Genomic DNA, 57,671 nt, shown 5'->3' on the forward strand with positions numbered 1-57,671 from the left:
GGATCCGGAACGCGAAAATGCCTTTGCACAGGATCACTTCGCCATCGCTTTTGCGCGTATCGAATGTCACTATTTCCAGAACCGCGCTTTCTTTGACACCGATGATCAGCTGCTGCGTCTGGCTGACCGTATCCGCCATATTCCGGGTGTTATCATCCATGGCCGCTACGATATGTGCACGCCGTTCATCAATGCATGGCATCTGAAGAAAGTCTGGCCGGAAGCTGATCTGCGCATCGTCGAAGACGGTGGTCATGCAGTGACCGAGCCGGGTATTACCCACGAGCTAATCGAAGCGACACGCCGCTTTGCCAATATCGGCTAAAACCAATTTAAGAGAATAAAAAAGCGCCGGAAACGGCGCTTTTTCTTTGGGAGAAATTATGTGCGGTTCGGCACCGGTGCCGGCTCATCAAGGCTCTTGGCTACGCCCATAAAAGACCGCATGAAACGCTCCATATAACCGAGCCCTTTTTCGAACTCTTCTTCACTTGGCAGGGTGCTGTTGGCGACACCGCTTTTCTCAAGCTTGGCGATACGCGCCGTCAGATCGGCAACCTGTTTTTCCAGCAGCACTGTGCGTTCGTCATTGCTCAGCTGTGCCGGTTTGGTTTCAGCACATTCAATTTTACCGGCCTGTTCCTTACACAGTGCAAACTCACCGGTCTGGCGGTCAAGGCGGATAATACCGGCTTCGGTTTTCTCCATAGAGTAGCGCTGCATATCCTGTGCCGGAGACGGGCTCATACCCCAAACCAGAGCCAGACCTGTGAGAGCCGAAAGAACGGCACTGCGTATGATAAGCTTGGATTTGTTTTCTTTTGCCACCGCAATCGCGATACCGGACCGGTTCTTCATCTGCCCACTCCTTTAATCTGTCTGCCTGGTATATGGGTTTTATCCAAGCATTTTCCAGTGCATCCTGTCAAAAACACAGAGCTGTCAAAGCGCACTTTTGCTCATTTGCAAAAATGGCGTTAACCCTTTATTAAAATTTAGAGGTGGCTTGTGACTTAATTTTGTCTTAAAAGCTGCCGGATGCGCCAAACCGGCCAGATATATAAAATGTCTGAACAGCTTTTCCGTTCACAACAATAGCGTTTTTCATGTCAAACAGTGATCCGTCACACCATACCATCTACAAGATCGCCACGCGCGCCCAATGGGCAGACGCTGAAAAGGCAGAGCATTTTTCCGGTGCCCCTGTTGATTTACAGGATGGTTATATCCACTTTTCCACCCATGACACGGTTGCCGAGACCGCTGCCAAGCATTTTGCCGGTCAGGATGACCTGCTGCTGGTGGCTGTTGATGCAAATCAACTGGGCGATGAACTTCGCTATGAAATTTCCCGCGGCGGCAAAGCCTTCCCGCATCTCTACGCACATCTTCAGCTCACTGCGGTGCGCTGGGTGAAAGACCTGCCGCTCGACAGCGACGGCAAGCATCAGTTTCCGGAGCTTGAACAATGAGCGGTTTTTTTGAAAATATTGCCCGTCGCGCACTTTTTGCGATGGATGGTGAGCAGGCGCATGGCCTGTCGATTGCAGCGCTGAAAACCGGCGTTCTCTCCAGCCCTGCCCCGCTTGACCCTGCTTTGCAGCAAACGATTGCCGGTCTCAAATTTACCAATCCGCTGGGTATGGCCGCAGGTTTTGACAAAAACGCCGAAGTGCCGGATGCACTGCTGAAACTCGGTTTTGGTTTTGCGGAAGTCGGCACTATCACGCCGCGCGCGCAGGCTGGCAATCCGAAGCCACGCATCTTCCGCCTTGTGGAAGACCGTGCGGTGATCAACCGTCTGGGCTTTAATAATGAAGGCCATGAAGCGGCCTATAAACGCCTGAGCCAGCGCAACAGCTGTAGCAGTTGCGGTATTGTCGGCGTGAATATCGGCGCCAATAAAGACAGCGAAGACCGTGTGGCCGATTATGTGGCCGGTATTCACCGCTTCTACAGCGTGGCGAAATATTTCACCGCCAATATTTCTTCCCCGAACACACCGGGTCTGCGTGACCTGCAAGCCAAAGACAGTCTGCATATTCTCTTGGAAAAAGTTCTGGAAGCCCGCGATCAGGAAGCTGAAAAATGCACCCTGAAACGCCCTGTATTCCTGAAAATTGCACCGGATCTGACCGAAGAAGGTCTGGATGATATTGCCGAAGTGGCGCTTGCTCATCCGCTTGATGGTTTGATTATCTCCAACACCACTTTGTCGCGCACCAATTTGCTCAATCAGGTGGAAGCCAAAGAGACCGGCGGCCTTTCCGGCGTGCCGATTTTTGAACGCTCGACCATTGTGCTTGCCAAAATGCGCCAGCGTATCGGCAAAGCGATGCCGATCATCGGCGTGGGCGGTGTGGACAGCGGCGCAACCGCGCTTACCAAGATTAAAGCCGGTGCCGATCTGGTACAGCTTTATACCGGTATGATTTATCGCGGCCCGACTGTACCAAAAGAGATCGTCAAAGAACTCTCCGCATTGGTGAAGCAGGCTGGCGTCACCAATATTTCCGAGCTGCGCGACATGGAAACTACGGCTTGGGCGGCCAAAGATATTCCGGCCTGACAGAGCCTGATCCAAAAGTCGCCATGCCGGTCTGCAAATGGCGACTTCTGCGCTTCCGGTACTCACGTACCTCAAAGTACGCTCCGCTCCGGTTCTCGAAATCACCATTTTCGCCACAGCCTGTCGCTTTTTGATTCAGGCTCTCAATTGTCGTTAACCGCTGATCTTTGAGAAATCAGCAACCTGACCGGTCACCGAGCGGATTTTAGCCAGCAGTGCCAAACGATTGGCGCGGATAGCTTCATTCTCGTCATTGACCATGACCTTGTCAAAGAAGGCATCAACCGGCGCACGTAACTCGGCCATAGCCGACATAGCCGCTGAGAAATCTTCCTTGGCAATTGCCTCGGCGGCCTTGGTTTCTGCTGACTGCACAGCAGAAAACAGTTCCTTTTCCTCTTCATTGTTGAAGAGTGCAGCATCAACATTTGCAGCAATAACAGTGCCTTTTTTCTCTTCAGCACCGAGAATATTGGCTGCACGCTTGGTGCCTGCCAGCAAGTTTTTACCGTCTTCTTCATTGATGAAAACGATCAGCGCTTCAAGACGACGCGCTACCAGCAGCAGATTATCAGCATCGGCTGACAGTACCGCATCAATCGCATCGTGACGCGCACCTTCATCCTTCAGATAGACCTTGAAACGGTCATGGAAGAAGGACAGCAGATCAGCACCAACATCTTTTGATGCCAGACCTTCGATTGAAGCCATCGGCTTTTCTGCCTGTGCAATCAGTGCTTTCAGTTCTGCACGGATGTCATTTTCGAGGATCAGGCGGATCACACCAAGGGCTGCACGACGCAACGCATAAGGGTCTTTCGAACCTGTCGGCTTTTCATCAATCGCCCAGAAACCGACAAGCGTGTCGATCTTATCAGCCAATGCTACGGCAACCGAAACCGGATCACGTGGTACGCGGTCGGACGGGCCCTGCGGCTTGTAATGATCTTCAAGCGCTGTTGCGACAGCAGCATCTTCACCCTGAAGCAAAGCGTATTTATGCCCCATAGCGCCCTGCAATTCAGGGAACTCGCCAACGACTTCTGTCTGCAGATCGGCTTTAGCCAGCACTGCTGCGCGGGCAGTCAAGGCAACATCTGCGCCGACCAGCGGTGCAATTGCCTCAGCAAGCGCCTTGATACGCGCCACGCGCGCACCCTGCGTGCCGAGCTTGGCATGGAAGGTCACATTCAGCGCATCGAGACGCGCCATACGCTGATCGAGTGGCTTGGCCAGATCAAGCGCGAACTTCGAAGCAGACGCTTTGAGCTTGTCCATATCCGGCATATAGGCCTGATCGGTATGCCAGAAATACAAGGCATCGGACAGGCGTGCACGCACAACCTTGCCGTTACCGAAAGCGATTTCCTTGCCGCCGTCACGGGCAGCAATATTGGAGATCAGAATGAACTTGTTCGACAGTGCTTCCGTCTCGCCCTGATTGCGGGTGACGAAGCATTTCTGATTAGCGCGGATGGTCAGGCGGATTACTTCCGGCGGAATCGAGAGGAACTCTTCCTCAAATTCACCCATCAGCACAACCGGCCATTCAACCAGACCGGACACTTCTTCCAGCAAGCCTTCGTCCTCAACCAGCTCCAGACCGGAAGCGAAGCTCAGATTGCGGGCATCGGTGAGGATGATTTCCTTGCGGCGTTCAGCATCAAGCACCACATGCGCTTTTTCCAGCTTTTCAACATAATCGTCAAAGCGGCGCACGGTGATCGGCTGACCATCACTCATGAAACGGTGACCGCGTGTAGTGTTACCGGAGCGTACGCCGCCGACTTCAAAATCCACCACAACGGTTTCTTCGGTTTCAGGACCAAACAGGCAGATGATCGACTGCAGCGGACGTACCCAGCGCATCGCACCCGACTGTGCCGAAGCTTTGCCCCAGCGCATGGATTTCGGCCACGGGAAATTCTGCACCACATTCGGCACCAGTTCCGCAATAATTTCTTCCGCGGCACGTCCGGATTTGGTGATGTGCGCGACATAGAAATCGCCCTTTTTCGGGTCGGAATGCACATGCGCCTGCGCAATATCGCTCAAGCCAGCTTTACGCAGGAAACCTTGAATTGCGGCTTCCGGTGCAGAAACGGACGGGCCTTTGATATCTTCATGCACGTCTTTTGAGCGCACGGTCAGACCGCGAATATCCAGCGTGAGGCGACGCGGCGTCCAGTAAGGCGTTGCCGCCTCATAGGTCAGACCGGCCTCAACCAGACCATCGGTGATCATTTTCTTCAAATCACCGGCAGCTTTACGTTGCATGCGCGCCGGGATTTCCTCGGAGAACAATTCTAACAGTAAATCAGGCATCAGCGTGCGCCCTCCGCATGCTCATTTTTTGTTTTGTCCGTCCTCACTTCGTTGCGGGCGGACGGCTGTGCCGGAATTTCTTCCGAGAAAAGTTCAAGCAACAAATCAGGCATCAGCGTGTCTCGTTCTTGTAGTTGACGCCACCGGCATCGGTCTGAAGGAAGGCTTCACCGCACTGGCGCGCAAGATTGCGCACACGCAGAATATAGCTCTGGCGTTCGGTTACCGAGATAACACCACGGGCATCCATCAGATTGAAAATATGCGAGGCTTTGATCGCTTGATCGTAAGCAGGGAAAACGCACTTATGTAAGCTCCCTGTTGCACCTTCTTGTGGCGCACCTGCAGCGAGAACCGCTTTACATTCCGCTTCCGCATCAATGAAATGCTGGTGCAGCATATCGGTATTGGCGATCTCGAAATTGTAGCGCGAATATTCCTGCTCGGTCTGGAGGAACACGTCACCGTAAGTAACTTTGTCCCCACCTTCGAGGCCATTGAAGTTCAGGTCATAAACATTGTCCACGCCCTGCACATACATAGCGAGACGTTCCAGACCATAGGTCAGTTCACCGGCAACCGGCGAGCATTCAATACCGCAAACCTGCTGGAAATAAGTGAACTGCGAGATTTCCATGCCATCGCACCAGCACTCCCAACCCAAGCCCCAAGAGCCGGTCGTCGGGTTTTCCCAGTCATCCTCAACAAAGCGGATATCGTGCAGATCGGTATCAATGCCGATGGCTTTCAGCGAGCCGAGATACAATTCCTGCAGGTTCGGCGGGCTTGGCTTCAGCAAAACCTGATACTGGTAATAATGCTGCATACGGTTCGGGTTTTCACCATAGCGACCGTCTTTCGGACGACGTGACGGCTGCACATAGGCAACATTCCACGGCTTTGGCCCCAGAGCGCGCAAAGTGGTGGACGGATGCAGCGTACCCGCCCCGACTTCCATATCGTAAGGCTGCAAAATTGTGCAGCCATGCTGCGCCCAGTAGTGCTGGAGCGCCATGATAAAGCCCTGAAAAGAGCGGGTCGGATGCAGGTATTCAGGCAATGTGCTGGTCACGGAAGGCCTCGTTGGAGCATTCTTGGCGAGATCGGCTATCAAAACTGATCTTCTTGCAAATCATGCGTGGTGAAAACGGTGAAAGCTGAGCCATAACAGCCCAGCTCCGCCGAAAAACAGATAGTTTGTCCTAATTATTCCGCGTTAAACGGTCAAGACTTAAAGCCGGATAGCAAGGCATTATGGCTTAGCAGCAGGATCGGCAGGCTTAGCATCCGGTGCTTTCTCCGGTGCCGTGTCAGGCTTTGCCGGCGCAATATCTTTCACTTCGGCTTCCGCCGTCTGTGTCAGCCCCTGCTTCAGCTTCTTCTCGATCTTGGCCAATTCTGCCGCTTCAGGCTTACCGGCGATGGCATGGTTCCACTGGAAAGTCGCTTCCAGCCCGCGCCCTGCCTGCCAATAGGCATCGCCCAGATGATCATTGATTGTCGGATCTTCAGGCCGTAGTTTAACTGCCTTTTCAAGCTCAACAACGGCCTCATTATAACGGCCAAGCTTGTAATAGGCCCAGCCAAGGGAATCGACGATATAACCGTCCTGCGGACGCATCTCGACAGCCTTGCGGATCATCTGCAAAGCTTCTTCCAGATTTTCACCGCGATCGACCCATGAATAACCGAGATAATTCATCACCTGCGGCTGGTTCGGAAACAGCTCCAGTGCTTTGCGGAAATTAGGTTCAGCCTTATCCCACTGTTTCAGGCGCTCATAAGCAATGCCGCGCTGATAGAAAACCGGCCAGTCCTGACGTACAGGTGATTTAAGTTCCGCAACGGCCTGATCGTAAGTCTTTGCCGCATTTGCCCAATCTTCTTTCTGGGCATAAACACCGCCCAGCGCCAGATAGGAACGGTTGTCCTTATCATTGCTGCGCAGATTGTTTTTCAGATGCTCAATCGCCTCATCCGGCTTGTCTGTTTCAGCCAGATTAAGCGCCAGCTGCATTTCCGCATCGCGCTTATAAGGCGATTTATCCGCAACGCGGCCGTAATATTTAATCGCTTTTTCCGGCTGGCGCAGTTTGGCAGCAATATCGCCAAGCTGGAACAATGTAGCGTCATTATTCTCGCGCAGCTCACCGGACATTTGCAGATAAATGGTTGCAAAAGCCTCTGCACCGCCGCGGTTAATCGCGGTGCCCAAAGAATACAGAACCTCAGCCGCGCCCTGCTGCGGACTGCGCATCTGCGGATCAAGCTTTTCACCGTCTTCAAGCTTCTGGCGTACTTCGCGCAGGATCACGCGGCCGCTGAGAATTTGCTCGGCATCTTCCACCAGTTTGATTGCACCGGCTTTATCGCCCTGACGCTGTTTGAAATCGGCATAAGCGTAAATGATGCGCTCATAAGTATCGGGCGCAGCGCTGCCGCCTTCTTTATCAGCCACAGCCTGCGCATAAAACTTATCCGCAGCCTTGGTCTGACCGGCGCTGTCTGCAATCAATGCCGATGTGTAGGTTTTGAAAAGATCGTACCAGACCGGTCCATCAAGCTTATCCACCGCTGCCAGCGCGTCTTTCGGGCGACCTTCGCCGTAGAATGTCCATGCCGTCATCAGGCCGGTTGCTAAGCGATCCATTTCTGACTGCTGGGTGAGCTTCAGATTGGTGCGGGCAGTGCGGTAATGTTTGTCGTTGAAAGCCTTGATCGCCAGAATAATACGGGAGAAACGCTCGACTTCCGGCTCATTTTTGAGCGCGCGGGCAAAGGGCAGCGCTTCGTCCAGCTGACCGTCGGTCAGATAGGACAGCAACAGGTCACGCTTCATCGGCTGGTTTGACGGATCAAATGCCAGTGCCTGACGATAATAAGCGATGGCTACAGGAAGATTATTGTCGATCTCGGCAATGCGACCGGCCAGATAGGCACCAGGGAAAGAGCCTGCACGCGAGACAATCACCGGCTCGTCTGTCGACACCGCTGTCTTTGCCGCAGATGCAGCATAGGCCGCGCCGGAGACACCACTTGTGAAAGCCGCCCCTGCCATCAAAGCGAAAACCAGAGCACACGCTTTAACTGTATTCCGCCGCATCGGCACTTCCCCTTGCATTTATAGAGCATTTCCAATTTTGAAACAGAAGGAATGCTCTATCTCTTTATTTTACACATTTCCTGACGCAAAACCGGTTGCCACTTTTGCTGGAAATGCTCTGGTCTGGCTTATTTCCGAAACAAACACACCATCCGGCCATGTCGTGGTTTTTATATGGCCGGAGAAAAGGGTATTTCAAAGTCCGGTACCGGAAATATGCGCCGGTACCGGTCAATAATCAGTTTACACGGCTGATGCAGAAATCAATCACATCAATCAGAGCATCTTTTTGCGGGCTCTGCGGCAGCGGCGCCAGTGCATCACGGGCGATTTCGCCAAAATGACGCGCACGCTGTACGGTATCGGCAATTGAACCATGCTTGGTCATCAGGCCGATAGCCTTCTGCAAGGCTTCATCATCATTATTGCCCTGCTCAATGGATGACTTCCAGAAAGCACGTTCGTCTTCGGAACCACGGCGATAGCTGAGCAGTAGCGGCATGGTGATTTTCCCTTCACGGAAATCATCACCCACATTCTTGCCGAGATCCGCAGCCGAACCGCCATAATCCAGCGCATCATCAATCAGCTGGAAAGCAAGACCGAGATTAAGACCATAGGAGCGCAGTGCCAGACGCTGTGCACGCGGAGCATCGGCGATGATCGGACCGACTTCGGCAGCAGCAGAGAACAGCGCCGCAGTCTTGGCTTTGATAACGGCCAGATATTCGTCTTCCGTGGTTTCCATATTTTTAGCGGCGGCGAGCTGCATCACTTCACCTTCGGCAATCACCGAAGCCGAAGTTGCCAGCACATCCAGCGCGTCAAGCGAGCCGACATCCACCATCATTTTGAAAGCCTGGCCGAGCAGGAAATCGCCGACCAGAACGCTGGCCTGATTGCCCCAGATCATCCGCGCGGTGCTTTTGCCGCGACGCAGATCGCTCTCATCCACCACATCATCATGGAGAAGCGTTGCCGTGTGCATGAATTCAACGCTGGTTGCGAGCTGCACGTGACCTTCGCCCTCATAGCCGAACATGGCTGCAGCAGCGAGCGTCATCATCGGACGCAAACGCTTACCACCCGATGAAATCAGATGATTGGCCACTTCCGGTATCATCTCAACATCAGAACCGGCCTTGGACAGGATAAGCGCATTGACACGTCCCATATCCGCTTTCGTCAGATCAACCAGCTTCTGAATGGACGCCTGCTGATTTTTTTTCTCATCGAGATTGAGAACCACACCCAATGCCATATCTCCAGTTCACGCGGCCTGATAATGAGACCCGTTTTATAGCCACACATTATTCAAGGCGGCCTTTATGCTCAAGCGTCAAATGCACCAAAAGCCGTGCTAAAGGCAAGTGTTGCGAGCTGCAACACAACACAATAAAGCATATTCTGCTGATATAAGATGTCAAATTGCTGTCAGCAAACAGAAATGCGGCTTTCACCGCCTCTATACAGAATCGGTTAAAGCCGGTTTGATCGCTTTCAGTCTGCAACAAGTCAGGAAATTGCCGTCTTTATGTCTGCTCCGTTCAGCTCTCTGCCCTATGGCGAAACTCTCGATGCCTTTCACCGTGGTGCATTCTATCTGGTGCAGCCATCCGCAAAAGGCCACCGTTCGGGGATTGATGCCATGATTTTGGCAAGTGCGGTACCAGCGGATTTTAAAGGCAAAGTTGCGGATCTTGGTGCCGGTGCCGGTGCGGCAGGACTGGCCGTTGCTTCACGCTGCGCAAACACAGATGTCACCCTGATTGAGCGTTCACCGGAAATGCTGCTCTATGCGGAAAAATCCTGCGCATTGTCCGAGAATACCCACATGCATGGCCGTCTGTCATGCCTGCAGGCTGATGTGACCATGACCGGCCCTGCCCGTCATGAAGCAGGGCTGACTGATAATCAGTTTGACTATGTGATTATGAACCCGCCTTTCAACCAGAGCCATGACCGTGCCACGCCGGACGATTTAAAGGCACAGGCGCATGTGATGCATCAGGGCATGTTTGAAAGCTGGATACGCACAGCATCGGGCATTTTACGTCCGCGCGGGCATATTGCGATTATCGCACGTCCCGCCAATCTGAATGAAATTCTGTCTGCGATGGAGCGCCGTTTTGGCGGCATCGCAATTGTTCCGCTCTATGCCAGACCGGATGAACCGGCCATCCGTGTCGTAATTACGGGCATAAAAGGCAGTCGCGCTCCGGTTTTCCTTGCGCCGCCGTTAATTTTGCATAAAAGTTCCGGCCATGAATTTACGCCACGTGCAGAAAGCCTCATTAATGGTTGCGACAACCTGTAACGGTTGTTGTTCAGGAGGACGGAGCACATTTTCCCGAAAACACGGACTGTCCGAACAGGTCTTTCGCTCTATTTAAAGCGCGGAACTCTGAGGACAGATCAAGGGTTGAGCGTTGTCAAAACGCTGCCCGCAAAGAAAAAGGCCGATACCGGATGACACAAAGCCAGACCAAGCGCCCCTTCTCAACGCTCCGCCATTGGCTCGACAGTGAATCCGCCAGCGGTATTGTACTAATGATTACAGCGGCGCTTGCTTTGATCGTCGCCAACTCCCCGTTATCAGCCACGTATTTTCAGGTTCTGGAGAGCAAGCTCGGCCCGATGAGCGTTCTGCACTGGATTAATGACGCGCTGATGGCCGTCTTCTTTCTTCTCGTTGGCCTCGAAATCAAACGTGAATTTCTCGACGGCCAGCTTGCCAGCTGGTCGAACCGTGCTTTACCGGGCATTGCCGCCGCTGGTGGCGTGATTGTTCCGGCACTGGTTTTTGCCGGTTTTAACTGGTCAAATCCGGAAACCATTCGCGGCTGGGCTATTCCGTCGGCAACCGATATTGCCTTTGCACTTGGTGTGCTGTCGCTGCTCGGCCCACGCGTACCAACCAGTCTGAAAGTCTTTCTGGCAACACTCGCCATTCTTGACGACCTTGCGGCCGTTGCGATTATCGCCGTATTTTACACCGCCGATATTGCCACGCTCTATCTCGCCGGTGCTGCCGGTATTTTTGCGCTGATGTTTATTCTGAACAAGATGGGCATTATGCGCCTCACCCCATATCTGATCCTCGGTGCCGTGCTTTGGTATTTTGTACTGCGCTCCGGTGTTCATGCAACGGTTGCCGGTGTGCTGACCGCGCTGACTATTCCGATCAAGCCGGCACTTGGCCGTCCTGATGATATGAGCTCTCCGCTGCACACGCTGGAACATGCGCTGGCAAAATGGGTCGGCTTTGTCATTGTACCGATCTTCGGTTTTGCCAATGCAGGCGTTTCCTTCGCCGGCATGAGCCCGTCGATCCTAGGTGACTCGCTCACACTCGGCATTGCGCTCGGCCTGTTTGTCGGCAAGCAGTTTGGCGTCTTCGGTGCGGCATGGATCGCTATTCGTGCAGGGATTGCCACCAAGCCGATGGGCGCAAGCTGGACACAGCTCTATGGCGTGGCACTGCTCTGCGGTATTGGCTTTACCATGAGCCTGTTCATCGGCCTGCTGTCCTTTGACAATGACCTGCTGCACAGCGAGACCAAGATTGGTGTTCTGCTCGGCTCCCTGCTCTCCGCCGTTTGTGGCTGGGCATTGCTGCGCATTTCCACACGCAACCGCGCTGTAAAATAACAGGTTCAGTTTTCACCCGCTGCAGCTATAACAGCGGGTGAAAACTATTTTATCGTCTGCTTTTTCACACCGGAGATTTTCAGTGCCGTCACTCATCAGCCGTGTTATCCCGCGTCGCTTCCGGGCTTCCGTTGTTGAAATTCCGGTTGTCCGGCTGAGCGGTGCGATCATGACCGGCAACAGCCCTCTACGACAAAATCTGTCGCTTGAAGGCATCGCGGTTCAGCTGGAAAAAGCTTTTGACAACAAACACAGTCCTGCTGTGGCGCTGAGTATTAATTCTCCCGGTGGCTCACCGGTACAATCACGGCTGATCTATAAGCGTATCCGCGATCTGGCCGAAGAAAAGAACAAGAAAGTCCATGTCTTTGTTGAGGATGTGGCGGCTTCCGGCGGCTATATGATCGCCATTGCCGGAGACGAAATTATTGCTGATCCGTCTTCCATTCTGGGTTCGATCGGCGTGGTTTCCGCTTCCTTTGGCTTTACCGAACTCATCAAGAAAATCGGCGTTGAACGCCGCGTGCACACAGCCGGTAAAAACAAAGCCACGATGGATCCGTTTCAGCCGGAAAAAGCATCGGATGTCGAACATATCAAAGCGCTGCAACTGGAAATTCACCAGACCTTTATTGATATGGTGAAAGAGCGCCGCGGCAGTAAATTGCAGGACAATGACGATCTTTTCACCGGTCAGTTCTGGACAGGTATTACGGCTTTGCAGCTCGGGCTGATTGATGGTCTTGATGATATGCGCTCACATCTGCGCAAGCTCTATGGCGAAAAAACCAAGCTTAATCTGATCCAGCCTTCGCGCGGACTGCTGGGGCGCAAAAGTACCGGCGGTATTTCTCATGCGCAAATGCTTGGCGCAGCAGGCGACAGCCTGATGAATGTACTCGAAGAAAAAGCTCTTTGGTCACGCTATGGCCTGTAACAGGCTTATGTTATCATAATATCATCAGAATAAGATGCTATAAGAGCTTCTTGAAACGAGGTTACAGCCTGATTAAATCAACAGGCATGTTATTTTTCCGGAAAGGAGCCGGTATGCCACAGCTGATTTTTCTGATCCTTCTGGTTGCAGCTGCGATCTATGGCTATCGCTCCTTCAAGCGCGAAGCGGCGCGTGTTTCCCAAAAAGTCCGTCAGGCCGAACAGGAAGCCCGCACAGGTGCCAGCGGCACACTGGTACGCGACCCGAAAACCGGTGTTTACCGTCCGGCAGATAAAGACTGATCCTAAAGCATGCCAGATATTTTAGCTTCACAGGCAGCGAGCCAACAGACTGCCTCACATCTTCGCGCCACAGCCTATGCCAAGCTTAATCTGGCGTTGCACGTGACCGGACGGCGCGAGGACGGCTATCATCTGCTGGATACGCTTGTTGCCTTTGCCGATTACGGTGACGAACTCACCGTTTCCTCTGCACAGGAAGACAGTTTTACGCTTTCCGGCCGCTTTGGTGCGGGGCTGCCAGCCAATGGCGACAATCTTGTTTTAAAAGCGCGTGATCTTCTGCGCGCGCATTTTCCGCAGCACAGCTCCGGCGTTGCCATTCATCTGGAAAAAAATCTCCCGGTTGCCTCCGGTATCGGCGGCGGGTCAAGCGATGCCGCCACAGTGCTGGCACTGCTTATGCGCCTGTGGAATATCGAAGCGGAACAGGCTTTGCTTGAGCAGATTTGCCTTCAGCTTGGTGCCGATGTGCCGATGTGCTTGCATGGTCAGCTCAACGGCGGTGCATTGATTGCCAAGGGCATCGGTGAAGACGTGCAAAGGCTGACCGGCCTGCCAATGCTGTCACTGGTGCTTGTGAATGACGGAACAGCAATTTCCACGCCGCAGATTTTCAAACATATGCAGAAGCGTGATAATCCTGCACTGCCGGAACTGACACGCTTGAATAGTCAGGCGGAGCTTTGCAACTTCCTGCAATCAACCCGCAATGATCTATTGCCGCCTGCTGCAGAACTTGCACCACAATTGCCGGAAATTCTGCAGGTTTTGCGGGACAGCGGCGCACAATATGCGCAAATGTCCGGCTCAGGCGCGACCTGCTTCGGCATTTATGATACAGCGGATCAGGCGCAACAGGCGGCAATGCATTTGCAACAGCACAATCCGCATTGGTTTGTCTGCGCAACCACGACCCTGTCCGACAAGATTTAACCGGAGACAGCCATGTCCGATACAGCCAAAGCCGAGCGTCCGTTCATTCCGGTGGGTATTGCGGTACTGACGGTTTCAGACAGCCGGACATTGGAAACAGATACATCCGGTGCATTTCTTGCCTCCCGTATTGAAGAGGCAGGCCATCTGCTGCGTGACCGGCAGATCGTGACTGATGATGCTGCAAAAATTCGCGAGCTGGTTGTGCAATGGTCCAAAGATCCGGCAATTGATGTAGTGATTACCACCGGCGGCACCGGCTTCACCGGACGCGATGTGACACCTGACGCCTTGGAGCCGGTCTTCGACAAACGTATGGACGGGTTTTCGGTTATCTTCCATCAGCAGTCCTATGCCAAGATCGGTACTTCCACGATCCAGTCCCGCGCAACTGCCGGTCTCATCAACCAGACATTTGTTTTTGTCCTGCCGGGTTCCGGCGGCGCTTGCCGCGATGCATGGGACGGTATTCTCGCCCAGCAGCTCGACTATCGTCACCGCCCGTGCAATTTCGTTGAAATCATGCCGCGCCTTGATGAACATTTGAAACGCAAAAGCTAGAGCATAATTCCTTAAGCTGGGATCGGTTTAAAGTGAAATTATGCTCTAATTTTAAAAGTGTTAGAGCGACCTTTGTGTGTCAGGTCTGGCACACGGCGCTCTAATTGCGAAAAAGACATAAATTAAGTTCTTGCTTTGTTCTTATTTTCAGATTAAATTTGAACCATAAACGGCGCATCAGAGTCGCACATTTCGCGCTGTATTCATTGCTTCATTTTAATTGTTTTGCTCCGGTCATGCTGTCACGGCATTTCCGGCAAGGAGAAAGCTATGGCAATTTTACAGGAGGTTTTCGGACCAGCCGATCAGGCCGTCTTCTCCCGTTCGGCTGTCTTCGGATCGGAGCGCACGGATCAGGCAAATGCTATTGTTGACGGCACCGGCTTGCGGATTGACCACAGCCGTCGTCGCGGACGTGGTGCAGGTATCAATCCTTCCGGCCGGTTTGAAAGTCAGACACGCATCGACAGTGATGACGGCTGGAACTCTCTGGAAGAGCTGGAGCCGTTCAAGACAGAAGTCCAAATCGAAAAGCCGCGCACCATTATCACCCGTAATGACTCACCGGATATTAATTTTGACCGCTCAATCAATCCTTATCGCGGTTGCGAGCATGGCTGTATTTATTGCTTTGCCCGCCCTACCCACAGCTATATGGGACTGTCTGCCGGCCTTGATTTTGAAACCAAACTCTTTGCAAAGCCGGATGCAGCACGGTTGCTGGAAAAGGAACTTTCCAAAGCCGGTTATACTCCCAAGACGATCGCCATTGGCACCAATACAGACCCTTATCAGCCGGTAGAAAAAAAATGGCGGATTATGCGGGATATATTGAGTGTGCTGGATGCCGCCAATCATCCGGTCGGCATCGTCACCAAATCCGCACTGGTTACCCGCGACATTGATATTCTGGGTTCGATGGCCGAGCGTGTTCTGGCAAAGGTTGCCCTCTCTGTCACCACGATGGATGCCAAATTAGCACGGAATATGGAGCCGCGTGCCTCAACACCGGGATTGCGCTTACAGGCCATCCGGCAGCTGAATGAAGCAGGTATTCCGGTATCGGTGATGCTTGGCCCTGTGATCCCCGGCATCAACGACCACGAGATTGAACGTATATTGGATGCCGCCTATGCGATGGGCGCACGCGAGGCGGGATATGTCTTGCTGCGCCTGCCTTATGAGGTCGCGCCACTCTTCAAGGATTGGCTGCTGCAGCATTTTCCTGACCGTTACCGCCATGTCATGTCCCTGTTGCGCTCAATGCGCGGCGGCAAGGACTATGATGCGGAATGGGGCAAGCGGATGCGTGGTGATGGTCCTTATGCGTGGCAGATTGGCCGCCGCTTTGAAATTACCTGTAAAAAGCTCGGGCTGAATATTCATAAACGGCGCCTGCGTTGTGATCTGTTCACCCCGCCGCAAACAAGCGGTGTTCAGCTCTCGCTTTTCTGATCTGCCCTCAGAGCGGCTCCAATCAATATCGATACGTTGGAACCGCTCTTTTTCTTTGTTTTCACGCATTTCCGTATGCATCGGAAATGCTCCGGCAGATATAGGCTGCCCGTCCTTTTGCCGGCAGCCTTCCACATCGTGCCCCCCCCTTTTTGCGATGTGGCTTGCGGAGAATTGGATAGGATGCAATCTCAGCACATGAGTAAAGCACCATCTGATTCTCCGCTTTTTTCTGAAAAGCGACCGAAGTCGCCAGCCAAGATAAAGGCTGACAAATCTGAAATCTTCACGCCGGATTACAGCCATGAGCAGCAGTTGCAAGCTCAGGGGTACAAACTGATTGCAGGGCTCGATGAAGTCGGCCGCGGCCCTCTTGCAGGGCCCGTAGTTGCGGCCTGCGTGATCCTCGATCCTGATAATCTGCCTGAAGGTCTGGATGACTCAAAAAGGCTTACTGCTGCCAAGCGCAACCGGCTGTTTGAAACAATTATGGAAAAGGCTGTTGCCGTCACATTATGCAGCCTCAGTGCGCGTGCGATTGATGAAAGCAATATTCTGGCAGCCTCACTGCTGGCCATGAAGCGCTGCGTTGGTGCGCTGACGGTTCAACCCGATTATGCTTTGATTGACGGCAATAAAACCCCAGGCGGATTGCCCTGCCCTGCCATGACATTAGTCAAAGGCGATCAGCGATCCCTGACCATTGCTGCCGCTTCAATCATTGCCAAAGTCACCCGCGACAAGATGCTGGAACGCGCAGGTCTTATCCATCCTGCTTACGGCCTTGAGAAACATGCAGGATACGGCACTGCGGCGCACCGGCAGGCGATTGAAGAACAAGGGCCGGTTGCCGGTCTGCACCGCTACAGCTTCGCTCCGATTAAGGGACGCTGGACAGCGGATAAATAAGCGAGGCACCGAATACGCGCCCCCGAGCCGGTTTCAGGATATTCTTAACTGCAAGAAATAAGCATCGCCGCAGAACAACAAGCCCGATTTCAGACATAAAAAAACGCCGCATAAAGCGGCGTTTTTTTTTGAACTTTATGAACTGCAATCAATTCAGGTTGGTTTTAACCTGATCCAGTGATGCTTTGAACATTTCACCGGCAGTTTTTGCGTCCATTTTATTTGCAATCAGCGAACCGGCAGCAGCAACAGCAATTTCCACTGCAGATGCACGAACCTGATTAACAGCATCACTTTCAGCCTGAGCGATTTTCTGTTCAGCCAGCTTATTGCGGCGAACAATATAATCTTCCGACTTCGCTTTTGCTTCGCTCAGCAGAGCTGCAGCTTCACGCTGTGCAGCAGCAACGATTTCGCCAGCTTCTTTTTCAGCTTCTTTGCGCTTGCGGTGATATTCAGCAAGCAGAGCCTGAGCTTCTTCACGCAATGTGCGTGCTTCGTCCAGTTCCTTGGCGATATTGGCAGCACGTTCATCAAGCGAACGGCCAATCATGCCAGGCACTTTAAGATAGGCCAGCAGCGCCAGGAAAATAATCAGACCGACGAGGGCAATAAATGTTGCATCCATAATGGTCTCCCTTACGCGCTGACAGCTTTAACAGCAGCTGAGATTTCAGCTTTGTCGGACTTGCCGCCAAGCAGTTTCTCAACGATTTCTGCAGTTGTTTCTTCAGCAATCGAGCCGAGATCGCTCATCGCTTTTGCCTTAATGGCAGCGATGCGTTCTTCAGCTTCAGCCAATTTCTTTTCAAGCGATGCTTCAACGGTTTTGCGTTCAGCATCAATGTCATGCTTTGCCTTGTCGCGGGCTTCCTGACCGATAACAGCCGCGCTCTTGCGGGCTTCAGCCAGTTCCTGCTCGTAAGCAGCAATTGCATTGTCAGCATCGGTTTTCAGGCGTGCAGCCTGTTCCAGATCCTGTGCAATACGGTCACGACGCGTTTCGATGACGCCGCCGATACGTGGCAGCACAACGCGCGACATGAACAGATAGAACAGCCCGAAGGTAATCGCGAGCCACAGAAGCTGCGATGCATAATGGGTGGAATCAAATGGTGGAAACACGCCTTTACCGGCATCGTGCGCCACACCTGTTTCAGTGTGCACAACAGAGTTGCCACTGTCAGCTCCCGACACTGGTGCCGGCTGAGAGTCAGTTGCGGTTTGGGCAAACGCCGTGGACACGAACATCCATTTTCCCCTTATCACTCAGGCTTAATAAACGATAACCAGCCGCATATGCCTTCAGGTCTCACAAGGAGATTTTTGCATATGCGGCCGATTTAATCCGGCAGCTTAAGATTAAACTGCGAACAGGAGCAGAAGCGCGATGAGCAGCGAGAAGATGCCCAGAGCTTCAGTTACGGCGAAGCCGAATACCAGACGGCCGAACTGGCTGTCAGCGGCAGACGGATTGCGCAGTGCACCCGAAAGAAAGCTACCGAAAATGTTGCCGAGGCCGAGAGCCGTACCGGCCATACCGAAACAGGCCAGACCTGCGCCGATGTACTTTGCTGCTTCCGCTTCCATGTTAAGCTCCTTCTGGATTGATATAAATGCGGATTTCAGTTCTGGCGGAAACCCGCCGGTGATATTTCAGAGCGACCTGTTATTTCAAAATCATGTGTCAGACACAGGTATTTTCAAAATGCAGAGCCTGATTGGTAGATAGGCAAGACTGCTGCCCGATAACGGACAGCAGTAATTTCAGTTAGTGACCGTCCGGATGAACTGCATCATTGATATACATGCAGGTCAGAACAGTGAACACATAGGCCTGCAGGAATGCGACCAGGAATTCCAGACCGGTAATAGCAACGGTCATGAACAGAGGCAGGATCGCACCACCAACACCGAGCGGACCGAGTGCTGCCATGGAAACCACGAAGCCTGCGAAAATCTTTACGGTGATGTGACCGGCCAGCATACTGGCGAAAAGACGCACAGAGAGGCTGATCGGACGGGACAGGAAGGAAATGATTTCAATCGCGGATACCAGCGGCACGATAGCCATAGGAACACCACTTGGCACGAACAGCTTGAGGAAGCGGAAACCGTGCTTGAAGAAACCGTAAATAATCACTGTTCCGATCACCAGCAGCGCCAGCGCGAAAGTAACAATAATCTGACTGGTTACGGTATAGAAATACGGGAACAGACCGATAAAGTTTGCTACAAGGATGAATGTGAACAGAGAGAACACAAACGGAAAAAATTTCATCCCATGAGAACCGGCAGAATCCCGCAAGGAGGATGCCACAAACTCATAGGCCATCTCAGAAACTGACTGCAGGCGTGTCGGAACAATGCCGCGACCTGCTGATGTCAGAAACAGAAAAGCGGAAGCGGTTACGACAGTCAGCACCATAAAGGCGGACACATTCGTAAACGACAGATCGACACCGCCGACATCGATAGGAATCCATCTGGAAACCTGAAACTGATGGATCGGATCGTTTGCCACCTTAACCTCACCTGTCACCCGTGCCCGAAGGCGTTACATTCATGCCCGAGGGCGCTTCTCAACCGCAAACTTGCGTTCCGGTCTTTTCAGAACACTCAAAAGCAAATCTGCCTGAGCCGCCCTGATTGCCTTTACAGGCTTATTCACTGCCGTGCATATGAAGGATAACCTTTATGCACATTATTTTTCTTTCTGTTGCTTCTCGCCCACATTATTGCCGCTTTCTGCAACATATCCTGCGGTGCGTAAAACATTCAGAGTACCGGCACCGAATCCTAAAAAGAGAAAGATAATCAATCCCCAAGGGTTCGTACCCAGAACACGGTCAAAAAACCAACCTAAAACTGCACCTACCACGATACCAGCGATAAATTCACTGGATAATTTCATGGCCTGCGCCATAGAGCTTGCGTTTTTCTCAGCCTGTTCGTCTTTTTTGGATTCCACCCCCACGCCCTTAGCAGCCAAATGGCTTTCAAGCTTACGAAGACGGTCGTCCAGACTCCCCTGAGCGTCGGCCTGAGATCCGGTCTGCACCGGACCACCAGCTTCGCTTGCCGCATCATCGGATTGCTGAGGCTTTTCGGGTGTTTTCCCGACTGCCATTCATGCCTCCTTTGGCAAGAAAACCGAGGTTTCCACCCCACTCTGAAGTCGGCCGCAACATATTAACAGCCAACTCATTCGTCAAGGCACTGTCTGCACAGAAGTTGAAGGTTTTTTGTATTATTAAATCATATACTTAACAGGCAGCAGCATGAAGCAGGCCTTGAATCCTGCTTCACACCGTGATTTCAGACAGCGAATCCTTGACAGATCAGCTCCAGCCGCCGCCATAAGTCCGGTAGAAAACATGCAGGCCGATCTTTTTGACTTTTTCCATCGTTGACGCCCAGCGGGGACGTACATAAGTCGCATGATAATGGGTCGCCGAACCCACTTCCGGCAGCCAGATCTGACCCGCTGTGACAGCTTTCGCTACCTGCTGTGCCATACGCCAGTGACCAGGCTCTGTGACACGATGTTTTAAACCGTCACAGGCAAAGGAAAACTGACAGGCATTACGCCAGTCTTTATTCTGATAAACTACGCCGCAGATCGTGGAAGGATAAGCAGGATTGCGCACGCGATTGAGAATGACCTGACCAACGGCCGCCTGCCCTTTGACCGGCTCGCCGCGTGCTTCAAAATAGATACCTTCAGCCAGGCATTTCTGCTCTGCCGCACTGAATGCTGCCGGTGGCAACGGGGTCGCTGCCCAATTGTGATCCCGCGCACTGATTGGCGGAATGAAGCGTCCATTGTCCTTTTCCGGCACCAGAATGCTCTCAAAAGGCGATATTTTGGCATAATCCGGCTTGGACGGCGCATAACCGAGCGCCAGCACATCCGGTGTATCATTGGTAATCAGCGATGCGAGTGCTGTCGGCACCGGCACGACCGGCTTCACTTCCGGACGGTGGAAAGCAAGTGTGATTTCCACTTCCTTGCCGCGGATCGGACCTTTAACGAAAGCTGTTTTGACGTCTTTTTTACCGGCTACCGGCTGCATCAGCCTGGGACTCACCGATGAAACCTGCTCTGCCAGCGAACCGGCATTGAACATGCGTGCCGGAGCTTTAGTCTGCACGGAAACCAGACGCCCCTGCTTGTCAGTGCGACTAATACGTTTTTCATCGGGATTAGGATCGTCGACACCGCGTTTTCCGCCGGCAACGCGTCCGCTCATTACCACGCGACCCACGCCGCTGATATCTGCCGCAGCGCTCAGGCTGCCTGTGACTACGGACGAATCAACAAACGGCATTTCCGCCTGATGAATGGAACCGGCAGGCGCATCCACCATATAGGTTGCCCAGCGGCTGCCCGATTGCTCGGCAACACTCATCATACTGGCCATATCCTGATAGGCGATGACATTGCTTGAATAGAAAAACAGCCCTACTCCGGCGAGAAGCTTTGGCAGGGTCGCGGATTTGCGCTTCTGCTTAACTGTTACGGCCACCGGATAATAGCGGCCATCCTGCGGGCAGTAACCCTCGGAAGGATAATACCAGACCTGTGCTGGCTCATTGCCGGATCGGCCAAACAGGGCCCGCAAAGCTACACTACGCACCGGAATACTCCACTCACTCAACAAGATGACTATAGTCAGATAATGATCTATTAACCTTGATGCTTCGTTAACGCCGGTAGCGTTTAGTCATTGATTTTATTTATTAATTTTTAATTAACACGAAGATTGCCAGTCACCTTAAGCGGTTAGTTTTTATTGACCTTTCCCGTGGCAGGGCGGCAAAAATCCGGACTTCACCCACAGGGATAGTTCATAAAAAATATTTCTAATTTAGAAAAATCATTAGTCCAAAAATAAACCTGCCGGATCATCAGTGCATGATGATCCGGCAGGTTTAATATTGTCCATTACAGGCTTTAATGCAGAACCGGCTTCGTCAGGCGACCGGAAACTCCCCGCGATAGCGCCTTGGCAACATCGCAGACAGAGTAACGCCGCGAATAAACAGGAACATATTCAGCGCCAGCCACAGGCTGTGATTACCCAGCCAGTCACGGGTACCGTAGAGTACACCGAAAAACACAAACAGCGACAGGAACATCATATTGCGCATGTCTTTCGACCAGGATGCGCCGATAAAAATACTGTCCATCTGGAAAGCATAAAGACCGGTGAGTGCAGTGAGCGACACCCAAGGCAGATAATAAACCGCCATCATGCGGACATCCGGCTCCGTTGTCAGAATATTGACCAGACGATCTCCGAAAGCGAGGAAGATCAGCCCCATGACAAAAGCCATGACCATGCCCCAGAAGAAGGTCAGCTGAATGGAGCGCCGGAAGGCCGGACTGTAACGCGCACCGACTGCCCGCCCTGCCAGCTGCTCGGCAGCAATCGTTACCCCTTCCAGAAAGAAGCCGACAACGAGATAGAAATTCATCAGCACCGCATTGGCCGCCAGAGTGATTGTGCCCATTTCATTGCCGACGCGGGCAAAGAATACATAGGTCGACATCAGCAACAGCGAGCGGATCATAATATCGCGGCTGATAACGATCATCCGCCACATACCGGCTTTGTCGAACAGGCGATTGACATCCAGCTTGCGCAAAGCGCCGCCGCGCCAGATCAGCACTGTCATACCTGTAATGGCTGCCACGGTTTCGCCGGTGACAGTCGCCCATGCAACACCGGAAACCTCCCAGCCAAGCCCCAAACCCAGAACCAGCGCCAGAATAATATTGATACCATTGAGCAGAAATTGCAGCGCAAGGCCGAACAGCCCCTTCCCGCGGCCGAGCAGCAGCCCCAGCACCGAGAAATTGACCAGCGCCATTGGTGCCGAGAGCATACGGATCGACACATATTCATTCAGCGCTTTGGCTGTATCCGATGTAGGCTTGAGAATATCATTGGCCGCATAGAGTGTGAGCGGCAGAAGCGCGATCATCAACAAACCGGCAACCAGCGCCACAATAATTGCGCGCCAGAACACCATAATTTCTTCCGAACGGTCACCGCGCCCCATGGCCTGTGCAACAAGCCCTGTCGTACCCGAACGCAAAAAGCCGAAAATGGAAAACAGACAATCGAAGACCAGAGCGCCCATGGCCAGACCGCCGAGCATACCGGCATTGCCAAGCTGCCCGATCACACCTGTATCCACCAGCCCGAGCAAAGGCGTGGTCATACCGGCCAATGTCATAGGAATAGCGATTGTCAGCACCATCCGGTGCGTGACATTGAACGGGCGAACGAGAGACGTTTCGAGCGCGTCATTATCTGGCTTGAACATAGAGCGGTTCCACTTAAAGCGGCCTCAAGGAGCCGCTCTATTTGGGTATTAACGCATTGTCCGGCGCACAACCGGCTTCCACTGTTACTGGAAATGCTTAGATACCACACGAATACTGTCAGCGAATAAAAAGACCCTGCTGTCAGCCGTGCGTGCTCCTCACCTGAAGATAGTAAGTGCAGATAGTTTTTCCGGTCAGCGCAGAAGATCCTGCACTGTCATATCCTGTTTTCCTGTCATGGTCAGCAGGTTTCTGTATCAGGACATCAAATTGTCGCGGCCGCCAGTGCAATTTACGGCAGATCAACACCGTAGAGCATCGCCCAATAAAGATAATGCGGCTTGTCTGCCCGCGCCGCATAGGCAAGGCCATAGCGGGTAAAAATCGGATCGAGCAGATTTTTACGATGACCGGCAGAATTCAGCCAGGCATTCAGTGCGTCCGGCACGTCTTTTTGGCCGGATGCAACATTTTCTGCAGCAGGGCCGCGGATACCGGCCTGTTTCAGCCTGCCGCCAAAACTGTTTCCCCAGCCGATACTGTGACCGATCTTGCCGTGCTTTGCCATTAACTGCGCCTGATGCAGTGCGGCCTGTTCAAGCTTTGCTTCCGGCATCATCGGCGGCGCACCATATTGGCGGCGCACTTTATTCACCATAGCCGCCACATCCTCTTCCGCAAAAGCATCAGAGAGCGGCAGGATGGCAGGGCTCAGCAACAAAGCGCCACCGGTAACCAGTAACCGGCGGCGTGAAATCAGCGCAGAAGGCAGCAATGTATCAGTCATCGAAAACCATAAATAAAAAGAAGGATTTTTCAGATGCATTCCCGAAGCCGCTACACGCCTTCAGAATGCATTTTATTTCCTGTAATTGATAATTCTGAGCAAAATAAAGGCAGGGATCACAACTGCCGCGCCCAGCAGCAGATAATCAGCAAAACGGGACAAGGCCGAGAAACCCATATTCCAGATTCTCACGAAGAAATCGCGAATGTTCCAGAGAATATCATAAGGTGTCCAGTTAAAGGCATGCATCACAACGCCGACAATCAGTGACACCAGTATCAGTTTAACGATGACACGACCCGGTGTATCGCCCAGAAAGCGGGTAGCACGGTCAGACATAGAAGCACTCCTTTGTTGAGACCAACAAATAAGCGCGAATATCTGAAGAGACAAGCCTTCCCTGCGCCGGATATTGACCGGTTGCGTTCCACATTCAGGTATCAGCGGCTGTTTTTATAGGTACGCGGCAGGCTCTGGCTCTGGCGCAGAAAAGAGCGGTTCATGCTGCGTGTGTCTGTGAAGCCGCTGGCCACAGCCACTTCAAGCAGAGATGCATTTCCGCTCATCAGCAATTCCTTGGCGCGCTGCACACGCAATTCCTCGCGCACCTGAAAAGCGGTTTTGCCCAATCCCAACCGGAACCCGCGCTCCATCTGGCGGGTGGAAATCCCAAGACGGCGTGCGACTTCAGCCATTGCCAGCGGATCTTCCAGCGTTTCCTCAAAAATACGGATTGCCTTGCGGATCATCGGCGAGCGAACACCGTTGAAACTCAGCGCAGGTTGCTCCGATGTCAGCAACTCATAAGGAAACATCAGGATAGAAGCACTTTTACGTGCCAGCTCCTCGGAGATTTCCGCCTGAATGATGGAGAGTGCCAGTGAAGCAGCGCCCAAACCACCCGCGCAGGTAAAATGCCTGCCACTGCGATGAAACAGGCTGGTCGTATCCGCCGTGAACCCGTCAAATAATTGCAGAAAATCGTCTTTATGAAACCAGTTCACGCAGCAATTGCGATCTTCCAGCAATCCGGCCTCAGCCACAATGAAAGCGGCAGTACATAGGCCGATGACATTTTTCTTCTGCCGGTCGGCGCGTTTCAGCACTTCAATCAGCGTATTTTGCCCCGGCCGGTAATGAGGAAGAACCCCGCCGACAACAACAATATAATCACAATCATCCAGCGCACCGATCGGAGCGGTTGGTTCCACCGCCATGCCGGAGCTGGATTCCACCGGCAGGCCGGTGAGCGTACAGATTTTCCAGCCGCAACGGATTTGGCGGCTTTTGTCCTTATCATCTGCGGCAAGGCGAAACGGATCGAGAAACAGGCTGAGCGCAGACAAGGTAAAACCGGGCAAAACAACAATACCCAGCGTCAGACGCTGTGTTTCTGTTTCTGTGTTTAAAACTGTTCGGTTCTTTTCCATTGCCATGATCGTGCGTATCACTCCCCTTGAAACGCATAATCCTGTCTGTCATCCGGCATACAGGCCAATCTGAGCGATAAAGTCCGTCACAGCTTTTGTAAAGAGCGCATAGAATTGTGAGTACAATACGCGCTCTTATCGACCTCTCATTCGGCAGGGCTGATTTTGGGCGGCAAAACAATCTGATCAGCCACCGGCAGAGCAGAATTACCGCTCAGGCGCCGCTTCAGACGTGCTGTCCATAAATGCCGGTAGGAGCGCAATTTGTTGAGCACAAACCATCTTTGCCGGATCAGATTGTAGAAGAAATGTTTCTCAACGGACGCAGCCGTTCTTGATCCGGTTCCTAGCGCATCTATGTCACTTTGCGCGCCGCGCGCTTTGACTAAAGGCGGCCAAACGGCCAGACCTGTATTGGTTCTTGTCAGCCAGAAACGCAGATAATTATCAACCGGCGCAAAAATCTCATGCTGACTGTTGACGAAATTCTGCGCACCGGCACGCGACCATATCAAACCGCCCGTCGTCATCGGAAAATAATGCGCACTGGTCAGATTGCGCTGCTGATCCTGCCCTTGAAGAGTGCAAAGCGGGGTATGACGTTTTATTCCGTCTGTGCCGATATTAATGAGATCCCAGTAACGCCCGTCTTTTTCCAGCCATGACAGCAGTTCTTCCGCCATTTTAGCAAGGTCTGCGGGAACGGACATATCGTCCTCCAGCACCATTGCGTATTGCTCGCCGGAATCCAGAAACATCTGCGCCGCTTTAAGATGGCTCAGATAACATCCGAGCTCTCCTCCGCTGACCTGACAGCCCATAAACGCCAAAGCGCGCTTTTCATGATAGGCCGGATGCGCTCTCGGATCACTTTTCCGGCCATCTACCGCCGGAACGCGGATAAATTCTATACCCGCGCGCTCCAATTGCCCGCGGGAAATGTCAAGCCGTTCCTGACTGCCATCAAGATTTACAAGATAGGTTCTCACCATAGTCTCCGCCATAAAATGGCTTAAAGCCTCCTGCCAAAAACCGGCAGGCGCGCATCAGCGACGTATCACTAGATGTTCATTTGCGGAGATACAATCAAGAAATTATGAGTTTTTAACGGAAATGTTTTGACAGTTTCAAACCCTGCGCCTGATAGTGCGAGCCAAGATCACTGCCATAGAGCGCTTTCGGCCGTTTGAGCATGTGTTCATAAATCAGACGGCCGACAATCTGTCCGTGTTCAAGGATAAACGGCACTTCATGACTGCGCACTTCCAGCACTGCGCGGCTGCCCTTGCCACCGGCAGAGACATTACCAAAACCCGGATCGAAGAAACCCGCATAATGCACGCGGAACTCACCGACCAGCGGATCAAAAGGGGTCATTTCCGCAGCATAAAGCGGCGGCACATGCACGGCTTCCTGTGAAACCAGAATGTAAAACTCATCGGGATCGAGAACCAATTCGCGATGTCCGCGATCATAGATCGGCTCCCAGAAATCCAGCACATCATGCTGCGCGCGTTTATCGACATCAACAACAGACGTATGATGTTTGCCACGATAACCGATCAGGCCGTTTTCACCACCGCTCAGATCAATCGACAGGGCAATCCCGCCATTGGAAATATTCGGCACAGCGGAAGCCACCAGCGTTTCCGCCGCGTGCAATGCAGCGAGTTCGGCTTCATTGATATGTGCGGTGCCTTTACGGAAGCGGATCTGCGACAGGCGCGAACCGGTACGCGCCACAATCGGAAATGTGCGCGGGCTGACTTCCAGATAAAGCGGGCCGTTATAACCGGCAGGCACCTTGTCAAATTCCTGCGCATTATCGGTAATCACGCGGGTGAAAATATCGAGGCGGCCGGTCGAGCTTTTCGGGTTTGCGGAAGCCGACAATTCCGCTGGCAGTGACAGACCTTCCAGCAGCGGCACGATATAGACGCAACCGGTTTCCAGCACCGCACCTTCACGCAGATCAATCTCATGCAGCTTCAGGCGTTCCAGTTTTTTGGCAACCGGTGTGTCCGGCCCCGGCATGAAAGATGCGCGGACGCGATAGGCTTTCTCACCAAGACGCAGATCAAGACTGGCAGGCTGTATCTGATCATGATCCAAGTCCCGCGCTGAAGTCAGCGCACCGGTTTCAAACAGAGCTGCAATATCGCTGTCTGCCAAAATTCCGCTATCTCGGGTCATCATTTGTCCAGTCATAAAATACTATTTTGCCGCAATCTAGCCTTGAACGGTTAAAAGAGGGCTACTGTGATATGCGCATTTACAGATAGATTTCACTCCCCGCTGTCAAGTCCTGTGAAATCGAGTGCTTGACATTATAATCATAACAGTCCTACAAAATCAGTCGTGGTGATTTGGCCGGCCGGCTTGCAGCCACGTTAAAGAAGTCGCTAAATATGGCCGCGGTTCCGAGCCGGTCTTTTTGCGTCTTCATGCAAAGGCCGGTTTTTTATTGGCCGGTGTGGCCCGAACCCTGCCGACCATCCTTTTATATAGGCTGGACCGATGACAAAGACACATATTCGCACCCTTCGCCCTGCAACTCAGCTTGTGCATAGCGGCACAACCCGCACGCCTTATGGCGAAACATCAGAAGCGCTGTTTCTGACGCAGGGTTTTGTTTATGACAGCGCCGAGGCTTGCGAAGCCCGTTTTACCGGTGAAGATCCGGGTTTCATCTATTCCCGTTATGCAAACCCGACGACGGATATGTTTGAAAAGCGCATGTGCGCGATTGAAGGCGCAGAAGAAGCCCGCGCCACTGCCTCCGGCATGGCTGCTGTTGCTGCGGCCATTCTCTGTCAGGTTCGTGCAGGTGATCACGTTTTGGCTGCCAAAGCGATGTTCGGCTCCTGTCGATACATCATTGAAACCCTTCTGCCGAAATACGGCGTTGAATTCACTTTGATTGATGGCGTGAATATTGAGAACTGGGAAAACGCCATCCGCCCGAATACCAAAGTGCTGTTTCTGGAAAGCCCGACCAATCCGACACTGGAAGTAATGGATATCGCCAGAATTGCAGGCATTGCCAATAGTGTTGGTGCCAAGCTGATCGTCGACAATGTGTTTGCCACTCCGCTCTATCAGCGGCCACTGGCGCTCGGCGCTCATATTGTTGTCTATTCTGCCACCAAACATATTGACGGTCAGGGACGTTGCCTCGGTGGTGTTGTTCTGTCTGATCGTGAATGGATTACGGAAGTTTTGCAGGATTATTTCCGCCATACCGGTCCGGGTCTCAGCCCGTTCAATGCATGGACGATGCTCAAAGGTCTGGAAACACTCGCCGTGCGTGTGGAAGCACAGACCCGCTCTGCTGCAAAAGTCGCGGATTTTCTGGCCGAACAGAATGCCATTGCCCGTGTGATTTATCCGGGTCGCAAAGATCACCCGCAGGCAGACATTATCGCCAAACAGATGAGCGGCGGCTCAACCATGATTGCGCTGGAGCTGAAAGGCGGCAAGAAAGCAGCTTTTGCTTTTGAGAATGCGCTGGAAGTCATCAGCATTTCCAACAATCTCGGTGATGCAAAAAGCCTGATTACCCATCCGGCAACCTCGACCCATAAAAATCTCAGCGACGATGCCAAGGCAGAACTCGGCATTACTGACGGCCTGCTGCGTCTTTCCATTGGTCTGGAAGATACAGATGATCTGATAGACGATATTGGCTTTGCACTGAAAGCGGCTCAAGGCTAAACTGGTATCAGACGGCTGCTGATTTGCCAGCAGCCGTCATATCCAGCCAGCTCCCGTGGCTTTCCAGAGTAACCTCTATGTATCGCGCAATTACCGAGAATATCGAAGTAACCGTTGAGCCGTTTTATCTGGAAGAGCAATCTTCACCGGATGAATCCCGATATGTCTGGGCTTATCGGGTAACGATTATCAATCATTCGGATATTCCGGTGCAATTGCGCTCACGGACATGGAAAATCACCGATGCCCATGGCCGGACTGAAGAAGTGCGCGGCCCCGGTGTCGTTGGCGAAGAACCGTTTCTGAAACCGGGTGACAGCTATCAATATTCGTCCGGTTGTCCGCTGACGACTTCATCCGGCATGATGTCCGGCAGCTATATGATGCAAAATCATGAGGCTGGCAGCCCTGATGAAGGCAAACTATTCCCCATTACTATTCCGGCATTTTCGCTCGATATGCCCGGACACAGACCGGTTCTGAACTAATTATAGTGTTCTGATCATCGCCACGCGGCGTTCAATCGGCAGGCCGATGGACTGTTCCAGCTCGGCAATGGAACGGAAACGCGCATTATATTGCGATACCGGCAATACCTGATAGCCACAGCTTTCATAAAAAGGCCGGTTCCATGGTATATCGCCAAATGTCGTCAGGCTGAGGCTTGTGCAGCCCTGCGCTTTCGCAAGGTCAGCCGCACCATCCAGCAATTTACGGCCAAACCCGCGCCGCTGGAAATCCTGATGCACAGATAGCTCCCAGACATGCAGGCAACCTTCATCCGGCATGGCTTCTGCCACCAGAAAGCCGCCAAGCACAGTATCGCATTCTGCAACCAGCACATGGCCTTTCTGCATAAAATCGAGATGCTGCTCCGCAGACATGACAGGCATATCGAGAATAAAATGCAAAGACGGGTCAGCTGCAAATGTTGAAGCTGCCGAGCGTTCAATCTCCGGCAGCAACGCAGCATCAGACGGCAGTGCCCGCCTTATCAGGCAGGCACTTTTGTCATGCTCAGCACTCATTGTGGTGCGTTAATTTCCGAAGGGTCAAAATCATAACGGCTGGAGCAGAACTCACAGGTCACCGAGATTTTGCCATTCTCAGTGCTGTGTTCGATTTCTTCAGCCGAGAAGCCTTTGAGCACACCGAAAATCTTGTCCCGCGAACAGGCGCAATGATCGACAACTTTCGTGCCTTCATAAACGCGCACGCCGCGCTCATGGAACAGACGATAAAGCAGACGTTCAGACGGCACCTGCGGGTCAGTCAGCTCGGAATCCTCAATGGTCGCAACCAGTGAACGGGCTTCCTGCCATTCATCCTCAACCGGAGCCTGTTCAGCCTCAGTACCATTCGGATTATCACCGCCATGCAGATCGCGATGACGCGCACGCAATTCGGACTGCGGCAGAAACTGCACCATCAGACCACCGGCACGCCATTGTTCACTCGCTTTGCCATCGGCACCGCGCTCGAAAAGCTTGGCAACAGCCAGCTGAACTTCAGTCGCAATCTGCTCAGACTGCATGAAGTAATTGCGTGCAATATCTTCCAGCGACGAGCCGTCCAGCGCAACAATACCCTGATAGCGCTGGGTGAATTCGCCCTGATCGACGGTCAGCGCCAGCGTACCCTTGCCCAGTAATTCTTCCGGCTTGGTTTTACCGGCAGCCACGAACTCTGCCACACGCTCTTCATCAAAACGGGCATAAGCGCGGATTGCATCCGGTGTGCGGAAATCCACCACCAGCATATCCACCGGACCATCCGAGCGGGTCTGGAAAATGAACTTGCCTTCAAATTTCAGAGATGTGCCGAGCAACACGGTCAGAACCGCGGCTTCGCCCAACAGGCGGGACACAACTTCCGGATAATTATGGCGTTTCAGAATAGCATCCAGCGCCGCGCCGAGCTGCACTGTGCGGCCGCGCACATCCAGACCTTCAACCTGAAAAGGCACAACAACATCATCACCGGACAGGGTAATATGGTCTGGCATCGGGCTATCAATCATCATCTGGTCTGTACTGGTCTGGTTATTCATCACTTATCTCTTTTTTATTGGCTGCCACGGGTGTCGCCACTGGGGCTGCATCACTGCGCCATAAATAACACACGGCTCGCAGGCGTTATACGACCTGCAAGCCGTGGTTCAATCTTCAAATCAGGATCAGGCAGCCGATCCATACGTTATCCTATAGATAAGAAGCGATCAGCGTCCTTCAAGACACCAGGTCAAAATCGCTTTCTGCGCATGCATACGGTTTTCCGCCTCATCAAAGACCACGGATTGCGGGCCGTCGATCACTTCATCCGTCACTTCCTCGCCACGATGGGCTGGCAGACAGTGCATGAACAAAGCGTCCTTATTGGCTTTCGCCATCAAATCCGCATTCACCTGATATGGCATGAAAACATTATTGCCGCGCGCATTATCTTCCTGCCCCATCGACACCCATGTATCGGTCACGATGCAGTCAGAACCGGCCACAGCCTTTTCCGCACTGGTGGTCGAGAAGATTTTTGCGCCTTTTGCATTTGCCCAGTCAACAAAACGCGACAGCGGTTCACTGCCCGAAGGTGTCGCAATATTCAGACGGAAATCAAACTGCGCCGCAGCCTCAATGAAGGAATGCAGCACATTATTGCCGTCACCGCTCCATGTGACCGTGCGGCCCTTGATTGGTCCGCGATGTTCTTCAAAAGTCAGAATATCGGCCATGATCTGACACGGATGGGTATCATCGGTCAGCGCATTGATAACCGGCACGGTCGCATGCTCGGCGAGTTCGAGCATGCGATCATGAGAGGTTGTACGGATCATAATGGCATCGACAAAACGTGACAAAACTTTGGCTGTGTCCGCAATGGTTTCACTGCGGCCAAGCTGCATTTCCGAACCGGTCAGCATGATTGTTTCGCCGCCGAGCTGGCGCATACCCACATCAAAAGAGACGCGGGTTCGCGTGGACGGCTTTTCAAAAATCATAGCCAGAACTTTACCATCAAGCGGCTTATCGCGCTCACCGGCTTTTAATCGTTCTTTGCGGGCGCGCGCTTCATCAAGGATGAAGCGCAGATCCTGCGGGCTGACTGCAGAGAGGTCGGTAAAATGCCTTAAAGTCTTATCATTTGCCATTATTAGTCACCGTTATGCAGGAGCTTTGGAAAGCTTGGCTGCAACCTTTTCAATCCGGTTCAGAGCTTCACGCATATCATCTGCCGTTACTGTCAGCGGAGGCAACAAACGCACAACATTGTCACCGGCGCCAACGCTCAGCATATGCTCGGCGCGCAATCCGGTAATTACATCTGTATTTGGCACGGCGCATTTCAGACCGATCATCAGGCCTTTACCGCGCACTTCGGTGAACACATCCGGATAGCGGTCGATGATCGACGCCATACCCTGACGGAACTGCGATGCCATTTCATTAACATGGTCAAAGAAACCATCGGCCAGCATTACATCCAGCACAGCTTCACCCACGGCCATCGCCAGCGGGTTACCGCCATAGGTGGTGCCATGCACACCTGCGACCATGCCCTTGGCTGCTTCAGCGGTTGCCAGACAGGCGCCCATCGGGAAACCGCCGCCGATACCTTTGGCAGTTGCCAGCAGATCAGGTTCAATACCTGCCCATTCATAGGCATAGAATTTGCCGGTACGACCAACGCCCGTCTGCACTTCATCCAAAATCAGCAGCAGGCCGTTTTCGTCGCAGATCTGACGGATCAGACGCAGAAATTCATTGGAGAAGGAGCGAAGACCGCCCTCACCCTGTACCGGCTCCAGAAGGATAGCCGCTGTTTCCGGTGTAATAGCAGCACGCAGGGCTGCTTCATCACCGAACGGCACCTGATCAAAACCATCGACCTTCGGGCCGAAACCTTCCAGATATTTGGCCTGTCCGCCGGCTGCGATGGTTGCCAGTGTACGCCCGTGGAAAGCACCTTCAAAGGTAACGATGCGATAACGCTCAGGCTGACCATTGGCAAAATGATAGCGGCGCGCGGTTTTAATCGCGCATTCCAGAGCTTCGGCGCCGGAATTGGTGAAGAAAACTTTATCGGCAAAAGTATTATCGACGAGGCGCTGACCAAGGCGCTCCTGACCCGGCACTTCATAGACATTGGAAAGGTGCCACAATTTGGCGGCCTGATCCTGAAGTGTCTTTACCAGATGCGGGTGGCTGTGTCCGAGTGAATTCACAGCAATACCGGCTGCGAAATCGAGATAGCGTTCGCCGCCCTCGGTAATCAGCCAAACGCCCTCCCCTCGCTCAAAGCGCAACGCTGCACGATTATAGGTGTCGTAAAGCGGGTGCACAGTCGCAGTCGTCATGCCAATAAGGCCTCCAAAGCCTTTAAATTGAAGCGGGCATCAACATCAGTCTTCACCGGTCTCCGTGAGTTCTCTCAAACTCCCCCCGGAGAAGCGGTTGTTGCGCGCGGATGAAATCAAAAAGCCGCCCTCAGGGCGGCTCGACAATGCACTATTGTTCGCCAATATATAAATGTCAATCAAAGACCGCGGCCCTGCGGGGTGAAAACCGCCCCCTTAAAATGTGCAAAAATGTCGCTGTTGCGCAATTTTGTTACGCAGGCTTCAATAAGGGATCCGGCCTGAACAACAGGCCGGTACAACCATAATTGTCAATTTTCAGCCCCGTGCCCGTGAAATAAACTCCGAAGTGTTGCACGAAAACCTTGTATTTAAAAAAAACCGGTCTATTAAATGCCCGCTGATCTCCAAGGTTGGGGAAAACCATTCCAGCACCGGGCGCCGCGCTTGTCACGGAGTCCTTGCTTAAGGTAGTTTCATATTAAAGTAAGACTAGATTTAGTGCGACAGCGCCAGCTGTCCGGTACATATGGTGCCTGCTTGGACGGGCCCGTAAAAACGATAGCCGGACGCTATAAAGATTATAAAGAACGGAGCCTGAGCCACAATGAACTGGACAGATGAACGCGTCGAGCTTCTCAAGAAATTGTGGAGTGAAGGTCTGAGTGCAAGCCAGATCGCAGCCCAGCTGGGCGGCGTCAGCCGCAATGCGGTGATCGGGAAAGTGCACCGGCTTAAACTATCCGGACGCGGCAAAACAACAACTGCCGCGCCACGCAGCAAGAAACCGGCTCCCGCTCCGGTCGCTGCACCGCGCCCGACAACAACATCAAGCAGCAGCATGTCATCCGGCAGTGCAAGTGCACCGCAGCCGACAATGCGTGCCACAGTGATGAAAACCTCCGGTGCCGCAGCACTGCAGGCAGAAGTTCTGGCTGATGCCGTTGCGGAACCGATTATCCGTCACAATGAAAATGTTGTTGTGCCGATTTCCCGTCACCTGACCCTGCTGCAGTTGACAGAACGCACATGCAAATGGCCGGTCGGTGATCCGCTGCACGAAGATTTCCACTTCTGCGGTCATGAATCCGGTGAATCCAGCCCTTATTGCAGCTATCATTCCAAGCTGGCTTTCCAGCCGACTGCAGAGCGCCGCCGCGCTCGCTAATCGGCACCATATGCAAACAAAAAGGCGCTTTTCAGCGCCTTTTTTATTGTCCTGATATCATGCGCAAGTGGCATTAATTCATCCGCATATAGTGCAAAGGCAAAGCAGGAAATGCACTGCTTTTTGCACCACTCAGCGCGCAAAACTTAAAGCAGGCGCTGATAAACCGCCAAAGTCTGATCTGCGATTCCAGACCAGCTGTAGTTTTTTGCAATTTCCGCACTCTGTTCAGCCGCCTGCGCTGCACTGAAAGGCTGATCCAGTTTTTCAGCCATTTGCTTTGCTAAGGCCTGCGTATCTCCGAGAGGGAAATAATCAGCCTCCGGCAAGCCGACTTCAAGATTGGCGGTAATATCACTGGCCAGAACCGGCAATCCGTAGCCCATCGCCTCCATCATCGCGATCGGCATGCCTTCATGACTGGACGGTAAAACAAACAAAGCTGCATTGCTGTAAAGCGCCCTCAGATCATCGCCGCGTTGCATGCCGGTGAGCACGATATTCGGCGTTTTGGCAGCCAGAGCTTTCACCTGATCGACATAAGGTGACTGATGATCGGCGGCACCGACAATCGCCAATTTCTTATCCGTGTGATAACCCGCAGCCTGCATGGCAGCAAAAGCGGCAATCAGATCGTGCTGGTTCTTTTCCGGCACGATACGGGCAACCATCACCACATATTTCTTCTGCTCCAGTGCAAATGTCTGCAACACAGCGCTTGCCCCACCGGTTTCCCGTAAGGTCACACCATTCGGAATAAATTGTGCGGAAACCTGATAGCGTTCTGCCATAGCCTCAGCGATATGACGGGAAACGGCAATCCGCTGACTGGCAAAACGCATCCCTGCCCATTCGCCGGTTTTCAGCATTTTGCGGGCAAGTCCGCCCCATTTATCGCGGTTATAATCAAAACCATGATGGGTAACGACGGTTTTAAGCCCAAGCAATCGTGCCAAAGGGGTCAGCAAAGCCGGTCCGATTGCATGAATATGCAGGATGTCAGGACGTCGAACTGCCGCCACCAGCACGCCGAGAAATGTATGAGCAATCGCTTCAAATTTCGTGGAAAGCGGCGCCCAAAGCGGCGTGACCTGCACACCCTCCCATTGATAAGGCTTTTTCTGGGTCAGATAGGGTTTGCGTCCCAGCACTTCGACATCCCAGCCTTTTTCAACAAAAACGCGGGCAAGCTCTTCAACATGCTTCTCCACACCGCCCTGCACTTGCGGCACACCACGCAAACCGAGCATCATCACTTTGGGGCGCTTACTCATGCGCGTACTCCCAGATCAGCGTAAAGAGCGAGCATACGATTACGATAGGCTTCAGCCGAGAATTCATTCAAAATCCATTCACGCCCGGCCAGCCCCATCCGGTTACACTCCGCAAGCGGCATAGCAGCCATATGGCTTAGTTGTGCTGCCAGATCATCAGCATTACCGGCCTCAGCAGTCAGTCCGGTCTCACCTTCACGGATCATCTCCGGAATACCGCCAATACGTGCGCCGATCACCGGTGTGCCCAGCGCATAGGCCTCCAGAATGCTGACCGGTGCATTTTCATACCATTCTGACGGCAGAACCAGCGCCCTTGCCTCACCGATCAGACGATGCAGCTTTTCGCCGGTCACATAACCGGCGAAAGCTACCGGCGCGCTGAGTTCCGCTGCCAGTGCTTTCAATTCGGCCTCATCAGGGCCCGTACCGGCAATGACCAATTTCACATCGGATTTTGCCGCTGCAGTGATAAGCGTTTTGAGGCCTTTTTCTGGTGCTAAGCGACCGGCAAACAGCAGATAGTCCTGCGCCTCATAAACCGGCTTCAGATGATCCGTTTCCACGAAATTCGGAATATAGACCAGTTGCTCCGGCGGCCAGCCCCATTCAATCAGCTTCTCACGGTAGAAACGGCTCGGCACCACAAAGCGGTCAACTTTATTGCGGTAAAGGCCGAGCATCCGGTGAACAGCAGTTTCGACAAAAACCAGTCCGCTGAGCGAAACCGACCCTTTGATGCAGCGATTGGCGACCACATTATAAATCCGGCCACCTTTGCACTGCTCACAAACATGACCGTCAACCAGCATTTTATAAGCAGGACAGGCCAGTTTCAGATCATGCACGGTCATTACAACCGGAATATTATGCTGCTTCAGCGTCGCAAAAATTGACGGTGACAAATGGTGATAGACATTATGCGCATGAGCGATATCCGGTTTCGCGGCTTCCAGCAATTGGCTCAGATTTTGCTGCGCCTCGCGGGAATAAATGATCTTAGCAGCCTGCTTAACCTTGGTCAGCGCAGAGCTTTCACGGCCATATTCAATTTCAGATACAAAATAGCGCGACCAGTCTGAAGGCAGATTTTCCGGATGCTGCATGGCAAAAGGCACGGCATCCCAGCCGATATCCTCGAACAGGCTCATATGATCGAGAAAGATCGCTTCCGCTCCGCCACGCCGGTAAAAATAATTATTAATTGCCAGCAGACGCATCTGCTTCTCATCTAAGGTCATGCGTTCCCTCAAGCAGGCCTGAGAGCATAATTTCTTAAACTTGAAACAGAAATTATGCTCTCACTTTAAAGTGTCAGAGCGAGTTTTGTGCACCCAATGGGTGTCTGGCGCTCTAAAGCTTTATAAATTTTACACATCACACAGCATGTGCAGATGCATAATCATCCAGTGCTTCATCAACTGTTAAAATTTCACATCCGCTTTGCACCGCATATTGAACCAGTTTTTCAAAGGTCGCCGGTGTGCAGCCATAGGATGTCGGTGTTTCAGAAATGTCATGCGTAAAAAAGATCAGCCAGCCCGGCTGCGCTTTCACCGCATCAATTTCCCGCGTCAATTGTAATGAATGTGCCTCTGGCTGGCGGATCTCCATACCATACAACATTTGCGGGCTTATTGCCCCGCGATTGATCCGGTTTTCTCCGGCGCGGCAAGTACGGTAATTGCGCGCCAACCGCCGATGGGCAAAATAGGAAACCGCATTATAGGGATAGGCAAAATTAAACTTCGGACCATGTCCGCCTTTGTTATCTCCCAGAATCCGGCTCAGAAATGACCGGTTTCGGTCAATCTCACTTTGCAACTGCGCATCCTTAAGTGCCGCAACATTCGCATGTGAAAATGTATGGCACCCGATTTCATGCCCGCGTTCCGCCAGTTCACGAATTCCGCTTTCGGTAATCAGTTTACGGCTGGTTTCTGATGTACCGGCGAGCCCTCCGGCCACATAAAATGTTCCGCGCAATCCGTATTTTTCCAATATGGTCGCGCCATAATACAAAGTGCTGTCAGGCACATCGTCGAAAGTGAACGTGATCACCGCATGATCCGTTGGCACATGAAGTGTTTTAGGAGCGAGACGGGACATCAGCCGTGCCTGTAAACGAGCGACCCAGTATTTAATTTTGTGCTTCACCGTGTCACTCCGATACTGCCTGATGCGAACGCAAGCGAGGGCGCATCGTCATAAGGAACCGGCACTGCCAATGCCTGCAAACGCAAGCCGAACAGAGCCATCATAACGCTGAACCATAATAAACTGCCGGTTTCAAAGAATACACTTTCAAGCGCGCCCCCAAACAAACCGTAAAGCCAGATACGTACATAAAGCCGCACAACAGGCGTATAGAGGTTTTGCTGTGAAATCCGCCTGATGTAAAGTAATGGCAGCACTAAAATCCAGATAAAGACAAGCAAAAAACCAATAACACCGAGATTAATTAACGCATCGACCCATGCATTGTGACCGTTAAAAGCACGCGGAGACCAGTTTTCCACTGTATCATTATTAACCAGAGCGTCCGTCAGCCAATAACCATGAAGCCCGTGCCCGATCAATGGCCTATCAGCAATTGCCCCTACAGCCAGTCGCCAGATATCCGAACGGTTGGTGAAACTGGCATCAATGCCGAGCGATGTAATAAACTCATAGACAGACGGTATCAATGCAGCGCCGACCGTTAAAAAATTGATCGTTAACACACCGCCGACAGCAATCGGCACACGCAGCCACTTAATTTTCTCGAAAACATAGGCGATCAGCAGGATCATCGGGAACATGGCTGTCGATGTCTTGCCGCCGGTATGCATCAAAAAGAACACCGACAAAACAAGGATCAGCCAGCCCGCAAGGTGATAGCCTTTATCTTTCAGGTAAAGCCCGAAGAAGCCACTGACCAGCATGGCTGCAGAGGCAACATTCTTATGGGCAAAATGACCGCGCCAGTTCCCTAACTGCTCATCGCCTAATTCGGAACTGAACTGATGTATAGCCACTAACGGCTTGAACATTACACCGAAATAGGCAAGCCCCAGCATGACAAACAGCCCTGCCATAATCATTTTGGCGAATTGCTCTTCAGAACGCGGCAATAACAGGAATACCGAGGCATTGAGCATAATGATGCAGGAAAGAATAAGCTGTTTTAAGGATTCAACCCGCTCTGCAGAGAAAAGCGCCGCGAGCAAAATCCATATGACCAGCAACACGATTAAAGGCCTGGGTTGCAATACCAGCTTCTTTAACGGGCTGATGGCAACATAACAAATAGCACTTGCAAAGAGCAGCAAGGAAACGACCTGATTAAACAGGCTTGAGCCGCCTTCAGCCGCCGCCGAAGCCGTTTCCGCAGGAAAAGGCTCGATCGTCACCCAGAGGTAAAAGAACTGCGCCATGAATAAGGTCGCAGCAAGAAAACCCCTTATATCGCTCATGCCGGAGGTGCGGATCATCTGCAACCTGCTTCACTATTTTTTATAAGAAGCGCGGGACTGTGCACGTAAGAGACCGATAAATCCGAAAAGCAAGGCCAGCCCTGTACCAAGACCACCGCCGACAACGGCACCGGCAACAGTAAGAAGAGCTGTACCCGGAGGCCATGAACGGCTTTTCGGTGGCAAGGCCGGTGAAGCAATACGGATATTAGTCGCATCGATCTGCTGGCGTTGCGCAATTTCCTGCGCACGGGTCAGATAGGTCTGATACAGCGTAGTCTTTGTCAGGCGGTCGCGTTCAAGATCATTCAGCGTAACCTGTGCATCCGTATCGAGGGAAACCGCTGACCGGGCAGTCTCAATCTGACGGCGCAAAGTTTCGACCACAGAATTTGCCTGATCCAGATCCAGCTTTGCGGCACGTAAAATCCGTGACGTTTCCTGCGAAATTTGTGCCTGCAGGCCTGCAATTTGCGACTGCGTGCTGGCCAGTTCAGGATAACGCGGACCATAAGTCATGGTCATAGCATCAAGACGCTGTTTCAGGGTCGCATATTGTGTGCGCAATGCAGTCAGCGTCGGGGATTGCAATGTACCGGACGGATCCAGAGCCTGATTGCCGGCACTGGTCAGTTCTGCATAACGGGATTTTGCCTCGGCCTGACGGCTCAGAGCGCCGACGAGCTGTGAATTGATTTCTGTCAAAGCCTGTGCACTGACCAGCTCACCGGTATTACCGGTCTGAAGCCCCTGCGCATTGCGGAACTGCGCTACTTTCATTTCGGCTTCAGTTGCAGCCTTTTTCAGCTCACTCAGCGGTTCTGTCAAAGCACGGGCAGCGCGTGCGGCACCATCCCGCTCATTCTGTGCAACTTCATCCTGAAAGGCCTTGGCGACAGTATCTGCCAATATAACGGCCTTTTCAGGCTCCCGCGCCCAGACAGTGAGGTTAATCAGATAAGAACGCTCCGGACGGCGCGCCTCAACACGTGATGACAATTCACGCAAGGCTGCAATATTCTTTGCCTGTTGCGGATCGACAGTATCATCCTTCTTCGGCTCACCCAGAAGACCGGAGAATAATGTTTTCTCTGTTCCGTTAAATTCCGGATCATCCTGCAATTTCAGTTCGTCGACCACACGTTGCATCACATTACCGGATGTCAGCAAGCGCAGCTTGCTTTCAATATCCATCAGCTGGCTTTCTGCCTGCATACTGGTGGCATAAACATCATTCGGCACAACCTGCAAATTTGATGGTGCAACAATGATATCCGAACCCGCAGTGAAACGCGGCTTGGCGGTTTTACCAAAACCTATGCCGACAGCTGCCCCCACCAGAGCCAGCAGCAGGATCAGCCACCAAAAGCGCAGCAACCAATTGATAATATCTGAAAAACCAACAACCGGAAAAACCCAGCTGCGCTGTGCAGAACGCGCCTCGTCACTGTCTGCATAATCCTGTTGCGAAGAGGAAGAAACGGCTTGAGAGGCTCGTATATCTGTATCCGGCTGCAAAACAGCTTCTGCACCACGGCTGCCGGCAGACGCGGGTTTGGCTTTTTTAGCTAATTCTTGCAGCGTATACATCAGACATCTCTAATAGCTTGAGGCAAAACCCGTATAGAGGGCTCAATTGCTGTATCTACTTATGCAGTAACAGAGATATTAAAAAAAAAGGTTAACAAAGCCTCATCGGCATAGTTTAAGTATTAGATTCCATGAAAAGCATTATTTTAAATTTTACTTATAATAATTAATAACAGGCTTCCCCTGCCTTTTTGTTTTCCGGCCTAAATCGGTCTAAAATTGTTCCCTTTCACAGGAAAATGCTATAGAGAGGCTGCGACAAGGGAAATAAACTATGAGTGAAACGGAGTTGCCGGACAACCGCATGTCTGCACGTATCCGACGATATTTACCGTCGCTCCTCTCCTATATGGCTTCCAGCGGCAGCCTCATCATGGCAAGTGTAGCACAGCTTGCGACATTTGCTATTCTCGCGCGTTTTCTCGGCGCGGCTGAATTTGGTATGTTCATCACTATCATGGCAATCACCAGCATTGTCGTGCATATTTGCGGCATTGGCAGCGCTGAAAGCCTGCTGCGGCGCGTGGCGCAGAATAAAAAAATATATCCGGTCATGCTCGGTCACAATCTGATATTGATCGGTATCAGCGGTGCTCTGCTCGTAGCTGCCGGAATGCTTATCCTGCCCTACTGGATCGAATTTTCACCTGATCCTGTCACCAACACGATCAGTCTCTTTCTCTATCTTGTCACCAATATTGTCTTGCTGCGCATGATTTTGCTGGCTGAGGCCGTCTATATCGGACACAGCAATTTCAAAGCAGCCAATCTCTCTGTGGTCGGCTTCGCCCTTGCCCGTACGCTTGCGGCGGTTCTGGCTTGTGTTGTGTTTGGCGTCAGCACCATTAACGGCTGGGCCTGGTGGCAATTTGCCTGTCACGTATTAGTTGCCGGAATATACTGGCTGTTTTTAATGCGGCTGGGCAAACCCATCTTCCATATTATGCGTGAGGAAATCAAACTCGGTATCTTCTTTGCCACCCCGTTCATCTTCCGCGCCATTCGCCAGAATATCGACTTGTTGCTGCTTGGTCTTCTTCTCTCCCCCGCAGTCATCGGCAGCTACGGCGTTGCACGACGGATTGTCGACAGCAGCTATCTGAATATTGATGCCATGAGCCGTTTGCTCTATCCCCGCTTTGCTAAAATGAGTGCGAACGGCATCGACAAAGCCTGGCCTCTGGCACAAAAAGCCACGCTGATGGCATTGGGTATTTCCGTTTTCACAGCGACATTTGTTTATTTTTTGGCACCATATCTGCCACTGATTTTCGGTCAGGAATATCAGTCCATGGTATATTTTACGCAGGTGCTGTGCTGGGTCATTATTTTCTATGCATTATGGTCTGTCAGCGTCGAGGTAATGGGGTCTGCCGGTGAGCACGGCTATCGCGCGGCTATTCTTAACACCGGCAATATAATCGGCGCGCCGATACTGGCATTTGCCACATGGCTGATGCCGCCGACAGGTACATTTATTTCAATCTATCTGATTGAAATCTCCATCGCCATCTGCGCATGGCTGGTGCTGTTGCGCTTGATGCGCAGGGCAAAACAGAGTTCAGTTTAGAGCGACCTTATTGCACCCGAAGAGGCGCCCGTCGCTCTAGAGCGGTTTAAGTCCAGATTGGATCATAGCGCTCGCGTCTCAATTCTTTGTTTGGTCGCATTATCACGGGCGTCAAGTTGATCCAACTTGACATAATCAAGAAGTCAAGTTGATCCAACTTGACTGTGAAATGCTCTAATGCTTGTTTTCCTGAATGATTTTGCTCTCGATCATAGCAGCAGGATTTTTGCGTGGCGTGAAAAAGCCAAGCGGTAGTGCCGCTGCATGAAAAAACCATGCTGTAACTGAATAGAGCCCGATTGAAAAACTGCGATGTTTCACGCTCATCAAAGCTACTGCAGCAGCAATCATTGCCAGATCAATCAATAGCGCAATACCGGTTGGCAAGACAGCCAGCACCAGCAGCATAGCGATAATCCATCCATAGACTGCCATCCACAGTCGCAATTCCGGCAATTCGGCAAACAACATCCTGAAATGTGGCTTGCCCGTTGCCGAGCGCAGCAATTCTCCGATGCCGCGAATATATTTTGACTGCCAGCGCTTAATTAGAAGCTTGTATGCATTGGCACTATGCCCCGTGTGATACACGAAGCGCCGGTCGAGACGAAACAATGTCCAGCCCTTGGCACGCAACCGCACACCCAGATCATATTCTTCATAGCTGTGCAGATTACGGTCAGACAAATAGCCGATTTCTTCTATCGCCTCGCGCCGGTAAAGTCCTCCGCAATTAATACGGTCGATCGTTCCGACTGCTTTATACGCGGTTTTCCGCAAGCCGCGCCGGACATATTCAAGGCTCTCATTATTGCGCTCCATCACATGGCCGGTAACACCGGCAACGCGCGGATTTGCTTCCAGATATTTCAGCGCCTCGATAATAAAGTCCGGTGCCAGTTCTGTATCACCGTCCATCAGGCAGATAAAAGAGCCGCTGCTATACTGATAGCCCAATTGAGGCCCCAATCCGCAACTGGCTTTGGCAGGCGCTTCAATCTGAACAATTTTTACAGGATATTGCTTTGCAATCTCAATCGTACGGTCGCGGGAACCGCTGTCAGCCAGAATAACTTCACCCTGCCCGTCAGGCAAAGCTGCAAGAGCACTTTCAAGCGCGGCGGCAATCCGTCGTTCTTCATTCAATGCTTTGATAATGATTGAGACCGCCATCTTACATCCTGCTTGTCTGAGCATCGGGCTATCACGCGCATATAGGCATAAGACATATAAAATGCAATTAACACCGCCATGGAACATGGCTGGCAGACTATATTATCAAAATGCCTTAATATTATTATTTCACTTAAATAAAACTCACTCAAATACTACAAAGCAATGACCTGTTTTTGCTTATCCGCAAAGCGATATAATAATTCTGTGTTTCAAAATTTTCCCTAGGACATTGTTTACACAATTCTGCCAGAGTCGCCTCAGCTTCACTCAAACGTAAAACGGCTTTCAGCATCACGCCTGACTATCATTGAACAAAACAGGGCAAGCGGCATGGCATTAATCAGTTCGATACAGCTTTCCCGGGGAGAGCCGGATTTAAGCCTGATCGAACCTGCTCAGGTGCCTAAAAGCGAATATCTTGCCCTCAGTTCTGATCCGCACATCTCCCTATGCCCGGCTTATCAGATCCGCTGCTTTAAGTCCGTTGACGATGTTTCCGGCGACTGGCCTGCCGCTGAAAAAAACGGGCCCGGCAAACTGCATAGCCATGCAAGTCCGAATTATCATATTTTTCAGACCACAACATTTCTGAAAATCTGGGAAGAAACCTATGCTCCGGCATTGAAGGCTGAGCTGTGCCTAATCGAAGTTCGCACAGAAGACGGCAGACCGGTTATGTTTCTGCCTCTGGCTATCTTTGTGCGCAACGGAACGCGCATCCTGTCTTTTACAGATCAGGGTGTGGCCGATTATAATGCGCCCGTATTGTTTGCCTGCGGAATGATCTGGACCCGTGCGCAGGCAGAAAATGTGTGGCAGCAGATACAAAAAGCTCTGCCGGCTTTTGATTTTGCCGATTTTAATAATATGCCTGAAAAACTGGGCAATCTGACCAATCCGATATTTTTGCTGGCCAATCAGAGCAACTCAGCGGACAGCCATGCCAATATATTGTCTCATGACTGGGACAGAATACAGCAGAACCTCGTGCGCCCGAAAATTATCCGGCGCAAACTCCGCCGCCTCCATGAATTAGGCGATTGCGAATTTTTTATCGCGAAAAATGACGCTGAAAATCAGGCATTGCTGGACTTCATGTTACGGGAAAAACAACAGCGTTTTATTGAAACGCATGTACCGGGATTTGAGCAATATCCTGAGAAAATTCACTATTTCAATGAAGCAACACGAGTATTTCAATCAGCCGGTGTGCTGCATTTTTCTGCATTGAAACTGAATGGTGAAATTCTCGCTTGTATGTGGGGACTGGTCAGCGGGCCACATTATTACGGCATCATGATTGCTTCTAATCTGAAAAACTGGGCGAAATATTCCCCCGGCCATGTCTTACATTATCTGCTGATCAAAGACCTGAAAGAGCAAGGCTATAATTGCCTTGATCTTGGCGTTGGTGACGAAGACTGGAAATTGCAGAATTGTGATCTGACCATTCCGCTCAAACGCCTCACCGTCTGCGCCACACTGCGCGGTCGCCTCTATGAAGTACATAAAGAAGTCATGTCGCGTTTGCGTGCCACGTCATTCTGGCAGGCTCTGCGGCCGTTGAAATGGCAGCTGATCCGCGGCGTTAAACGCTGATTAGCCAGCCCGCGGATCGCACCCTACATTATGACCCTGCAAATACGACTGTGAATACAGCGCCTTTTCCAAGCTGCGAGCGTACGATCAACCTTCCGCGATGGCGGGTCAGAATATGTTTAACAATGGCGAGCCCCAAACCCGTGCCTTTATGGGCGCGGCTGCTATCCACATCGACACGGTAAAAGCGCTCGGTCAGACGTGGTAAATGCTCAGCCGGTATACCGGGGCCGAAATCCTCTACGCTGACGGAAAAACCACGCAATGCATCTGCAGTGGTTGGTGCTGCTTCGCCCCCCTGCTCATCAAGACTGACAATAACCCGCTTGCCCGCTTGTCCGTATTTACAGGCATTTTCAATCAGGTTCTGAAACACCTGAATAAGCTCGTCTTTGTCGCCGGGCAGCCAGACCGGATGATCTGGTTTCGTCCATTCAATGGTTACGCCAACACCCGAGGCCATAGGCGCCAGTGTCTCCACCACATGGCTCAGCACCTGCCCGATATCAATGCGTTCTTTTACCGGAATAGCGGCCTTCATTTCCAGACGAGAAAGAGACAGCAAATCATCGATCAGACGCGACATGCGGTCTGCCTGTGTCTGCATAATGCCAAGAAAACGCTCGCGCGCAGCGGCATCGTCGCGCGCAGGGCCTTGCAGCGTTTCAATAAAACCACGCAATGAAGCCAGAGGCGTGCGCAATTCATGACTGGCATTCGCAATAAAATCTGACCGCATACGGTCAATACGGCGCAACTCCGTCTGGTCGCGGAAGATCAGGATAAAACAATCCGCTTCACCTTTTGCCGTTTCAAAAGTCATGACCGAAGCACGATACCAGCGCTCAAACGGCAACCGCTCCAGATAATCCGATGACCGCGCCTGCCCGTCAGCAATAATCCCCTGTATCAGGGAATGCATTTCCGGCGAGCGAAAGCACAAATACAGGGATGCATCCCGAGCCAGTGGCGGGAAGGCTTCGCGAGCTGCATGATTGACATAAAGGATCGTACCATCCGTATCAAAAAGCACCAGCGGATCAGGCAGAAAATCGGCAAGCCGCTCACCGGACAGGCGCGACAGCGGCCCTTCCCGCTTGCCGGTTTTGGTCGTAACCGCAACTGGTTTCGGTGTACTGAAAAACGCCAGAGCAATCACCAGAATAAAAAGCAGCACACAGCCTGCCGCAGCAAGGGGTACGGAAACGCCCCAATAACGCAGCAGTAAAAACAACGGCAAGATTATCAGTATAGAAGACGCCGATTTACGCAGAGCTTTTAGCAATCTCTGCTCGCTACTCTCCTGCTTCCGCTCACCATCTGTATCTGATGCCATTATGTTTGAAACGCCGCCTTGCTGTTTCTGACCGGTAACCATAGATCTGAATGCCGCCTTTATGCCTGCCCTGTTGCAGCCTGCTATGTTCTATTCCAACAGATGCGCATATTATCTTTCCGATAGCAGCACAGTTTCACAGAATACATTTATTTTGCTGATTACAAATGTTTTTCCGGAAAAGCGCATAGTCCGCCCCGAAAAGAACAGCCGGACTATTTATGATTTATATTGCGGTTTTGTGACAATCCGGCCGGATGATTATGCCTTCCTGTGCATAATGCGCCGGTAAAGTCTGTATAGTTCTTCTGTCGTCCTCAACGTGTTTTAACCCGCTCTCAATACGGCTTGGAAAATGCGGTGTTTTTTCCCAGTGATGGGGCGCAGTGAACATCTGATAAAATGCCCGCCATGATGCAACGGACAGTAGAAGCCAATATAAAGGCACGCCCCAAAGATAAAAATACCGGCGTTTTTCTTCATAACGCAGTGTCTTCTGACACAGCAAATGAAAGCTCAGATAAGCTGTCAGCAAATTCAGACCATTAAACAAAACCGCAGCCACAACCGACTGGTCGTGATAACCGGAGATTGTTAGAGCAACACCCCAAATCAGACTGACCAGCATAAAGGGATGCAGCAAAGCGGATAGCAGCAAACCTGTTGTATATAACAAGTACAGGCTGAAACGTGCTGCACCTAACTGACGGCAGGTATGCACAGGCGAGCGCATATGCACCAGCCATGTCTGCATCCAGCCCTTGAACCAGCGGGTGCGTTGCGTTTTCCAGTCCTTATAATTTTCCGGTGCATCTTCAGTCGTCGGACGATTAATCACATCCACTCTGTAACCGAAGCGTGCCAGTCGCATCCCCAGATCGGCATCTTCCGTCACATTATAGCTGTCCCAGCCACCGACTTTCTGCAGCACTTTGCGCCGGAGATGATTGGATGTTCCGCCCAAAGGCATTACGGCACCACGACGGCTGAGCCATGGCAAAAGCCCGCGAAATAATCCTGCATATTCAAAAGAAAAATAGCGCGTCAGATAGTTACAGCTGAAATTTCCGATCACCAGCGGCGCCTGAAGACAGGCGAGATCACTGCCACCACCCCGGAACGTCTGCCAAGCCTCCAGCAACTGATCGCGATGCGGCCTGTCCTCCGCATCATAGACGACAAGATATTCGCCACGGGCAAATTGCAGTGCATAATTCAGAGCTTTGGGTTTGGTACGTGGTCCAATCGAGGGTACTTTCAGAACTTCAAATTGCGCAGGTAATTTATGCCGTGACAGCGCCGCCAGAGTTTCACTGTCATCGGCCTCGCAAATCAATTTGATATCCAGCTTTGCAACCGGCCAGTTCAAGGCACTGAGCGCCTGTATAAGCTGCCGTACAATCCCTGCCTCCTTATAAAGCGGCACCAGCACAGTATAAACCGGCAGATCATGAAGCCGGTATGGTGCAAGCGGTCTGATATGCAGCGGCCGTGCATTCCACGCCGCCAGAAGGCGAATGGTGACGCAGGCAAAGAAAAACAATGTCATGCCCCAATAGAGAAAGGCCAGACGGGAGCCGCCCTCCGTCAGAAACATCCATAACAGCCCGATAAGCAAGCCTGCGAAACAGAAACCCTGCCAGCCGTTCAGTACCAGACTGGCGGAAAGATGTGCGGGTGTCATTTTTTGTGCCCGTCCGGCAGCGGCTTTGCCATAACGGTTATGCAATAATGCCACCAATACAGAGGGCGGACAAAGTCTTAAACGCTCACGCATTTCAGGATATTGCCGTAAGTAGAATTTCAGCATCGCCAATTCCCGAAGATCCGGCGCCATATAAAGCAGGCTTTGACCTTTAGGCCCCGCAATCAATATATGGCGGATACTGCTGAGACGAGCCGGCCCGTCAAAAGGGCGCAACAAAACCTCTTCCGCATCCGGCGCATCATCATAAGTCAGCCCCGTTTCTTCAGCCCAAAGCCTGTAAAGTGCCGCTTCAGAAATTGCACCTTTGTGCACGAGTTCATCATTAAAAGACGTATTATGCCGTGCAGCGCTGGCAAAGGCCGCAATAATATCCGCTTTACCCAATCCCGCCGCGACAAGCCGAACCGAAAATGCTGCGCAGAGTTTTATAAAGCTTTGTGTAAACAACAAATGTATTGTCATTTCGCCCCCGCGAGTATTTAACCAAAATCAACTCAATTAAATTAGAAGTAACAAAACAAAACTATTTTGAAATTTACGATAATTTAACAATAATAATCATTTTAAAAAAATATCAACTGTAAAAAATACAATATACAAATCATTCAATTTCAATAATACCAACATTAATTATTGTTCAAAAAATAAATTTATTATTCACGCGGGTTCTGCTTTCTATAAAGAGGAGAAAATTTTATACTGAACAAAATCCGGACAAACCAACAGGAGCTGCAGTCAGCCAATGCGCAATGATGTTCTTTCCGCCCCGCTCAAACGGGCGTTAAAATATTGCGCAGCCGTCGGCTCTGCGATCCTGCTGATACTCGCCTCCGGCATCTCGGCATCCTACGCCGCCCCGCCCTATCTGGCAGGAGATGACCAGAAACCGGCAAAACCGGATATTTCACAAAGAACGCAGATCCGTTTCCTGACCGGCACAGATTTTGCGCCTTTCAACAATCTCTCCCCGCAAGGGCGGCTGAGCGGCTATCATATTGATCTGATCCGTGCGCTTTGTCAGGAACTGGCGATCACCAATCGTTGCCTGATCGAAGCCCGCCCGTGGAATGAACTGTTTCCCGCCTTGCAGAAAAACGAAACTGATGCGCTGATTGCCGGACTGACACCGGATCGGGAAAAACGCACCACACTCAGCTTCACCCGCGCTTATTTCAGCTTGCCAGCCCGTTTTGTGACAGTGAGAACATCGGAACTGGCCGATAAGAACTTTTCACCTGACGGGAAAACAGTCGGTGTTCTCGCCGGTTCCGCCCATGAAGCCTTGTTGAAAACCTATTTCCCGAAAGCAAAAACCAGTCCTTATAGCAACAGCGAGCCTCTCTATAAGAATCTCAGAGATGGCAAAATCCAGCTGCTTTTCGGTGATGCGATGAGCCTGTCGCTCTGGATGAACCCAAGCACGATATCAGGCAATACCGCGCCGGACGGCTCCTGCTGCCGCTTTATCGGCGGCACCTATCCGGCACCGGAGTTTCTCGGACAGGGAATGACGATTGCTTTGCGCAAGCAAGATGCGGATCTGCGTCTCGCCTTCAATAATGCACTCAATGCACTAGAGCGCAAAGGTGTGCTGGATGACCTGTATCTGCGCTATTTTCCGGTCGATTTCTATTAAATAAAAATGAGCGCATCTCAAAAAAGATGCGCTCATCATCAAATTACAATTTGCGGAAACGCACGCGCGCACTGCGCTCAATGGCAGCAACGCTCAGTTCGTCAAGATTCCACAGATCACGCATCAGCTGCAGGAATGCCAGCTCTTCCTGTTCAACATGCAGGTCGGCTGCGGCCACTTCAACAGCCAGCGCATAGGCTGTTTCATAAAGTTTTTCCGGCAGGGCCTGATGGGCAATATCCAGAATACGATCCAGACCATCATCCTTGGTCAGTAATTCATAGCAACGCTCGGCAATTTCCGGCACTCTTTCGTCATCAAAGCCGGTAAAAACCGGCAGGCGATGCACAAGATTTCCGATGGAGGACAATTCCGCATCTGTCATTCGCGTATCCGCAGCTGAAACTGTTACCATAATATAGATCAGCGCATCTTGCGGCGTGATTTTCATTTCCAAGAACTCCTGCATCGGCTTTTTGATGACTTTGAAACTATTCCACAGGGCTTAACAAGTGTTCAACTGCATTTCAGCCTGAGGATAATGCACACAACCCCCATCATTTTTGCATTACACGCCCGCACTTGCAAAGAAAGCGCATCATATCCCCCAGCGCTTGTAAAGAAAGCGCAGCACATCATTGACGAAACCCGCATCTCACCATAGACCTGTCTGTCCGTACCCGTAAAAAGTGCGGATATTTCAAACCAACACCTCCTATCAGGAAAGATATTATGACAACCGACCGCTCAAACCACATCGACCTTGCGCCCGACCTGATTGCGGCAGCAGCACAGGCGAAAGCGTGGCCCTTTGAAGAGGCTCGGAAAATCATAAAACGGTACGAGAAAACCGGCTTTCCCGAAGTCGTGATTTTCGAAACCGGCTATGGCCCGTCCGGTCTGCCGCATATCGGTACTTTCGGCGAAGTTGCACGCACATCCATGGTGCGCCATGCATTCCGCGTTCTGACCGAAGATAAAGTCAAAACCAAGCTCATCTGCTTCTCGGATGATCTGGACGGCATGCGCAAAATTCCGGAAAATGTGCCGGATCGTGCCGCGCTTGAGCCAGCTTTGCAACTGCCACTATCGGCTGTGCCAAATCCGTTTGGCGGCAACTATAAGAGCTTTGCGGATCACAACAACACTATGCTGTGCCGCTTCCTCGACACTTTCGGCTTCGATTATGAATTCGCCAGTGCCACGGAATATTACAAATCCGGCCGCTTTGATGAAGTGCTGCTGCGCGCTGCCGAGCGCTACGACGACATCATGGCCGTGATGCTGCCGACACTGGGTGAAGAACGCCGCGCCACTTACAGCCCGTTCCTGCCGATCTCACCGACTACAGGTCGCGTGCTTTACGTGCCGATGAAAAAGGTTGACGCCAAAGCAGGCACCATCACCTTTGACGATGAAAACGGCGTGGAAACAACACTGCCTGTCACCGGCGGCAATGTAAAACTGCAGTGGAAGCCGGATTTCGGCATGCGCTGGGCCGCGATCGGCGTTGACTTTGAAATGTTCGGCAAAGATCACCAGACCAATCAGGCGATCTATGACAAGATTTGTGAAATTCTTGGCGGTCGTGCGCCGGAGCATTTCGTCTATGAATTGTTCCTCGATGATCTCGGCCAGAAGATTTCCAAATCCAAAGGTAATGGTATCAGCATTGATGAGTGGCTGACCTATGCGCCGACCGAAAGCCTCGGCCTGTATATGTTCCAGAAGCCGAGAACAGCGAAGAAACTGTATTTCGACGTGATCCCGAAAGCCGTGGATGAATATTTCACCTATCTGGCAGCCTATGAAAAACAGGATTGGGCAGCCCGCCTGAACAATCCGGTCTGGCATCAGCATTACGGCAATCCGCCGAAGGTTGATTTGCCGGTGCCGTTTGCCATGTTGCTGAACCTTGTCAGTGCATCCAATGCGGAAAATGCCAGCACCTTGTGGGGCTTTATATCCCGCTATGCACCGGGGGCATCTCCGGCAACGCATCCGGAGCTTAACGCTCTGGTGGAATATGCCATCCGCTACTTCAATGATTTCGTGAAGCCGAGCAAGAAATTCCGTGCACCGGATGAAGTTGAAAGCCAAGCATTGCGTGATCTGGATGCGGCATTGGCCGCGCTGGACAACAGCGCAGACGGCACGACAATCCAGAACGCCATTCTGGATGTGGCACGCGTCATTGAACGCTATCAGGATCATAATAAGAAGAGCCCAGACGGCGGCCCTGGCGTGTCCGTCTCGTTCTTCCAGATGCTCTATGAAGTGCTGATCGGACAAGAACGCGGCCCGCGCTTTGGTTCATTCGTAGCGCTTTACGGCATTGATGAAACACGCGGTCTGATTGCCGAGGCACTCAAACGCGCCTGAGACTTCAGAATAAAAAAGAAAAAGCCGCGTTTCTGAAACGCGGCTTTTTTGTATTTTACTGCTGGGGTGCAGGTGGAAACGGTAAATCCGGCGCGACCGGTTGTGCCGGCGTGGTGAGTTCAGGCGCAGTTATATCAGGCACCGGATTCTCCGCAGGCAATGAAGGTGCAGGCGTAATACCAGCCGGATTATCTCCTGAGTTTTGCGGCATATCCGTTACCGGCTTGCGGCCAAAAACACCAAGCAGCATTTTCTCGGCCTGTGTCTGGCTGTCTGCATATTGGCCGCCGAAAGTAGCGCGCGCCCAGCCATTTTCCACCAGCCAGCGTGCAACATCCGTACCCGCCAATGTACAGCTTGTGCGGATCAGCTCCTGATTTTGCTCAACACCATCCATATTGCAGCTGACAGCACGACCGCGCAGCCATGAGCGGAAGGCTGTGCGTGCCTGCATACCACATTGCCAGACGTCACCATTCACATCGGAACAGGATGCATCCGGCTCGACAATATCAATGCCGTTCAGCTCGATCGTGCGATTACCCACTGCCAGTCTGCCTGCAGCCAATGCCACAGGACGGTAGAACAAACCGCCTGCGGCCGCCTGTTCTTCAGTCAGTTTCTCAGATTGTGTTGCCTCAGGTGTTTTTTCCTGCACCGGCGTAGCCAGCCCCAGATCACTCAAAGGCGGGCGCGGCTCTACGCGTTCCAGAGGCTTAGTCTGCATTTCACCGGAAACATCAGGCAAAGGATTATCCGGCTGTGTATTGTTTTCTTCGCCTTCTGAAGATCCGGCAAGAGTACCGGACGGCAAACGCTCCGGCGGCATATCTTCCGGCAGATCGAAATTTTCTATGACGATACCGGTTTCACCGCTGCCTGTTTCACGATCAAGCGCGCCGTAAAACGGGGCAACATAGGCAGCAAATAAAGTAGCACCAACACTGAAAGCAAGGATCGGCGGCAGGATTGTCCGAAGGGTCGCCGGTTTACGCATACTCACTCCTGTTCATTGTCATGCTTCTTCTGCTGCGGATTAATAGATTTTTCGCCTGCCAGCAATTGTGCAAATGTCATCACATCCATTGCAGTGACTTCCAAAATCTTAGCCAGAGATTCCGTTGATGGCCAGCGCGGCCTGCCATCCGCCGCAAAGCGTTTGGACTTATTAAACGTCGTCGGGTCAAGCCCGGCACGCCGCGCCAGACCGGATGGCGTCAATTGCGCCCGCTTTGCCACACTATCAATGGCTGACCAGAGTTCTGCATGAGTAAACATAAGTCATCCGAAGGAATAAAATCCTCATAAGTATAACCCAGCTCATACATCAGAACATCAACAAAAACGAAAATGGCGCAGAGATATCCGCGCCATTTTCAACATTTCGATCAAAACTGCGTGTTAGAACATTTCCGGACGCAAAACCGGTTCCCACTTTTGCTGGAAATGCTTTAAGCAGCTTTATCCGCAGCCTTATAGGGATTGAAACGCTGATAGAAAGTCTCACCGCTCTCGGCCATATCGGTCAGGAGTTTTGGTGCCTTGAACTGCGCTCCGTAATCCTTCTGCAACTTCTTCGCCAGTTTCACGAAAGCTTTTGCACCCATACCATCGATGTAAGACAGAGTACCGCCGGTATAAGGTGCGAAACCGAAGGCGAGAATGGAGCCGACATCGGCTTCACGCGGATCGGTCACAATACCTTCTTCCATCACACGGGCTGCTTCCAGAGCGATAGTGACGAGGAAACGCTCTTTCAGCACTTCCACATCCACCTTGTCCGCATCCTGCTGCGGATAGAGTGTGCTCAGCTCAGGCCACAGATGTTTCTTGGCAGGCCGTGCCGGATAATCATAGAAGCCCTTGCCGTTCTTGCGGCCAAGGCGGTCATATTTATCCACCAGCGTATTGACCAGTTCGACATGGCGCGGATCAACCGCCTTGTCACCCAGATCAGCCAGCGTTGCCTTGAGAATTTTCTGCGACAGATCAATCGCTGTCTCATCATTGAGTGCCAGCGGCCCGACCGGCATACCGGCCATTTTGGCGGCATTTTCGATCATCGCAGGCGGCACGCCTTCCACCAGCATATTATAGGCTTCAGACATATAACGCAGCACGCAACGATTGACGTAGAAACCGCGTGTATCATTGACGACAATCGGCGTCTTTTTGATAGCGCGCACATAATCCAGTGCTGTTGCCAGCGCCTTTTCACCGGTCTTCTTGCCCATAATCACTTCAACCAGCATCATCTTGTCGACAGGCGAGAAGAAGTGCAGACCGATGAAATTCTTCGGACGCTGTGAGACCTTGGCAAGACCGGTAATCGGCAGGGTCGAGGTATTGGAAGCAAAAATTGCATTCTGCCCCAGCACAGCTTCCGCCTGTTCAGTTGCCGCCTGCTTGACGCCGCGATCTTCGAACACAGCTTCAATCACCAGATCGGCACCATCAAGTGCCGCATAATCGGCAGAAGGCGTAATCAATGCCAACAGCTTGTCTTTATCTTCTGCTGTCATCCGGCCTTTCTGCATTTCCTTAGCAATCAGATCAGCAGAATGAGCTTTACCCTTTTCTGCTGCTTCAAGACTACGGTCAATCAGCACCACCGGAATACCGGCTTTGGCAGTGACATAAGCAATACCAGCCCCCATGAAACCGGCACCGATAACACCGATTTTCTTGAATTTGGTTGGCTTGATATCAGCTGGCCGACGTGCGCCCTTGTTCAGCTCCTGCAAGGATACGAACAGTGAGCGGATCATCGATTGCGCTTCAGTGGTCTGCAGAATATGTGTGAAATAGCGCTGTTCAATCTTCAGGCCGGTATCAAAAGGTACCAGCAGACCTTCATAAACGCATTTGAGAATGGTCAGTGCCGCCGGATAATTGCCGGAAGTTTCGCGGCGCAGAATGGCTGTCGCCGCTGGCCAGAGATTGGCACCGGCTGCGGAATAAATCGCACCACCCGGCAGTTTAAAGCCCTTCTCATCCCAAGGTTGAACAGGCTTCAACCCGTTGCGGATCATCTTTTTAGCGGCTTCCACCAGCTTCTTCGCCGGAGCCACTTCATGCACAAGTCCCATACCTTTGGCGCGGGCAGCAGTCAGGCTCGAGCCGGTAGTCATCATCTGCAGAGCGTCTTGCTGATTGACAAGACGCGGCACACGTTGCGTGCCACCGGCACCCGGGAACAGGCCGACTTTAACTTCCGGCAGTGCCAGTTTCACGCCTTCCGCATCGGAAACCACACGGCCATGACAAGCCAGCGATAATTCCAGCGCCCCGCCCATGCAGGTACCGTTGATCGCAGATACCCAAGGTTTTCCGCAGGTTTCCAGCTTACGATACAGGCCGGTCATACGACCGACATTGTCAAACAGGTTCTGGACAGCTTTGTCAGCATCCTGCTTCTGCTCTTTTTTGAAACGCGCCAGCATTTCCTGCATCATGGTGAGGTCGGCACCACCGGAGAATGTATCCTTGCCGGACGTAATCACCGCGCCTTTAATCGCCGCATCTGCCACAACCTGATCGATAATCTGGTCAAGCTCTGTCATCACCTCAACTGTCAGCACATTCATGCTTTTGTCAGGCATATTCCATGTGACAACAGCAATACCGTCAGCGCCGGTTTCAATTTTGAAATTCTTGTAATTTGTCATTGGACTACCCTCCCTCACACACGCTCAATGATGGTTGCCGTGCCCATACCTGCACCGATACACAGGGTAACCAGTGCCGTATTGAGATCACGCCGCTCCAGCTCATCGAGCACAGTGCCGAGAATGATTGCACCGGTTGCGCCCAGAGGATGCCCCATGGCAATCGCACCGCCATTCACATTGATTTTATTGTGAGGAATATTGAAAGCCTGCATATAGCGCAGCACCACAGCCGCAAAAGCCTCATTCAGCTCGAACAGATCAATATCCGAGAGCTTCATTTTGGCGCGATCCAGCAGTTTTTCTGTGACATCCACAGGGCCTGTCAGCATCAATGCCGGATCGGAGCCGATATTGGTGAAAGCGCGGATGCGGGCGCGCGGTTTGATATCCAGCATCTTACCCGCACGCTTGGAACCGACCAGCACACCCGCCGCACCATCAACAATACCGGATGAGTTGCCTGCATGGTGAACGTGATTGATGGTTTCGACTTCCGGATGCGCCTGAATACCGACAGCATTAAAGCCGCCCATTTCCCCCGGCATCACAAAAGACGGATTGAGGCCGGACAAAGCTGCCAGATCAGTGGTCGGGCGCATATGTTCGTCATGATCAAGAATAGTCAGACCGTTGACATCTTTCACCGGAATGACGGAGTTTTTGAAATAACCCTTTTTCCAGCTCTCGCCTGCACGGCGCTGGCTTTCCACCGCATAAGCATCCACATCTTCGCGGGAGAAGTCATATTTTGTGGCGATCAGATCAGCCGACACACCCTGCGGCATGAACCAGCCCGGAAAACCGACCGACGGGTCCATATACCATGCACCGCCGGACATACCCATACCAACACGGGACATGCTTTCCACGCCGCCGGCAATCACCAGTTCGTCTGTCCCGCCTGCAATTTTGGCTGCGGCCAGATTAACCGCATCAAGACCGGAAGCGCAGAAGCGCGAAATCTGCATACCCGGTGCTTTAAAATCATATCCTGCTTCAAAAGCGCTTGATCGCGGAATAACCGCACCGGCTTCCCCCACCGGATCGACACAGCCGAAAATAATATCGTCTACTTTTGCAGTATCAATGCCGTTGCGATCACGCAGAGCTTCCAGCACTTTGGCACCAAGACGCACCGCAGGCACTTCATGAAGACTCCCGTCTTTCTTGCCGCGGCCGCGTGGAGTGCGCACATGATCATAAATAAAAGCATCAGCCATAGTTCAATTAACTCCCAACTTTTTAGTAACTGATCCAAAAGTCACCATGCCTTGGCTCACAAATGGCGATTTCTGCGCTTCCGGTGCTCATGTACCTAAAAGTACGACTTAAGCTCCGGTTCTCGAAACCACCATTTTCGCTCCGGCCTGCCGCTTTTTGATACAGCTACTCAAACCTTTTAACGGTGGCTTAAAAAGCATCTTCCGGCAGTGTCATCATCGTATCGGCACCGGTCTGAATGCGTGCTAAGCGCAATTGTGTTTCCGGCATGATACGCTCCATATAGAAACGGGCTGTGACAAGTTTAGCCTCATAATAGGCTTTGTCACCAGCACCGGCATTCAGCTTTGCCTGTGCGGCTTTCACCATTTTCGCCCACATATAACCGAAAGCGACCAGACCAAAGAGATGCATATAATCTGTTGAGGCGGCACCGGCATTATCCGGATTGGCCATTGCATTCTGCATCAGCCACATGGATGCGCCCTGCAGATCATTCAGGCCTTTTTTCAGATGTTTTG

At 52.0% G+C, this 57,671-nt stretch carries 51 protein-coding genes, 2 pseudogenes and 1 riboswitch (2 of these 54 only partly in view); of the genes and pseudogenes, 18 read left to right on the forward strand and 35 right to left on the reverse strand.

Translation table 11 applies throughout. The features are described from left to right. A protein-coding gene (gene pip, locus F7P81_RS02425) for a prolyl aminopeptidase (RefSeq protein ID WP_075654379.1) crosses the window boundary here: on the forward strand, positions 1-325 show its 3' end. The gene continues 632 nt to the left of window position 1, outside the view; only the last 325 of its 957 coding nucleotides appear in the window; the start codon falls outside the window, past its left edge; its stop codon occupies positions 323-325. 56 nt (positions 326-381) lie between these two features. Here pip and F7P81_RS02430 read toward each other — a convergent pair whose 3' ends face one another. Further along, positions 382-858 carry a hypothetical protein gene (locus F7P81_RS02430; RefSeq protein WP_151158439.1) on the reverse strand — a complete coding sequence of 159 codons (477 nt, stop codon included), beginning with the start codon at positions 856-858 and terminating at the stop codon, positions 382-384. A 248-nt stretch (positions 859-1,106) separates the two neighbouring features. Here F7P81_RS02430 and F7P81_RS02435 point away from each other — a divergent pair, with 248 nt between their 5' ends. Further along, positions 1,107-1,472 carry a DUF952 domain-containing protein gene (locus F7P81_RS02435; protein WP_151158440.1) on the forward strand — a complete coding sequence of 122 codons (366 nt, stop codon included), beginning with the start codon at positions 1,107-1,109 and terminating at the stop codon, positions 1,470-1,472. After that, a complete protein-coding gene (locus F7P81_RS02440) occupies positions 1,469-2,569 on the forward strand; it encodes a quinone-dependent dihydroorotate dehydrogenase (protein ID WP_151158441.1) in 1,101 nt (366 codons plus the stop codon). The genes F7P81_RS02435 and F7P81_RS02440 overlap by 4 nt, the downstream gene beginning before the upstream one ends. Before the next feature lie 204 nt (positions 2,570-2,773). Here the strand turns inward: F7P81_RS02440 and glyS are convergent. From glyS to F7P81_RS02460, 4 genes and pseudogenes are all read right to left on the reverse strand, one after another. Beyond that, a pseudogene (gene glyS / locus F7P81_RS02445) lies at positions 2,774-4,894 on the reverse strand (glycine--tRNA ligase subunit beta); the annotation flags it as partial. A 112-nt stretch (positions 4,895-5,006) separates the two neighbouring features. Further along, positions 5,007-5,942, reverse strand: coding sequence for a glycine--tRNA ligase subunit alpha (locus F7P81_RS02450; protein WP_151158949.1), 936 nt, complete (start codon positions 5,940-5,942; stop codon positions 5,007-5,009). Positions 5,943-6,146: 204 nt separating this feature from the next. After that, positions 6,147-7,997, reverse strand: a complete 1,851-nt coding sequence (locus F7P81_RS02455; RefSeq protein ID WP_151158443.1) for a tetratricopeptide repeat protein — start codon at positions 7,995-7,997, stop codon at positions 6,147-6,149. Between the two features lie 238 nt (positions 7,998-8,235). Next, a complete protein-coding gene (locus tag F7P81_RS02460; RefSeq protein WP_028233681.1) occupies positions 8,236-9,252 on the reverse strand; it encodes a polyprenyl synthetase family protein in 1,017 nt (338 codons plus the stop codon). 279 nt (positions 9,253-9,531) lie between these two features. On the opposite strand from F7P81_RS02460, the gene F7P81_RS02465 reads away from it, so the two are divergent. From F7P81_RS02465 to F7P81_RS02500, 8 genes are all read left to right on the forward strand, one after another. Continuing rightward, positions 9,532-10,314 carry a tRNA1(Val) (adenine(37)-N6)-methyltransferase gene (locus F7P81_RS02465; RefSeq protein WP_151158444.1) on the forward strand — a complete coding sequence of 261 codons (783 nt, stop codon included), beginning with the start codon at positions 9,532-9,534 and terminating at the stop codon, positions 10,312-10,314. A 152-nt stretch (positions 10,315-10,466) separates the two neighbouring features. Then, on the forward strand, positions 10,467-11,648 hold the full coding sequence (nhaA, locus tag F7P81_RS02470; RefSeq protein WP_151158445.1) for a Na+/H+ antiporter NhaA: 1,182 nt from the start codon (positions 10,467-10,469) through the stop codon (positions 11,646-11,648). An 82-nt stretch (positions 11,649-11,730) separates the two neighbouring features. Beyond that, positions 11,731-12,585, forward strand: coding sequence for a S49 family peptidase (locus F7P81_RS02475; protein ID WP_151158446.1), 855 nt, complete (start codon positions 11,731-11,733; stop codon positions 12,583-12,585). 113 nt (positions 12,586-12,698) lie between these two features. Next, positions 12,699-12,887, forward strand: a complete 189-nt coding sequence (locus F7P81_RS02480) for a membrane protein (RefSeq protein WP_022711138.1) — start codon at positions 12,699-12,701, stop codon at positions 12,885-12,887. A 9-nt stretch (positions 12,888-12,896) separates the two neighbouring features. Then, entirely contained in the window at positions 12,897-13,820 is a 924-nt protein-coding gene (locus F7P81_RS02485; RefSeq protein WP_151158447.1) for a 4-(cytidine 5'-diphospho)-2-C-methyl-D-erythritol kinase, read from the forward strand. A gap of 12 nt (positions 13,821-13,832) precedes the next feature. Then, on the forward strand, positions 13,833-14,381 hold the full coding sequence (moaB, locus tag F7P81_RS02490; RefSeq protein ID WP_151158448.1) for a molybdenum cofactor biosynthesis protein B: 549 nt from the start codon (positions 13,833-13,835) through the stop codon (positions 14,379-14,381). A 270-nt stretch (positions 14,382-14,651) separates the two neighbouring features. Beyond that, positions 14,652-15,836: a PA0069 family radical SAM protein gene (locus tag F7P81_RS02495; protein ID WP_151158449.1), complete on the forward strand. Its 1,185-nt coding sequence runs from the start codon at positions 14,652-14,654 to the stop codon at positions 15,834-15,836. A gap of 198 nt (positions 15,837-16,034) precedes the next feature. Further along, complete coding sequence (locus tag F7P81_RS02500; protein ID WP_151158450.1) at positions 16,035-16,745, forward strand: ribonuclease HII; 711 nt, start codon at positions 16,035-16,037, stop codon at positions 16,743-16,745. A 148-nt stretch (positions 16,746-16,893) separates the two neighbouring features. Here the strand turns inward: F7P81_RS02500 and F7P81_RS02505 are convergent, their stop codons facing one another. The 12 genes from F7P81_RS02505 to F7P81_RS02560 form a co-directional block, all read right to left on the reverse strand. After that, on the reverse strand, positions 16,894-17,373 hold the full coding sequence (locus F7P81_RS02505; protein ID WP_151158451.1) for a F0F1 ATP synthase subunit B: 480 nt from the start codon (positions 17,371-17,373) through the stop codon (positions 16,894-16,896). Positions 17,374-17,384: 11 nt separating this feature from the next. Next, positions 17,385-17,996 (reverse strand): F0F1 ATP synthase subunit B, encoded by a 612-nt coding sequence (locus F7P81_RS02510; RefSeq protein WP_022711132.1) that lies wholly within the window; start codon positions 17,994-17,996, stop codon positions 17,385-17,387. A gap of 111 nt (positions 17,997-18,107) precedes the next feature. Further along, positions 18,108-18,335: a F0F1 ATP synthase subunit C gene (locus tag F7P81_RS02515; protein ID WP_022711131.1), complete on the reverse strand. Its 228-nt coding sequence runs from the start codon at positions 18,333-18,335 to the stop codon at positions 18,108-18,110. A 181-nt stretch (positions 18,336-18,516) separates the two neighbouring features. Then, the gene (locus F7P81_RS02520; protein ID WP_022711130.1) at positions 18,517-19,269 is read right to left on the reverse strand and encodes a F0F1 ATP synthase subunit A; all 753 of its coding nucleotides are present in this window, start codon (positions 19,267-19,269) and stop codon (positions 18,517-18,519) included. A gap of 180 nt (positions 19,270-19,449) precedes the next feature. Beyond that, a complete protein-coding gene (locus F7P81_RS02525; RefSeq protein ID WP_022711129.1) occupies positions 19,450-19,875 on the reverse strand; it encodes an AtpZ/AtpI family protein in 426 nt (141 codons plus the stop codon). Positions 19,876-20,086: 211 nt separating this feature from the next. Next, on the reverse strand, positions 20,087-21,385 hold the full coding sequence (locus F7P81_RS02530; RefSeq protein ID WP_151158452.1) for a cell wall hydrolase: 1,299 nt from the start codon (positions 21,383-21,385) through the stop codon (positions 20,087-20,089). Positions 21,386-21,722: 337 nt separating this feature from the next. After that, a complete protein-coding gene (locus F7P81_RS02535) occupies positions 21,723-23,081 on the reverse strand; it encodes an MATE family efflux transporter (RefSeq protein WP_075654371.1) in 1,359 nt (452 codons plus the stop codon). 293 nt (positions 23,082-23,374) lie between these two features. Continuing rightward, positions 23,375-23,869 carry a CAP domain-containing protein gene (locus F7P81_RS02540; protein WP_151158453.1) on the reverse strand — a complete coding sequence of 165 codons (495 nt, stop codon included), beginning with the start codon at positions 23,867-23,869 and terminating at the stop codon, positions 23,375-23,377. Positions 23,870-23,941: 72 nt separating this feature from the next. Further along, positions 23,942-24,208, reverse strand: coding sequence for a DUF6460 domain-containing protein (locus tag F7P81_RS02545; RefSeq protein ID WP_022711125.1), 267 nt, complete (start codon positions 24,206-24,208; stop codon positions 23,942-23,944). 101 nt (positions 24,209-24,309) lie between these two features. Continuing rightward, positions 24,310-25,305, reverse strand: coding sequence for a GlxA family transcriptional regulator (locus F7P81_RS02550; RefSeq protein WP_151158454.1), 996 nt, complete (start codon positions 25,303-25,305; stop codon positions 24,310-24,312). Between the two features lie 140 nt (positions 25,306-25,445). Then, positions 25,446-26,291, reverse strand: coding sequence for a glycosyltransferase family 25 protein (locus tag F7P81_RS02555; RefSeq protein ID WP_170265204.1), 846 nt, complete (start codon positions 26,289-26,291; stop codon positions 25,446-25,448). A 112-nt stretch (positions 26,292-26,403) separates the two neighbouring features. Next, entirely contained in the window at positions 26,404-27,495 is a 1,092-nt protein-coding gene (locus F7P81_RS02560) for a 2'-deoxycytidine 5'-triphosphate deaminase (protein ID WP_122092108.1), read from the reverse strand. Positions 27,496-27,647: 152 nt separating this feature from the next. Further along, positions 27,648-27,727, forward strand: a riboswitch (SAM riboswitch). 89 nt (positions 27,728-27,816) lie between these two features. On the opposite strand from F7P81_RS02560, the gene F7P81_RS02565 reads away from it, so the two are divergent. Further along, positions 27,817-29,013: an O-succinylhomoserine sulfhydrylase gene (locus F7P81_RS02565; RefSeq protein WP_151158456.1), complete on the forward strand. Its 1,197-nt coding sequence runs from the start codon at positions 27,817-27,819 to the stop codon at positions 29,011-29,013. A gap of 77 nt (positions 29,014-29,090) precedes the next feature. After that, positions 29,091-29,501, forward strand: coding sequence for a Co2+/Mg2+ efflux protein ApaG (gene apaG / locus F7P81_RS02570; RefSeq protein ID WP_022711120.1), 411 nt, complete (start codon positions 29,091-29,093; stop codon positions 29,499-29,501). Here the strand turns inward: apaG and F7P81_RS02575 are convergent, their stop codons facing one another. The 4 genes from F7P81_RS02575 to F7P81_RS02590 form a co-directional block, all read right to left on the reverse strand. Then, positions 29,502-30,041: a GNAT family N-acetyltransferase gene (locus tag F7P81_RS02575; protein WP_151158457.1), complete on the reverse strand. Its 540-nt coding sequence runs from the start codon at positions 30,039-30,041 to the stop codon at positions 29,502-29,504. It lies immediately after the preceding gene. Next, a complete protein-coding gene (locus F7P81_RS02580) occupies positions 30,038-31,036 on the reverse strand; it encodes an Hsp33 family molecular chaperone (RefSeq protein WP_238481701.1) in 999 nt (332 codons plus the stop codon). The genes F7P81_RS02575 and F7P81_RS02580 overlap by 4 nt, the downstream gene beginning before the upstream one ends. 195 nt (positions 31,037-31,231) lie before the next feature. Beyond that, positions 31,232-32,158 carry an ornithine carbamoyltransferase gene (gene argF, locus F7P81_RS02585; protein ID WP_116086858.1) on the reverse strand — a complete coding sequence of 309 codons (927 nt, stop codon included), beginning with the start codon at positions 32,156-32,158 and terminating at the stop codon, positions 31,232-31,234. Between the two features lie 12 nt (positions 32,159-32,170). Then, on the reverse strand, positions 32,171-33,364 hold the full coding sequence (locus F7P81_RS02590; protein WP_022711116.1) for an aspartate aminotransferase family protein: 1,194 nt from the start codon (positions 33,362-33,364) through the stop codon (positions 32,171-32,173). 607 nt (positions 33,365-33,971) lie between these two features. On the opposite strand from F7P81_RS02590, the gene F7P81_RS02595 reads away from it, so the two are divergent. Continuing rightward, positions 33,972-34,532: a GcrA family cell cycle regulator gene (locus F7P81_RS02595; protein WP_022711114.1), complete on the forward strand. Its 561-nt coding sequence runs from the start codon at positions 33,972-33,974 to the stop codon at positions 34,530-34,532. Between the two features lie 146 nt (positions 34,533-34,678). On the opposite strand, the gene F7P81_RS02600 is transcribed toward F7P81_RS02595, so the two are convergent. From F7P81_RS02600 to F7P81_RS02620, 5 genes are all read right to left on the reverse strand, one after another. Then, positions 34,679-35,806, reverse strand: coding sequence for a glycosyltransferase family 4 protein (locus F7P81_RS02600; protein WP_151158459.1), 1,128 nt, complete (start codon positions 35,804-35,806; stop codon positions 34,679-34,681). Then, positions 35,803-37,047 carry a glycosyltransferase family 4 protein gene (locus tag F7P81_RS02605; RefSeq protein ID WP_151158460.1) on the reverse strand — a complete coding sequence of 415 codons (1,245 nt, stop codon included), beginning with the start codon at positions 37,045-37,047 and terminating at the stop codon, positions 35,803-35,805. Before F7P81_RS02605 ends, F7P81_RS02600 begins: the two co-directional genes overlap by 4 nt. A 136-nt stretch (positions 37,048-37,183) precedes the next feature. After that, the gene (locus F7P81_RS02610; RefSeq protein WP_151158950.1) at positions 37,184-37,915 is read right to left on the reverse strand and encodes a polysaccharide deacetylase family protein; all 732 of its coding nucleotides are present in this window, start codon (positions 37,913-37,915) and stop codon (positions 37,184-37,186) included. Positions 37,916-37,959: 44 nt separating this feature from the next. Continuing rightward, on the reverse strand, positions 37,960-39,279 hold the full coding sequence (locus F7P81_RS02615) for an O-antigen ligase family protein (RefSeq protein ID WP_151158461.1): 1,320 nt from the start codon (positions 39,277-39,279) through the stop codon (positions 37,960-37,962). A gap of 15 nt (positions 39,280-39,294) precedes the next feature. Continuing rightward, positions 39,295-40,851, reverse strand: a complete 1,557-nt coding sequence (locus tag F7P81_RS02620; protein WP_151158462.1) for a GumC family protein — start codon at positions 40,849-40,851, stop codon at positions 39,295-39,297. A 274-nt stretch (positions 40,852-41,125) separates the two neighbouring features. Between F7P81_RS02620 and F7P81_RS02625 the strand changes: the two genes are divergently transcribed. Further along, on the forward strand, positions 41,126-42,421 hold the full coding sequence (locus tag F7P81_RS02625) for a lipopolysaccharide biosynthesis protein (RefSeq protein ID WP_246176019.1): 1,296 nt from the start codon (positions 41,126-41,128) through the stop codon (positions 42,419-42,421). Positions 42,422-42,595: 174 nt separating this feature from the next. On the opposite strand, the gene F7P81_RS02630 is transcribed toward F7P81_RS02625, so the two are convergent. After that, positions 42,596-43,594: a glycosyltransferase family 2 protein gene (locus F7P81_RS02630; protein WP_151158463.1), complete on the reverse strand. Its 999-nt coding sequence runs from the start codon at positions 43,592-43,594 to the stop codon at positions 42,596-42,598. A 333-nt stretch (positions 43,595-43,927) separates the two neighbouring features. On the opposite strand from F7P81_RS02630, the gene F7P81_RS02635 reads away from it, so the two are divergent. Further along, positions 43,928-45,196, forward strand: coding sequence for a GNAT family N-acetyltransferase (locus F7P81_RS02635; protein ID WP_151158464.1), 1,269 nt, complete (start codon positions 43,928-43,930; stop codon positions 45,194-45,196). A gap of 28 nt (positions 45,197-45,224) precedes the next feature. Here the strand turns inward: F7P81_RS02635 and F7P81_RS02640 are convergent, their stop codons facing one another. Together F7P81_RS02640 and F7P81_RS02645 are read right to left on the reverse strand one after the other, a co-directional pair. Further along, a complete protein-coding gene (locus tag F7P81_RS02640) occupies positions 45,225-46,532 on the reverse strand; it encodes an ATP-binding protein (protein WP_151158465.1) in 1,308 nt (435 codons plus the stop codon). Positions 46,533-46,758: 226 nt separating this feature from the next. Then, positions 46,759-48,702: a glycosyltransferase family 2 protein gene (locus F7P81_RS02645; RefSeq protein ID WP_151158466.1), complete on the reverse strand. Its 1,944-nt coding sequence runs from the start codon at positions 48,700-48,702 to the stop codon at positions 46,759-46,761. Between the two features lie 280 nt (positions 48,703-48,982). Between F7P81_RS02645 and F7P81_RS02650 the strand changes: the two genes are divergently transcribed. After that, a complete protein-coding gene (locus tag F7P81_RS02650; RefSeq protein WP_151158467.1) occupies positions 48,983-49,876 on the forward strand; it encodes a transporter substrate-binding domain-containing protein in 894 nt (297 codons plus the stop codon). 43 nt (positions 49,877-49,919) lie between these two features. On the opposite strand, the gene F7P81_RS02655 is transcribed toward F7P81_RS02650, so the two are convergent. Next, positions 49,920-50,327, reverse strand: coding sequence for a tellurite resistance TerB family protein (locus F7P81_RS02655; protein WP_028233671.1), 408 nt, complete (start codon positions 50,325-50,327; stop codon positions 49,920-49,922). Between the two features lie 281 nt (positions 50,328-50,608). Here F7P81_RS02655 and F7P81_RS02660 point away from each other — a divergent pair, with 281 nt between their 5' ends. Then, positions 50,609-52,258, forward strand: a complete 1,650-nt coding sequence (locus F7P81_RS02660; RefSeq protein ID WP_151158468.1) for a lysine--tRNA ligase — start codon at positions 50,609-50,611, stop codon at positions 52,256-52,258. A 55-nt stretch (positions 52,259-52,313) separates the two neighbouring features. Here F7P81_RS02660 and F7P81_RS02665 read toward each other — a convergent pair whose 3' ends face one another. The 5 genes and pseudogenes from F7P81_RS02665 to F7P81_RS02685 all read right to left on the reverse strand — a co-directional run. Next, complete coding sequence (locus tag F7P81_RS02665; protein ID WP_151158469.1) at positions 52,314-53,255, reverse strand: thermonuclease family protein; 942 nt, start codon at positions 53,253-53,255, stop codon at positions 52,314-52,316. Positions 53,256-53,296: 41 nt separating this feature from the next. Beyond that, positions 53,297-53,536: pseudogene (locus tag F7P81_RS02670) on the reverse strand (S24 family peptidase); the annotation flags it as partial. Between the two features lie 173 nt (positions 53,537-53,709). After that, positions 53,710-55,926 (reverse strand): FAD-dependent oxidoreductase, encoded by a 2,217-nt coding sequence (locus tag F7P81_RS02675; protein ID WP_151158470.1) that lies wholly within the window; start codon positions 55,924-55,926, stop codon positions 53,710-53,712. 14 nt (positions 55,927-55,940) lie between these two features. After that, a complete protein-coding gene (locus tag F7P81_RS02680) occupies positions 55,941-57,149 on the reverse strand; it encodes an acetyl-CoA C-acetyltransferase (RefSeq protein ID WP_151158471.1) in 1,209 nt (402 codons plus the stop codon). Between the two features lie 190 nt (positions 57,150-57,339). Further along, a protein-coding gene (locus tag F7P81_RS02685; RefSeq protein ID WP_151158472.1) for an acyl-CoA dehydrogenase C-terminal domain-containing protein crosses the window boundary here: on the reverse strand, positions 57,340-57,671 show its 3' portion. 1,462 nt of this gene lie beyond the right edge of the window; 332 of the gene's 1,794 nt are visible here — the last part of the coding sequence; its start codon lies beyond the right edge, outside the window — the gene reads right to left on this strand; its stop codon occupies positions 57,340-57,342.

Origin of the sequence: Pseudochrobactrum saccharolyticum (assembly GCF_008801715.1) — a bacterium.
GTDB classification, from domain to species: domain Bacteria; phylum Pseudomonadota; class Alphaproteobacteria; order Rhizobiales; family Rhizobiaceae; genus Pseudochrobactrum; species Pseudochrobactrum saccharolyticum.

What these genes read in the sequence shown, in the direction of transcription:
- F7P81_RS02430 (WP_151158439.1), bottom strand. Translation starts at nt 858, where the DNA reads ATGAAGAACCGGTCCGGTATCGCGATTGCGGTGGCAAAAGAAAACAAA.
- F7P81_RS02435 (WP_151158440.1), top strand. Translation starts at nt 1,107, where the DNA reads ATGTCAAACAGTGATCCGTCACACCATACCATCTACAAGATCGCCACG.
- F7P81_RS02440 (WP_151158441.1), top strand. Translation starts at nt 1,469, where the DNA reads ATGAGCGGTTTTTTTGAAAATATTGCCCGTCGCGCACTTTTTGCGATG.
- F7P81_RS02455 (WP_151158443.1), bottom strand. Translation starts at nt 7,997, where the DNA reads ATGCGGCGGAATACAGTTAAAGCGTGTGCTCTGGTTTTCGCTTTGATG.
- F7P81_RS02465 (WP_151158444.1), top strand. Translation starts at nt 9,532, where the DNA reads ATGTCTGCTCCGTTCAGCTCTCTGCCCTATGGCGAAACTCTCGATGCC.
- nhaA (WP_151158445.1), top strand. Translation starts at nt 10,467, where the DNA reads ATGACACAAAGCCAGACCAAGCGCCCCTTCTCAACGCTCCGCCATTGG.
- F7P81_RS02480 (WP_022711138.1), top strand. Translation starts at nt 12,699, where the DNA reads ATGCCACAGCTGATTTTTCTGATCCTTCTGGTTGCAGCTGCGATCTAT.
- F7P81_RS02485 (WP_151158447.1), top strand. Translation starts at nt 12,897, where the DNA reads ATGCCAGATATTTTAGCTTCACAGGCAGCGAGCCAACAGACTGCCTCA.
- moaB (WP_151158448.1), top strand. Translation starts at nt 13,833, where the DNA reads ATGTCCGATACAGCCAAAGCCGAGCGTCCGTTCATTCCGGTGGGTATT.
- F7P81_RS02495 (WP_151158449.1), top strand. Translation starts at nt 14,652, where the DNA reads ATGGCAATTTTACAGGAGGTTTTCGGACCAGCCGATCAGGCCGTCTTC.
- F7P81_RS02500 (WP_151158450.1), top strand. Translation starts at nt 16,035, where the DNA reads ATGAGTAAAGCACCATCTGATTCTCCGCTTTTTTCTGAAAAGCGACCG.
- F7P81_RS02505 (WP_151158451.1), bottom strand. Translation starts at nt 17,373, where the DNA reads ATGGATGCAACATTTATTGCCCTCGTCGGTCTGATTATTTTCCTGGCG.
- F7P81_RS02510 (WP_022711132.1), bottom strand. Translation starts at nt 17,996, where the DNA reads ATGTTCGTGTCCACGGCGTTTGCCCAAACCGCAACTGACTCTCAGCCG.
- F7P81_RS02515 (WP_022711131.1), bottom strand. Translation starts at nt 18,335, where the DNA reads ATGGAAGCGGAAGCAGCAAAGTACATCGGCGCAGGTCTGGCCTGTTTC.
- F7P81_RS02525 (WP_022711129.1), bottom strand. Translation starts at nt 19,875, where the DNA reads ATGGCAGTCGGGAAAACACCCGAAAAGCCTCAGCAATCCGATGATGCG.
- F7P81_RS02535 (WP_075654371.1), bottom strand. Translation starts at nt 23,081, where the DNA reads ATGTTCAAGCCAGATAATGACGCGCTCGAAACGTCTCTCGTTCGCCCG.
- F7P81_RS02540 (WP_151158453.1), bottom strand. Translation starts at nt 23,869, where the DNA reads ATGACTGATACATTGCTGCCTTCTGCGCTGATTTCACGCCGCCGGTTA.
- F7P81_RS02545 (WP_022711125.1), bottom strand. Translation starts at nt 24,208, where the DNA reads ATGTCTGACCGTGCTACCCGCTTTCTGGGCGATACACCGGGTCGTGTC.
- F7P81_RS02550 (WP_151158454.1), bottom strand. Translation starts at nt 25,305, where the DNA reads ATGGCAATGGAAAAGAACCGAACAGTTTTAAACACAGAAACAGAAACA.
- F7P81_RS02555 (WP_170265204.1), bottom strand. Translation starts at nt 26,291, where the DNA reads ATGGTGAGAACCTATCTTGTAAATCTTGATGGCAGTCAGGAACGGCTT.
- F7P81_RS02560 (WP_122092108.1), bottom strand. Translation starts at nt 27,495, where the DNA reads ATGATGACCCGAGATAGCGGAATTTTGGCAGACAGCGATATTGCAGCT.
- F7P81_RS02565 (WP_151158456.1), top strand. Translation starts at nt 27,817, where the DNA reads ATGACAAAGACACATATTCGCACCCTTCGCCCTGCAACTCAGCTTGTG.
- apaG (WP_022711120.1), top strand. Translation starts at nt 29,091, where the DNA reads ATGTATCGCGCAATTACCGAGAATATCGAAGTAACCGTTGAGCCGTTT.
- F7P81_RS02575 (WP_151158457.1), bottom strand. Translation starts at nt 30,041, where the DNA reads ATGAGTGCTGAGCATGACAAAAGTGCCTGCCTGATAAGGCGGGCACTG.
- F7P81_RS02580 (WP_238481701.1), bottom strand. Translation starts at nt 31,036, where the DNA reads ATGATGATTGATAGCCCGATGCCAGACCATATTACCCTGTCCGGTGAT.
- argF (WP_116086858.1), bottom strand. Translation starts at nt 32,158, where the DNA reads ATGGCAAATGATAAGACTTTAAGGCATTTTACCGACCTCTCTGCAGTC.
- F7P81_RS02590 (WP_022711116.1), bottom strand. Translation starts at nt 33,364, where the DNA reads ATGACGACTGCGACTGTGCACCCGCTTTACGACACCTATAATCGTGCA.
- F7P81_RS02595 (WP_022711114.1), top strand. Translation starts at nt 33,972, where the DNA reads ATGAACTGGACAGATGAACGCGTCGAGCTTCTCAAGAAATTGTGGAGT.
- F7P81_RS02600 (WP_151158459.1), bottom strand. Translation starts at nt 35,806, where the DNA reads ATGAGTAAGCGCCCCAAAGTGATGATGCTCGGTTTGCGTGGTGTGCCG.
- F7P81_RS02605 (WP_151158460.1), bottom strand. Translation starts at nt 37,047, where the DNA reads ATGACCTTAGATGAGAAGCAGATGCGTCTGCTGGCAATTAATAATTAT.
- F7P81_RS02610 (WP_151158950.1), bottom strand. Translation starts at nt 37,915, where the DNA reads ATGTCCCGTCTCGCTCCTAAAACACTTCATGTGCCAACGGATCATGCG.
- F7P81_RS02615 (WP_151158461.1), bottom strand. Translation starts at nt 39,279, where the DNA reads ATGATCCGCACCTCCGGCATGAGCGATATAAGGGGTTTTCTTGCTGCG.
- F7P81_RS02620 (WP_151158462.1), bottom strand. Translation starts at nt 40,851, where the DNA reads ATGTATACGCTGCAAGAATTAGCTAAAAAAGCCAAACCCGCGTCTGCC.
- F7P81_RS02625 (WP_246176019.1), top strand. Translation starts at nt 41,126, where the DNA reads ATGAGTGAAACGGAGTTGCCGGACAACCGCATGTCTGCACGTATCCGA.
- F7P81_RS02630 (WP_151158463.1), bottom strand. Translation starts at nt 43,594, where the DNA reads ATGGCGGTCTCAATCATTATCAAAGCATTGAATGAAGAACGACGGATT.
- F7P81_RS02635 (WP_151158464.1), top strand. Translation starts at nt 43,928, where the DNA reads ATGGCATTAATCAGTTCGATACAGCTTTCCCGGGGAGAGCCGGATTTA.
- F7P81_RS02640 (WP_151158465.1), bottom strand. Translation starts at nt 46,532, where the DNA reads ATGGCATCAGATACAGATGGTGAGCGGAAGCAGGAGAGTAGCGAGCAG.
- F7P81_RS02645 (WP_151158466.1), bottom strand. Translation starts at nt 48,702, where the DNA reads ATGACAATACATTTGTTGTTTACACAAAGCTTTATAAAACTCTGCGCA.
- F7P81_RS02650 (WP_151158467.1), top strand. Translation starts at nt 48,983, where the DNA reads ATGCGCAATGATGTTCTTTCCGCCCCGCTCAAACGGGCGTTAAAATAT.
- F7P81_RS02655 (WP_028233671.1), bottom strand. Translation starts at nt 50,327, where the DNA reads ATGAAAATCACGCCGCAAGATGCGCTGATCTATATTATGGTAACAGTT.
- F7P81_RS02660 (WP_151158468.1), top strand. Translation starts at nt 50,609, where the DNA reads ATGACAACCGACCGCTCAAACCACATCGACCTTGCGCCCGACCTGATT.
- F7P81_RS02665 (WP_151158469.1), bottom strand. Translation starts at nt 53,255, where the DNA reads ATGCGTAAACCGGCGACCCTTCGGACAATCCTGCCGCCGATCCTTGCT.
- F7P81_RS02675 (WP_151158470.1), bottom strand. Translation starts at nt 55,926, where the DNA reads ATGACAAATTACAAGAATTTCAAAATTGAAACCGGCGCTGACGGTATT.
- F7P81_RS02680 (WP_151158471.1), bottom strand. Translation starts at nt 57,149, where the DNA reads ATGGCTGATGCTTTTATTTATGATCATGTGCGCACTCCACGCGGCCGC.